The 57,236-nt window shown below is 70.8% G+C and carries 52 protein-coding genes and 1 pseudogene; 30 read left to right on the forward strand and 23 right to left on the reverse strand.

From position 1 onward, the window contains the following. The 4 genes and pseudogenes from Raf01_RS43650 to Raf01_RS43665 form a co-directional block, all read right to left on the reverse strand. A pseudogene (locus Raf01_RS43650) lies at positions 1-216 on the reverse strand (hypothetical protein); the annotation flags it as partial. A gap of 336 nt (positions 217-552) precedes the next feature. Further along, the gene (locus Raf01_RS43655; protein WP_203924046.1) at positions 553-1,167 is read right to left on the reverse strand and encodes a tyrosine-protein phosphatase; all 615 of its coding nucleotides are present in this window, start codon (positions 1,165-1,167) and stop codon (positions 553-555) included. 377 nt (positions 1,168-1,544) lie between these two features. After that, positions 1,545-2,294, reverse strand: coding sequence for a hypothetical protein (locus Raf01_RS43660; protein WP_203924047.1), 750 nt, complete (start codon positions 2,292-2,294; stop codon positions 1,545-1,547). Between the two features lie 63 nt (positions 2,295-2,357). Next, entirely contained in the window at positions 2,358-2,999 is a 642-nt protein-coding gene (locus Raf01_RS43665; protein WP_239134441.1) for a MarR family winged helix-turn-helix transcriptional regulator, read from the reverse strand. 43 nt (positions 3,000-3,042) lie between these two features. On the opposite strand from Raf01_RS43665, the gene Raf01_RS43670 reads away from it, so the two are divergent. Beyond that, positions 3,043-4,032: a DMT family transporter gene (locus Raf01_RS43670; RefSeq protein WP_203924048.1), complete on the forward strand. Its 990-nt coding sequence runs from the start codon at positions 3,043-3,045 to the stop codon at positions 4,030-4,032. Here Raf01_RS43670 and Raf01_RS43675 read toward each other — a convergent pair. Then, positions 4,007-4,798, reverse strand: coding sequence for an alpha/beta fold hydrolase (locus Raf01_RS43675; protein ID WP_203924049.1), 792 nt, complete (start codon positions 4,796-4,798; stop codon positions 4,007-4,009). The two genes, Raf01_RS43670 and Raf01_RS43675, sit on opposite strands and share 26 nt — an antisense overlap. 57 nt (positions 4,799-4,855) lie before the next feature. Here Raf01_RS43675 and Raf01_RS43680 point away from each other — a divergent pair, with 57 nt between their 5' ends. From Raf01_RS43680 to Raf01_RS43735, 12 genes are all read left to right on the forward strand, one after another. Beyond that, positions 4,856-5,374, forward strand: a complete 519-nt coding sequence (locus tag Raf01_RS43680) for a MarR family winged helix-turn-helix transcriptional regulator (RefSeq protein WP_203924050.1) — start codon at positions 4,856-4,858, stop codon at positions 5,372-5,374. Between the two features lie 278 nt (positions 5,375-5,652). Then, entirely contained in the window at positions 5,653-6,684 is a 1,032-nt protein-coding gene (locus Raf01_RS43685; RefSeq protein WP_203924051.1) for a LacI family DNA-binding transcriptional regulator, read from the forward strand. Further along, the gene (locus Raf01_RS43690) at positions 6,684-7,613 is read left to right on the forward strand and encodes a carbohydrate ABC transporter permease (RefSeq protein WP_203924052.1); all 930 of its coding nucleotides are present in this window, start codon (positions 6,684-6,686) and stop codon (positions 7,611-7,613) included. Before Raf01_RS43685 ends, Raf01_RS43690 begins: the two co-directional genes overlap by 1 nt. Further along, on the forward strand, positions 7,610-8,449 hold the full coding sequence (locus tag Raf01_RS43695; RefSeq protein ID WP_203924053.1) for a carbohydrate ABC transporter permease: 840 nt from the start codon (positions 7,610-7,612) through the stop codon (positions 8,447-8,449). The genes Raf01_RS43690 and Raf01_RS43695 overlap by 4 nt, the downstream gene beginning before the upstream one ends. Positions 8,450-8,620: 171 nt before the next feature. Next, the gene (locus Raf01_RS43700; protein ID WP_203924054.1) at positions 8,621-9,907 is read left to right on the forward strand and encodes an ABC transporter substrate-binding protein; all 1,287 of its coding nucleotides are present in this window, start codon (positions 8,621-8,623) and stop codon (positions 9,905-9,907) included. A 69-nt stretch (positions 9,908-9,976) separates the two neighbouring features. Next, complete coding sequence (locus Raf01_RS43705) at positions 9,977-11,137, forward strand: ADP-ribosylglycohydrolase family protein (RefSeq protein ID WP_203924055.1); 1,161 nt, start codon at positions 9,977-9,979, stop codon at positions 11,135-11,137. After that, positions 11,134-12,546 carry an ADP-ribosylglycohydrolase family protein gene (locus Raf01_RS43710; protein WP_203924056.1) on the forward strand — a complete coding sequence of 471 codons (1,413 nt, stop codon included), beginning with the start codon at positions 11,134-11,136 and terminating at the stop codon, positions 12,544-12,546. Before Raf01_RS43705 ends, Raf01_RS43710 begins: the two co-directional genes overlap by 4 nt. Continuing rightward, complete coding sequence (locus tag Raf01_RS43715) at positions 12,543-13,628, forward strand: ribokinase (RefSeq protein ID WP_203924057.1); 1,086 nt, start codon at positions 12,543-12,545, stop codon at positions 13,626-13,628. Before Raf01_RS43710 ends, Raf01_RS43715 begins: the two co-directional genes overlap by 4 nt. Next, positions 13,625-15,628 carry an SUMF1/EgtB/PvdO family nonheme iron enzyme gene (locus Raf01_RS43720; protein ID WP_203924058.1) on the forward strand — a complete coding sequence of 668 codons (2,004 nt, stop codon included), beginning with the start codon at positions 13,625-13,627 and terminating at the stop codon, positions 15,626-15,628. Before Raf01_RS43715 ends, Raf01_RS43720 begins: the two co-directional genes overlap by 4 nt. Continuing rightward, complete coding sequence (locus tag Raf01_RS43725) at positions 15,628-16,902, forward strand: alpha/beta hydrolase (RefSeq protein ID WP_203924059.1); 1,275 nt, start codon at positions 15,628-15,630, stop codon at positions 16,900-16,902. Before Raf01_RS43720 ends, Raf01_RS43725 begins: the two co-directional genes overlap by 1 nt. After that, positions 16,899-18,122, forward strand: coding sequence for a CaiB/BaiF CoA transferase family protein (locus Raf01_RS43730; protein WP_203924060.1), 1,224 nt, complete (start codon positions 16,899-16,901; stop codon positions 18,120-18,122). The genes Raf01_RS43725 and Raf01_RS43730 overlap by 4 nt, the downstream gene beginning before the upstream one ends. Then, positions 18,122-18,961 (forward strand): HpcH/HpaI aldolase/citrate lyase family protein, encoded by an 840-nt coding sequence (locus Raf01_RS43735; protein WP_239134442.1) that lies wholly within the window; start codon positions 18,122-18,124, stop codon positions 18,959-18,961. The genes Raf01_RS43730 and Raf01_RS43735 overlap by 1 nt, the downstream gene beginning before the upstream one ends. 14 nt (positions 18,962-18,975) lie before the next feature. On the opposite strand, the gene Raf01_RS43740 is transcribed toward Raf01_RS43735, so the two are convergent. Beyond that, complete coding sequence (locus tag Raf01_RS43740) at positions 18,976-19,491, reverse strand: MarR family winged helix-turn-helix transcriptional regulator (RefSeq protein WP_239134443.1); 516 nt, start codon at positions 19,489-19,491, stop codon at positions 18,976-18,978. Between the two features lie 162 nt (positions 19,492-19,653). Here Raf01_RS43740 and Raf01_RS43745 point away from each other — a divergent pair, with 162 nt between their 5' ends. The 4 genes from Raf01_RS43745 (at position 19,654) to Raf01_RS43760 (ending at position 25,083) form a co-directional block, all read left to right on the forward strand. Beyond that, a complete protein-coding gene (locus Raf01_RS43745) occupies positions 19,654-20,385 on the forward strand; it encodes an SDR family NAD(P)-dependent oxidoreductase (RefSeq protein ID WP_203924097.1) in 732 nt (243 codons plus the stop codon). 427 nt (positions 20,386-20,812) lie between these two features. Then, complete coding sequence (locus tag Raf01_RS43750; RefSeq protein ID WP_203924062.1) at positions 20,813-23,617, forward strand: carbohydrate-binding protein; 2,805 nt, start codon at positions 20,813-20,815, stop codon at positions 23,615-23,617. A 93-nt stretch (positions 23,618-23,710) separates the two neighbouring features. Beyond that, on the forward strand, positions 23,711-24,757 hold the full coding sequence (locus Raf01_RS43755) for an aldo/keto reductase family protein (RefSeq protein ID WP_203924063.1): 1,047 nt from the start codon (positions 23,711-23,713) through the stop codon (positions 24,755-24,757). Further along, positions 24,733-25,083, forward strand: coding sequence for a hypothetical protein (locus tag Raf01_RS43760; protein WP_203924064.1), 351 nt, complete (start codon positions 24,733-24,735; stop codon positions 25,081-25,083). The genes Raf01_RS43755 and Raf01_RS43760 overlap by 25 nt, the downstream gene beginning before the upstream one ends. 31 nt (positions 25,084-25,114) lie before the next feature. Here Raf01_RS43760 and Raf01_RS43765 read toward each other — a convergent pair whose 3' ends face one another. From Raf01_RS43765 to Raf01_RS43780, 4 genes are all read right to left on the reverse strand, one after another. Beyond that, positions 25,115-26,242, reverse strand: a complete 1,128-nt coding sequence (locus tag Raf01_RS43765) for a Gfo/Idh/MocA family protein (protein WP_203924065.1) — start codon at positions 26,240-26,242, stop codon at positions 25,115-25,117. A 164-nt stretch (positions 26,243-26,406) separates the two neighbouring features. Continuing rightward, positions 26,407-27,705, reverse strand: coding sequence for a cation:proton antiporter domain-containing protein (locus Raf01_RS43770; RefSeq protein ID WP_203924066.1), 1,299 nt, complete (start codon positions 27,703-27,705; stop codon positions 26,407-26,409). A gap of 350 nt (positions 27,706-28,055) precedes the next feature. After that, a complete protein-coding gene (locus tag Raf01_RS43775; protein ID WP_203924067.1) occupies positions 28,056-28,253 on the reverse strand; it encodes a ferredoxin in 198 nt (65 codons plus the stop codon). Between the two features lie 14 nt (positions 28,254-28,267). Beyond that, positions 28,268-29,473, reverse strand: a complete 1,206-nt coding sequence (locus tag Raf01_RS43780) for a cytochrome P450 (RefSeq protein ID WP_203924068.1) — start codon at positions 29,471-29,473, stop codon at positions 28,268-28,270. A 133-nt stretch (positions 29,474-29,606) separates the two neighbouring features. Between Raf01_RS43780 and Raf01_RS43785 the strand changes: the two genes are divergently transcribed. Further along, entirely contained in the window at positions 29,607-30,305 is a 699-nt protein-coding gene (locus Raf01_RS43785; RefSeq protein ID WP_203924069.1) for a TetR/AcrR family transcriptional regulator, read from the forward strand. A gap of 96 nt (positions 30,306-30,401) precedes the next feature. On the opposite strand, the gene Raf01_RS43790 is transcribed toward Raf01_RS43785, so the two are convergent. The 4 genes from Raf01_RS43790 to Raf01_RS43805 form a co-directional block, all read right to left on the reverse strand. After that, entirely contained in the window at positions 30,402-33,668 is a 3,267-nt protein-coding gene (locus Raf01_RS43790; RefSeq protein WP_203924070.1) for a S8 family serine peptidase, read from the reverse strand. 226 nt (positions 33,669-33,894) lie between these two features. After that, on the reverse strand, positions 33,895-34,392 hold the full coding sequence (locus Raf01_RS43795; protein WP_203924071.1) for a type II toxin-antitoxin system PemK/MazF family toxin: 498 nt from the start codon (positions 34,390-34,392) through the stop codon (positions 33,895-33,897). Positions 34,393-34,551: 159 nt separating this feature from the next. Beyond that, positions 34,552-34,974 carry a nuclear transport factor 2 family protein gene (locus Raf01_RS43800; protein ID WP_203924072.1) on the reverse strand — a complete coding sequence of 141 codons (423 nt, stop codon included), beginning with the start codon at positions 34,972-34,974 and terminating at the stop codon, positions 34,552-34,554. Positions 34,975-35,044: 70 nt separating this feature from the next. Further along, positions 35,045-35,617 carry a TetR/AcrR family transcriptional regulator gene (locus Raf01_RS43805; protein WP_203924073.1) on the reverse strand — a complete coding sequence of 191 codons (573 nt, stop codon included), beginning with the start codon at positions 35,615-35,617 and terminating at the stop codon, positions 35,045-35,047. Between the two features lie 301 nt (positions 35,618-35,918). On the opposite strand from Raf01_RS43805, the gene Raf01_RS43810 reads away from it, so the two are divergent. Next, complete coding sequence (locus Raf01_RS43810; RefSeq protein ID WP_203924074.1) at positions 35,919-36,887, forward strand: glycoside hydrolase domain-containing protein; 969 nt, start codon at positions 35,919-35,921, stop codon at positions 36,885-36,887. Between the two features lie 155 nt (positions 36,888-37,042). Here the strand turns inward: Raf01_RS43810 and Raf01_RS43815 are convergent, their stop codons facing one another. Then, positions 37,043-39,427: an ABC transporter permease gene (locus Raf01_RS43815; RefSeq protein WP_203924075.1), complete on the reverse strand. Its 2,385-nt coding sequence runs from the start codon at positions 39,425-39,427 to the stop codon at positions 37,043-37,045. Beyond that, positions 39,424-40,206 carry an ABC transporter ATP-binding protein gene (locus Raf01_RS43820; protein WP_203924076.1) on the reverse strand — a complete coding sequence of 261 codons (783 nt, stop codon included), beginning with the start codon at positions 40,204-40,206 and terminating at the stop codon, positions 39,424-39,426. Before Raf01_RS43820 ends, Raf01_RS43815 begins: the two co-directional genes overlap by 4 nt. A 205-nt stretch (positions 40,207-40,411) precedes the next feature. Here Raf01_RS43820 and Raf01_RS43825 point away from each other — a divergent pair, with 205 nt between their 5' ends. The 3 genes from Raf01_RS43825 to Raf01_RS43835 all read left to right on the forward strand — a co-directional run bounded on the left by Raf01_RS43825 (position 40,412) and on the right by Raf01_RS43835 (position 43,269). Beyond that, positions 40,412-41,821 (forward strand): sensor histidine kinase, encoded by a 1,410-nt coding sequence (locus tag Raf01_RS43825; protein WP_239134444.1) that lies wholly within the window; start codon positions 40,412-40,414, stop codon positions 41,819-41,821. Then, a complete protein-coding gene (locus tag Raf01_RS43830; RefSeq protein ID WP_203924078.1) occupies positions 41,818-42,531 on the forward strand; it encodes a response regulator in 714 nt (237 codons plus the stop codon). The genes Raf01_RS43825 and Raf01_RS43830 overlap by 4 nt, the downstream gene beginning before the upstream one ends. Before the next feature lie 141 nt (positions 42,532-42,672). After that, complete coding sequence (locus Raf01_RS43835) at positions 42,673-43,269, forward strand: YbhB/YbcL family Raf kinase inhibitor-like protein (RefSeq protein WP_203924079.1); 597 nt, start codon at positions 42,673-42,675, stop codon at positions 43,267-43,269. A 142-nt stretch (positions 43,270-43,411) separates the two neighbouring features. Here Raf01_RS43835 and Raf01_RS43840 read toward each other — a convergent pair whose 3' ends face one another. Beyond that, positions 43,412-43,867 (reverse strand): hypothetical protein, encoded by a 456-nt coding sequence (locus tag Raf01_RS43840; protein ID WP_203924080.1) that lies wholly within the window; start codon positions 43,865-43,867, stop codon positions 43,412-43,414. Between the two features lie 90 nt (positions 43,868-43,957). Further along, positions 43,958-44,290 carry a PadR family transcriptional regulator gene (locus tag Raf01_RS43845; RefSeq protein WP_203924081.1) on the reverse strand — a complete coding sequence of 111 codons (333 nt, stop codon included), beginning with the start codon at positions 44,288-44,290 and terminating at the stop codon, positions 43,958-43,960. Positions 44,291-44,506: 216 nt separating this feature from the next. Between Raf01_RS43845 and Raf01_RS43850 the strand changes: the two genes are divergently transcribed. Further along, the gene (locus Raf01_RS43850) at positions 44,507-47,605 is read left to right on the forward strand and encodes an AfsR/SARP family transcriptional regulator (RefSeq protein ID WP_203924082.1); all 3,099 of its coding nucleotides are present in this window, start codon (positions 44,507-44,509) and stop codon (positions 47,603-47,605) included. A 112-nt stretch (positions 47,606-47,717) separates the two neighbouring features. Here Raf01_RS43850 and Raf01_RS43855 read toward each other — a convergent pair whose 3' ends face one another. Together Raf01_RS43855 and Raf01_RS43860 are read right to left on the reverse strand one after the other, a co-directional pair. Continuing rightward, a complete protein-coding gene (locus Raf01_RS43855; RefSeq protein WP_203924083.1) occupies positions 47,718-48,221 on the reverse strand; it encodes a hypothetical protein in 504 nt (167 codons plus the stop codon). Between the two features lie 242 nt (positions 48,222-48,463). Next, complete coding sequence (locus Raf01_RS43860; protein ID WP_203924084.1) at positions 48,464-49,000, reverse strand: hypothetical protein; 537 nt, start codon at positions 48,998-49,000, stop codon at positions 48,464-48,466. On the opposite strand from Raf01_RS43860, the gene Raf01_RS51095 reads away from it, so the two are divergent. Together Raf01_RS51095 and Raf01_RS43870 are read left to right on the forward strand one after the other, a co-directional pair. Next, positions 48,989-49,543, forward strand: a complete 555-nt coding sequence (locus Raf01_RS51095; protein ID WP_203924085.1) for a pentapeptide repeat-containing protein — start codon at positions 48,989-48,991, stop codon at positions 49,541-49,543. The genes Raf01_RS43860 and Raf01_RS51095 overlap by 12 nt on opposite strands. 166 nt (positions 49,544-49,709) lie before the next feature. After that, positions 49,710-49,832 carry a 50S ribosomal protein L36 gene (locus Raf01_RS43870; RefSeq protein ID WP_203924086.1) on the forward strand — a complete coding sequence of 41 codons (123 nt, stop codon included), beginning with the start codon at positions 49,710-49,712 and terminating at the stop codon, positions 49,830-49,832. A 255-nt stretch (positions 49,833-50,087) separates the two neighbouring features. Here Raf01_RS43870 and Raf01_RS43875 read toward each other — a convergent pair whose 3' ends face one another. Continuing rightward, on the reverse strand, positions 50,088-50,612 hold the full coding sequence (locus Raf01_RS43875) for a MerR family DNA-binding transcriptional regulator (RefSeq protein ID WP_203924087.1): 525 nt from the start codon (positions 50,610-50,612) through the stop codon (positions 50,088-50,090). A 33-nt stretch (positions 50,613-50,645) separates the two neighbouring features. Here Raf01_RS43875 and Raf01_RS43880 point away from each other — a divergent pair, with 33 nt between their 5' ends. Continuing rightward, a complete protein-coding gene (locus Raf01_RS43880; RefSeq protein WP_203924088.1) occupies positions 50,646-51,374 on the forward strand; it encodes a class I SAM-dependent methyltransferase in 729 nt (242 codons plus the stop codon). A gap of 18 nt (positions 51,375-51,392) precedes the next feature. On the opposite strand, the gene Raf01_RS43885 is transcribed toward Raf01_RS43880, so the two are convergent. Next, positions 51,393-52,184, reverse strand: a complete 792-nt coding sequence (locus tag Raf01_RS43885; RefSeq protein WP_203924089.1) for a lytic polysaccharide monooxygenase — start codon at positions 52,182-52,184, stop codon at positions 51,393-51,395. Between the two features lie 899 nt (positions 52,185-53,083). On the opposite strand from Raf01_RS43885, the gene Raf01_RS43890 reads away from it, so the two are divergent. The 4 genes from Raf01_RS43890 to Raf01_RS43905 all read left to right on the forward strand — a co-directional run bounded on the left by Raf01_RS43890 (position 53,084) and on the right by Raf01_RS43905 (position 56,017). Then, positions 53,084-53,557 carry a hypothetical protein gene (locus tag Raf01_RS43890; RefSeq protein ID WP_203924090.1) on the forward strand — a complete coding sequence of 158 codons (474 nt, stop codon included), beginning with the start codon at positions 53,084-53,086 and terminating at the stop codon, positions 53,555-53,557. Continuing rightward, positions 53,550-53,882: a hypothetical protein gene (locus tag Raf01_RS43895; RefSeq protein ID WP_203924091.1), complete on the forward strand. Its 333-nt coding sequence runs from the start codon at positions 53,550-53,552 to the stop codon at positions 53,880-53,882. The genes Raf01_RS43890 and Raf01_RS43895 overlap by 8 nt, the downstream gene beginning before the upstream one ends. 234 nt (positions 53,883-54,116) lie before the next feature. Further along, positions 54,117-55,076, forward strand: coding sequence for an aminoglycoside phosphotransferase family protein (locus tag Raf01_RS43900; protein WP_203924092.1), 960 nt, complete (start codon positions 54,117-54,119; stop codon positions 55,074-55,076). 155 nt (positions 55,077-55,231) lie between these two features. Then, positions 55,232-56,017 carry an endonuclease/exonuclease/phosphatase family protein gene (locus Raf01_RS43905; protein WP_203924093.1) on the forward strand — a complete coding sequence of 262 codons (786 nt, stop codon included), beginning with the start codon at positions 55,232-55,234 and terminating at the stop codon, positions 56,015-56,017. 123 nt (positions 56,018-56,140) lie between these two features. On the opposite strand, the gene Raf01_RS43910 is transcribed toward Raf01_RS43905, so the two are convergent. Next, positions 56,141-56,971, reverse strand: coding sequence for an SAM-dependent methyltransferase (locus Raf01_RS43910; protein WP_203924094.1), 831 nt, complete (start codon positions 56,969-56,971; stop codon positions 56,141-56,143). Between the last annotated feature and the right edge of the window lie 265 nt (positions 56,972-57,236).

The following is a 57,236-nucleotide window of genomic DNA, read 5'->3' on the forward strand; positions in this document are numbered from 1 at the left end:
ACGGATCCACGCGGTCGTGTTCGCCGCGCCTTGCCGCGCTGGGATGCCCTGAGCGTCGAGTTCCCGCAACAGCTCCAGGTTCAGCGCGGCAAGCTGGCACGACAGCACCTGCACCCAGTCGACGTCGTCGATCAGTTCCTGCGGCGAGCGTGCCCACGTGGAGATCCGCGCGCACTCGGTCAACGCGTCCCGCACCGCAGCCCACGGCCTGTCCACGAACCCGACGCTACCTACGAGGTACGACACTTTCGACCCATGCAAGCGGGGTTGTGGATAACCCATTACGCGATCGGCGAGGTGTCGAAAGTCGACTGATGTGAAGGGAACGTGGGCGCTTGCGTGCGCGCGTGAAGCTTGAACCGGAAGAACGTGTCCGGCCCGCCCGTTCCACTCGATGCCGAACTTCAGGTCGCTTATCGTGCCCAGATGACGGACCAGCCGGAGTTGCCGCTGATGAGCCTCGAGATGTCGACGCGGATCCGCGCGGCGCCCCCGAGATCCCGCTGCTGATCTGTACGCCCGCCGTCAGCAGTGAACCTCGGCCGGTGCCGATCAGGACAACAGGCGCGACCGGACACTACGGAAGTGGCTTGGTTCGGCCCCACCGGCGCTCAGGTAGGCGACGACGCCGCCGTGGCGGGCATCGAGATGAGCCAAAGTACGCAGGATGGTCGCGGGTGAGCAGCTATCCGTCAGCGCATAGTCAGCCGCGATCCGCTGAGTTGGTACGCCCGCGACAGCCAACACCAGCGCGATGAGTACCCCGGTGCGATCCCGACCGGCGCTGCAATGCACCGCCACGCCGCCGGGTGGAGCCTCGGCGATCGTGGTGAACGCCGAGGCAATCTGCTGTTGATTGTGGTCAAGCATCGACCGATAGGCGTCGGGCATCGTGGTGCCTTGTTCGGCGAGTTCGGCGATCAACGGTACGTGGCGATACGCCGGATCGGCGGCCAGAGGGCTCGGATCCCGCGCGATCTCCGCTGACCAGCGCAAGTCGAGTATCTGGCTCACCCCGCTTGCGCGAACCGCCGCGATACCCGTGGGGCTCAGCCGGCCGTGGCTGTCTGAGCGCAACAGCGCGCCCGGACGAATCTGCCTTCCCCGGATGGTGAGGACCCCACCGAGATCGCGGGCATTTACGCAGCCGTCCCAGTTGAGAATCATCGAGTGTCTCCCTAGCCGCAGCTTCAGCCGATCAGGCTATCGGCGGCGTTACGGCTGGTTCTACCGCACCAGTGCCTGACCGTCCTCTACCGTTCCACCGTCTCGGCGGCGGTGTGCCAGCTCATGTCTCGGACGTCCCTCACAGTCCAGCGGACAGGGAGTCCCTCGTTGAGGGTAGGTTCTTCCGCGTACCGGACCCGGGCCTCTCACTGACCATCCTTGTCGCTGACGACATCAAGGAAGCCATCGAACGAGCCGGTATCCGAGGCTGGCGATTCACCCGGGCACAGATCGCTGACTAGCGCGCAAACCAAGGATGCGACTGGTCGCCGCGGATTGGTACAGACCGGGTGGCCGCGTCCCGCCACTCCAGAGGATCAGTCGTCGAGGCCGAAGATCGTCAGCCATTCCGCACTGCGTACCCGGTACCCGTACAGACTGCGCATGGCGTGGACAGTGGGCGCGACGTGGTTGGCGCCGTACACGACCGCCACGGTGATGGCCTCACCGTGCCGCTGCTGGTGGATGCGGTCCAATTCGGCGATCAGCAACCGGTCGCGTTGTTCGCCCAGCAAGCTCCACAGCTCGTCGATCGACTCAACGTCTGCCGTGATGTCCTGCCAGTCACCGTCGTCCGTGCTCAGGCTTTCCGCGAACTTGCGACGCGAACCGAAGGCGAGCCGGTCCAGGGCGATCAGTGGGGCGCCGACCGCCACGATTGCCCGCTGCCACAACGGCACCGCGTTCCAGCCGGCGGTGAACTGTTCCTCGGTCATGTCCGGGTACCGGACCGGAACGCCGAGCGACGCGTAGTCGATGTTCTGCTCCACCAGGCCGGACCGCCCGGATCGTGCGGGCAGCCGGTAGGTCGCGGTCAACGCCGACAGGGCCGCCTTTCCGGCGCTGTACCCGGATGAGACGACCCGCCCCTCGCCGGTGTCCACGCCACCCACGCCCTCGGCCACGACCAGATCGCAACGGCGCAGCCGCTCGGCCACCGCGGCGTAGAAGGCCGGTTCGCCGAGATGCACCATCGGGTAGACCTGAAACCGCAACGGGCTCTCGCGTCGGGTCAGCGTCATGATGCTGGACCGCACCCCGGCGACACTCACCTCGACGATCTGCATGCCACTCAGTGTTGGCACATCTGTCAAGCGGTTGGCATAACCGTCAAACCGTTGGCGGACCTGTCAAGCGTCGCGACCGGCCGCCCCGCGCGTGGCTGCCTCCGGCGCGGTCTCCACTGGAGCCTCGAAGTAGGCGAGCCACCTGGAGAGCAGCGACTCCAGTTGGGCGGCGTCCTCCGGGGTGAGGTGGTCGAGCAGGCGCCGTTCGTTGCGCATGTGCTCGGTGAATGCCTGGTCGATCAGTTCGCGCCCGGCTCCGGTGAGTGCGACGACCCGCCCGCGACCGTCGATCGTGCTGCGACGGCGGGTGACCAGCCCGTCGCGTTCGAGCCGGTCTATCCGCTTGGTCATGGCTCCGGTGGTGACCATGGTGTGCGCGGCCAGTTCGCCGGGTGCCCGCTCGAACGGTTCGCCGGCCCGCCGGAGAGTGGCGAGGACGTCGAACTCGCCTTCGGCGAGGCCATGCCGCCGGTAGACGACGCACAACTGCTCGGTGAGGTGGCCGGCGAGGCGGTGCAGCCTGCCGATCACACCCTGTGGCCGCACGTCGACATCCGGCCGTTCCTGGGCCCATGCCCGCTGGATGAGGGCGACATGATCGAGATGCGCCACACCGTCAACATCCGCTACGCCGTGAACATCCACCACCCCGTCAAAATGCGCCACAGAGTCGGGATCCGCCACTCCGTCGAGATTTTCGGTCACCTCCACATCATATAGCTTCCGAGGAAGCTATATGATGTCTTCCATGGAAGCTACTTCTCGGTGGGTGCCGGTGACCGCGATCGCGCCGGTGGCCTGGGGTGCCACCTACTTCGTCACCCACCGGTTTCTCCCCGCCGACTACCCGCTGTACGGCGCGGCCATCCGGGCACTGCCCGCCGGGCTCCTGCTGCTTCTGGTCCGCCGGACGCTTCCGCGCGGCTCGTGGTGGTGGCGGTCCCTGGTGCTCGGCACTCTCAACATGGGGGCATTCTTCGCACTGGTGTACCTCGCGGCACAGAGGTTGCCGACCAGCATCGCCTCGACCACGATGGCGACATCGACGCTGGTCATCATGCTGTTTGCCTGGGCGGCACTGAGCGAACGCCCGCGGCCGGCGCATCTGGCCGGCGCCGCTGTCGGCCTCGGCGGCGTGTGCCTCATGCTTCTCGACGGCCACGCCGCGATCGACCCGATCGGTGTGGCCGCCTCGGTCGCGGCGATGGCGATGTCGTCCTTCGGGTACGTGCTCGCCAAGAAGTGGAGCGCGGACGTCGATGTCTTCTCGCTGACGGCCTGGCAGCTCATCGCCGGCGGGATCGTGCTGACTCCGCTCGCGGTCGCGGTGGAGGGCTCCCCGCCCGCTCTGGACGGGCGCGCGATCGCAGGCTTCGGCTACGTCTCGATCATCGCGACCGCGGCGGCGTTCGCGGCGTGGTTCACCGGGCTTCGGCGCCTGCCGACCGGAACGGTGGGGCTCATCGGCCTGCTCAATCCGGTGACCGGGGTGCTGCTCGGTACCCTCGTCGCTGGCGAGACGCTTGCCCTGCGTCAGGTCTGCGGGCTGGTCCTGGTGTTCGCCGGAGTTCTGCTCGGACAACCGGCCGCCGCCCGCCTCATCCCAAGACGCCTCGTCCTCAGGCGATCGTCGGTCGAGGAACCCGCTGACCCGACACCGCGCAACGACGCCGCGTCGCCAATCACCGCACCGGCAATCACCGCACCGGCATTCACAGAGCGGTCAGGAAGTCGGTGAGGAGCTTGTTGTAGACGTCCGGCCGTTCCAGGTTCGGGTAATGCGCGGTGCCGTCGATGGAGACCGCGTGACCGTTGACCACCGTGGACGCCAGCAGCTCGGCCATCTCGATGTGATCGGGGGAGTCGAGGGTACCGCTGATGGCCAGCACGGGCACGTCGATGGTGGCGGCACGCTCCAGGGTGCTGGCCAACGGCACGCGCCAGTCGGTTTCACCGGCGTGATGCTTGACCATCGTGCCCCGGGTCGCCGTGCGCAGGCGGTCCAGTACCTGTGGATCCAGATCGTCGAGGGTACGGTGCGGACCGGCGGCGAACAGCAGGAGCGTCTCGACCGATACGTCCAGGTCGCCGATCGCGATCGCAGAGGCCCAGGTACTCCAGGTCCGGGCGGTCCAGGGATCGTTGAAGTGCGGCTCGGTGCTTCCGGTGTCGCTGATCCCGGAGCCGGTGACCACCACCGCGCTGACCAGTTCCGGATGCTCCAGAGCGGTGTCGACGGCGGTGCTGGCTCCCAGAGACACACCGACCAGGACCGCGGGTCCGGTGTCGAGGTGGCCCAGTAGCCCGGCGAGGTCGTCCGCGGAGCGGAACGGGGCTTCGGCGTTGGGGGATCGGCCGTGGCCGCGGGCATCGGGTGCGATGACGCGCCGGTGCGGAGCGAAGGCCGGGATCTGGTCGTCCCACATGTGGTGGTCGAGGAAGCCGCCGTGCAGCAGGACGAGGGGCTGACCGGCGCCGGTGTCGATACAGAACAGATCAGTCATGACAACTAGGGTGTCATGTCTTCACTGAGATGACAACCAAGGTGTCATGATGATGCGGTGGAGCCGACAGCAGACCAACAGACACCAGACCGGCAGACACCAGACCGGCGGACAGCGGGAGCCCGGCAGCCCGTCGAATTGGGTGGGCGGCTCGCCGAAGTGTTCGATCTGGTCGGGCCGCTGTACCGGCGTGCCCAGCGCAGGGTGGAGCACGATGTGCCGGCCGAGGGGCTGTCGGTCGGCGTGCGCGCGGTGTTGAACATGCTCCACGGTCAGGGGCCGATGACCGTCCCGCAGATGGGCCGGGCGCAGGCGTTGAGTCGCCAGTTCGTCCAACGGATGGTCAACGAGGCCGCGGCGCGGAATCTCGTCGAGTCCATCCCGAATCCGGCGCACCGCAAGTCTTCACTCATCCGGCTGACCGGCGACGGCCGGGACGTCATCTCCGCGGTGCTCGACCGCGAGCGCGCCGTGTTGCGGAGGGCCGGTGACGACCTGACCGACGACGACATCGCCGGGTGCGTGCGCGTGCTCTCGAGCCTGCTGCGCCTTCTCGACGATGTCGACATGGACTGACGCGAACGCGGGCCGGCGCGAACGTGGACCGTTGCAGATATCGATCGGGCACTGTCCGTCGTGGGGTAGGTGCGCCGCCGGCGGCCGGTACCGCGCACTGACGCCCGTCACTCGCCGGTACCCGCGCAGGTCAGCGGCCCGATTCGCGGACGGCGATGTGCGGTGGCGGTGTGCGGTGCCGATGCCCGCGAACCCTCCAAGATTGCCTCTTGACAACATCTTGATGTCCGACAACACTCGCCGGAAACGTTTACAAGACCGGAGGGGAGCCGTGGCTGATGAGTCGTAAACGTTTACAGAAGTCTGCCGATGCGCCTGCCACGGTCCGTACCGTCGCCGCCCTCGCCGGCGTGTCCATCGCGTCGGCTTCCCGGGTGCTCAACGGGATCGGTGGCAGCACCGAGACCGTCCGGCGGGTGCGCGAGGCGGCTGCCCGCGTCGGCTATGTACCCAACGCGATTGCCCGGTCACTTCAAGCTAGGCGTACCGGTTTGCTGGCCCTCGCCGTCGCCGATATCGGCAACCCGGTCTATGTCGAGATGATGCGCGCCATCGAAGAGGTCGCCAAGCGGGCCGACTACCAGTTGCTGGTGCATGCCACCGGCGCCGACCCGGAGGGCGAGACCGCGCTGCTGGAGGGGCTTGCCCGCCGGTACGTCGACGGGATGATCCTGTCTCCGCTGCGCATCGGCGACGGCCACCTCACCGCGCTGGGCCGCAGCCCGGTACCCGTGACGGTGGTCGGGCAGCTGCCCGACGACGCACCGTTCGACAACGTCCGGGCCGACTCACACGGCGGCGTTCTGCTGGCCATCGAGCACCTGGCGGACACCGGGCGCAAGCGCATCGCTTTCGTCAACGGTGCGCCGGACACCCTGCCCGGCGCCGCCCGGATGACCGCCTACCGGGCGGCTCTGACCGCGGTCGGGCTGCCCTACGAAGAGGAGCTGGTCGAGATCGGCGACTTCCAGTACGCGCAGGGTCGCGCCGCCGCCGCGCGGCTGCTGGCCCGCGCCCGCCCGGACGCCATCTTCTGCGCCAACGACCTGATCGCCGCGGGCGCGCTGCACGAACTGCTGGCCGGGGGCCTGCGGGTACCGCAGGATGTGGCACTGGTCGGCATGGACGACACGGCCCTGGCCGAGATGTCGTTCCCGCAGATCTCCAGCGTGTCGCTGGGCGCCGCCGAGCGTGGCCGGCTGGCCGCCGACCTGATGCTGAGCCGGCTGGAGAACCCGCAGCTCGCACCGCGCCGCGAGACAGTCGCCCCGACCCTGACCGTCCGCGCCTCCAGCGAGGTGACGCTGTAATGGCCATAATCACCGACGCGCCGGCACGGCCCACGCAGGCGCCGCCCGGGACCCGGCGGCGCGGCAACGGCTACGCGTACCTGCTCCTGCTGCCCGCGCTGTTGCCGGTGGTGCTGTTCAGCGTGATCCCCCTGCTCAACGGCATCTACCTGGGCTTCACCGATTCCCGGGCGGGCTTCAACCAGACCACCCATGTCACCGGGTTCGCCAACTACGCCAAGCTGCTGCACGACAGCCTGTTCTGGTCGTCGTTCAAAATTGGTCTGATCTGGGCGTTCGGCGTGACGTTCATCCAGTTCTTCCTGGCGCTGGGCCTCGCGTCCCTGCTCAACCAGCCGCTGCGGATGCGCTGGCTGGCCCGGACGCTGGCTTTGGTGCCGTGGGCGATGCCGCCGGTCATCGTCGGCATCATGTGGCGGCTGATCTACCAGCCCGACGCGGGCCTGCTGTCCAACCTGCTCTACAAGCTGGGGCTCGGGGAGCACTCGGTCAACTGGTTGGGCGACCTGTCCACCGCGCTGCCCGCGGTCATCGTCGTGGGCGTGTGGGCGGGCATGCCGCAGACCACGGTGGTACTGCTGGCCGGCCTTCAGGGGGTACCGGCGGAGTTGCACGAGGCGGCGGCGGTCGACGGCGCGAACGCCTGGCGGCGGTTCCGCAGCGTCACGCTGCCCGCGCTGCGCCCGGTCATCGTGGCCATCACGTCGCTCGACTTCATCTGGAACTTCAACTCGTTCGGCCTGGTCTACGTGCTTACCGACGGCGGGCCGGCGGGCAAGACGACGCTGCCCATGCTGTTCGCGTACCAGCAGGCGTTCCAGTACGGCCACTTCGGCTACGCGGCGGCACTGGGCAACGCGATGGTGCTGATCATCGTCGCGCTGCTGGCGGTGTACCTGCGCCGACGGATGCGGGAGGCGACCCAATGAACACACGGACTCGCCCGGCGGTCAGGGTGCTGCAGTATCTGGCCCTCGCCGGTTACCTGATTTTCCTCGGCTTCCCGCTGCTGTGGATGCTCACCACCGCGTTCAAGGGGCCGAAGGAACTGGTCGAGCTGCACCCGAGCCTGGTGCCGGAGCACCCGACCCTGGACAACTTCGTCACCGCGTTCACCACCCAGGGGTTGGCCCACTCGGCGTGGAACAGCCTGCAGGTGTCGGTGGCTGCGGCGGTGCTGACCGTACTGGTGTCGCTGCCGGCCGCGTACGCGCTGGCCCGGTTCCGTACCCGGCTGGGGTCGGTGGCCATCGGCTGGGTACTGGTCAGCCAGCTGTTCCCGTTCATCCTGCTGGTGATCCCGCTGTTCCTCATCCTCAAGCAGCTGTCGCTGGTGAACACGCTGCCCGGTCTGGTGCTGGTGTACGTCGTCTGGTCGCTTCCGTTCGCGTTGTGGATGCTCCAGGGCTTCGTACGCTCGATCCCGCGCGACCTGGAGGAGGCGGCGGCCACCGACGGCGCGAGCCGGATGCAGACGCTGATCCGCGTGGTGGTTCCGCTGCTGGCTCCGGGCGTGGTGGCGACCACCCTGTTCTCGTTCGTCTCCGCCTGGAACGAGTTCTTCTTCGCCCTGGTCATCCTTCAGGATCCGGAGAAGTCCACGGTCCCGCTCACCCTGGCGCGGTTCGTGGGCATCCAGGGCGTGGTACGGCTGGGGCCGCTCGCGGCCGGGGCATTCCTGGCCACGCTTCCCAGCCTCATCGTCTTCGGCATCCTGCAGCGGCGGTTGACCTCCGGCATCATGGCCGGCGCCGTGAAGGGCTGAGGGTATGACATTTGTCGGTATGACCGTCACGGGTATGACCTTCACACGCAATCCGGGAGACCCGGCGGGGGCGTCCACCCCGACCGGTGCCCCGCGCACCACCGTTTCCGTTCCTGATACCTGGTTTGAGAGGAGACGTCGATGAGGACGTCGTCGATGAAAACGTCGTCGATGAGGCGCCCACGGCTGCTCGGCGCGGCGGCCGCGCTGTCCGCCGCGGTACTGGTGCTCGCCGGCTGCGGCAGCGGCAGCGACTCGGGAAGCTCCGGCAAGATCACACTGCAGTTCTCCAGCTATGCCTGGCAGGACCCGACCGTCAAGGCGACCAAGGACATCGTCGCCGCGTGGAACGCCGCGCACCCGAACGTTCAGGTGAAGTACATCCCGGTCGACCCGGACTCGGTACACGACAAGCTGGTCACCCAGTTCGCCGGCGACAGCGCTCCGGACATCATCCACGACGAGGCGGCCGACATCGCCGGGTTCGTGAAGCAGGGGTACCTGGCCGACATGTCCAAGCTGATCCCCGCGGACCTGAAGAGTGCGGTACCGCAGGGTGTGTGGGACTCGGTCAGCTTCGACGGCAAGGTCTACGGGGCTCCGACTCTGCTGCAGTCCTATGTGGTCTTCGCCAACCAGTCGCTGCTTGCCAAGGCGAACGTCACCGCGCCCACCGACGCCAACCCGTGGACCTGGGACCAGTTCCAGGCGGCGGCCAAGCAACTGACCACCGGCGGCACCTTCGGGCTGGGGTGGGGACTGAAGCAGCCGACCGCGGCTGTGCTGTCGATGGCGTTGAACTTCGACGGGAAGTTCGTCTCCGGATCCGGGACGTCGAGCAAGCTGACCTTCGGCGACGCGGAGAAGCAGGTCCCGCAGCGCATCCACGACATGGTCTACACCGACAAGTCGCTGTCCCCGGCCACGCTCGGCATGAGCGGCTCGGACGTGCTGCCCGGCTTCTTCGCCGGCAAGTACGCGATGATTGTCAGCGGCAACTACACCAGCCAGCAGATGGTGCAGGATGCGCCGTCCGGCTTCCAGTGGACGATGCTGCCGATGCTCAAGGGCACCAGCCAGGCGCAGGCCGCCGACCCGCAGACGCTGTCCGTCGCGGCGCAGAGCAAGCACCCCAGCGAGGCGGCGCAGTTCATCGCCTTCTACGACAACGCGCAGAACCTGGCCCAGCTGGCTCAGGGCGACTGGCTGATCCCGGCCAGCGACCCGGCCTCGAAGCTGGTGGCGCAGCAGACGCAGGGTAAGAACGGCTGGGGCGCGATGGCCACCATGGGCAAGAACCTCGCGGTGGCACCGTTCGAGAGCGCCACGCCGTACGCGCAGTGGAAGACGGAGACGGCGACGCCCGACTTCCAGCAGTACTTCGCCAACAAGCTGACCATCGACCAGCTCGGGCAGAAGCTCACCGAGGGCTGGACGAAGGCCGCCGCCAACGGCTGAGGCCCGAGGGCGGGGGTCGGCGGGTCGGAATCGACATCACCAAGCAGCGAGACGAGGCATGAGGAAGCGATGAGTGTGTTGGAGCGCAGGGCGATCGGTGCCCTGGCCGGTGCGGCGGTCGGCGACGCGCTGGGCGGTGCGACCGAGGGCCGCAGCCCGGAGCAGATCAAGGCGCGGTACGGCGGTGAGGTCACCGGTATCGTCGGCCCGTTCGCACCGGACTGGCGTACCGCCCGGCCGCACGCGCCGTACCACAAGGGCGACGGCCACGTCACCGACGACACCCTGATGACCAACATGCTGGTCAAGGTGTACGCGACCAAGCGCGACCACCTCGGCGCCTACGACATCGACGAACTGCTGGTACCGCTACTCATCAACGAGCGGGTGTGGATTCCGGAGCTGGAGACCGAGTCGGTGCCTCTCCAGCGCATCTTCCTGGCCGAGAAGTGGTTGGTCAGCCGGCTGTTCTACGGTCACGTCGACCCCCGCGAGGCGGGCGTCGGCAACATCGTCAACTGCGGCGCGGCGATGTACATGGGTCCGGTCGGGGTCGCGAACGCGGGCGACCCCGACGGGGCGTACACGGAGGCGATCGACATCGCCGGGGCGCACCAGTCGAGCTACGGCCGGGAGGCGGCGGGTGTGTTCGCCGCCGCGGTCGCCGCCGCCCTCGCACCGGGCGCCACTGTGGACAGTATCGTGGCGGCCAGCCTGCGGGTGGCCCGCGACGGTACCCGCTCGGCGGTCGAGGCGGTCTGCGAAGCGGCGGCGAAGCTGCCCGCCGACACGGCCGACATCACCGCGCTGCGGCCGGTGATGGCGCCGTTCGACACGCTCGGCGAGAACTACCGCGAGCCGGGCCTGGGCGCCCGCCGTCCGAGCCGGCTGCACGCCATCGAGGAGCTGCCGCTGGCACTCGGCGCGGTGGTGGCGACCCGGGGCGACTACCGGCGCGCCGTACTGGCCGCGACGAACTACGGCCGCGACTCGGACTCCATCGCCACCATGGCCGGAGCCATCATCGGTGGCCTGCACGGCATCGAGGCGATTCCGGGGGAGTGGCGCGACGCGGTCGCCGAGGGCAGCCAACTGGACCTGTCCGCCTCGGGCCGCACGATGGCCGCCGTCGCGCGGGACATCTTCGCGAAGGACCGGGCCCGGGCGCAGGCCCGCGAGGCGTCGTTCACCGCGCTGGCCGCCGACGAGCCACAGCCAGTGGCCTCATGAGAGTCACCTGGGTCCAGCCGGAGGATCTGCTGCCGCACGAGCTGCTGGCCAGCCGGGAGGAGGGCCGCCCGGTCGGCGACGTCGAGGCGCGGTGGGTGGCGGCCGGTGGGCCGGCGCGGCCACCGGTCGGGGGTGCCTCGCCGGAGCCGGCGTCGCCGCGGCTACGGGCGCTGGCCGATGAGCTGCTGGACGAGCTGGAGCGGGTCGCGGTACCGGACAGCGCGGAGGAGCCCGATGAGCTGTCCGCCATCCGGGCCGGCTGGCCGACTCAATTCGGACCGGCTGGCTCTGGGCGGGCTGACTCTGGGCTGGCCGGCTCTGGGCGGGCTGGCTCTGGGCGGGCTGCGCCGGACGGCGACCGGTACGACCGGCTGCACGGCGCCTGGCTCGGCCGGGCCGTGGGCTGCCTGGTCGGCAAGCCGGTGGAGAAGGTGCCCCGGCAGGGCATCCGGGAAATCCTCGAAGCCACCGGTCGTTGGCCGCTGTCCGACTACTTCACCGCGGTCGGGCTTCCCGAGGACGTCGCGGCGCGATGGCCATGGAACCGGGCCAGCCGCACCACGAGCCTGGTCGAGAACATCGACGGCATGCCCGAGGACGACGACCTCAACTACCCGCTGATCGCGCTGTACCTGCTGGAGCGCCACGGCCCGGAGTTCACCTCGGACGACGTGGCCAAGGCGTGGCTGGACCTGCTGCCCGGTGGGCGGGTGTTCACCGCGGAGCGCATCGCGTACCGCAACCTGTTGCTGGGCATGGATCCGCCGGCCACCGCCCGGGTCCGCAACCCGTTCCGGCAGTGGATCGGCGCGCAGATCCGCACCGACCTGTACGGCTGGGTCAACCCCGGCCGCCCGGACCGCGCGGCCGAACAGGCGTTCCGGGACGCTCGGATCAGCCACGTGCGCAACGGCGTCTACGGCGCGATGTACGCCGCGGCGATGGGCGCGGCCGCGCTCGTGGAGTCGGACGTGAACCGGGTGCTGGACGCGGGACTGGCCGTCGTGCCGCCCCGGAGCCGGTTCGCCGAGGCGGTCCGGTTCGCCCGCGACGCGGCCGGACGTGAGACGGATTGGGAGCGCATCGCCGACGCGATCTACGACCGGTACGGGGACCTGCACTGGGTACACGTGCTGCCGAACGCGGCACTGTTGACCGCGGCGATCGCGTACGGCGCCGGGGACTTCGAGCGGTCCGTCTTCGCGGTGGTCTCCGGCGGCTGGGACACCGACTCCTCCGGTGCCACGGTCGGCGGGGTGCTGGGCGCCCTGCACGGCGCGCGGGCGCTCCCGGAGCGACTGGTGCGGCCGCTGCGCAACCGGCTGGCCAGTTCGGTTCCCGGGTTCGCCGCGGCCGGCGGGATCGGCTTCGACTCCCTGGCCGAACGGACGCTGAAGGTCGCGGCATGAGCGTCGCCGGCCTCACCCCCGCCTCCGGCCCCACTCCAGTCGGCGGCCCTACCCCGGTCGCCGGCGCTGCCCCGGGCGCTGCCTCTACCCGGGCCACCGCTCCTGCCCGAGTCGCCGTGCTCGGCAGCGCGAACATGGACCTGGTCGGCACCGCGGCGAGCCTGCCCCGGCCGGGGGAGACCGTGCTCGGGCACGGATTCACCATGGTGGCCGGGGGCAAGGGCGCCAACCAGGCGATCGCCGCGAGCCGGGCAGGCGGCCGGTGTGTGGCCGTCGCCGCGGTCGGCGACGACAACTTCGGTCCTGCCCTGCGCGCCGGGCTGGCGGACGCGGGCGTGGACACGTCGCTGCTGCGGGTGGTCCCCGGACCGTCCGGCGTGGCGCTGATCGCGGTCGACGCCGCGGGGGAGAACCAGATCCTCGTCGCGCCGGGCGCCAACGCGGCACTGACCGGGCTGACCGGGCCGGAGCGGGCCGCGATCGTCGGCGCGGACGCGTTGGTCTGCCAGCTGGAGGTACCGATCGAGACGGTCACCGAGGCCGCGGTCGCGGCGCGGGACGCCGGCGTGCGGGTGGTTCTCAATGCCGCGCCGGCCCGGCCGCTGCCCGCCGAGCTGATCGCGGCGACCGATCTGCTCGTGGTGAACCGGGGCGAGGCGGAGGTGGTGACCGGGTTGCCCGGTGCCGGTGTCGAGCGGTTGCTGGACGGGCTACTCGAACTGGCGCCGCGAGCGGTCATGACGCTGGGCGCGGCCGGTGCGGTCTACGGCGAACGCGCGGTGGATGGCGAACGCGCGGTGGATGGCGAAGCGGGCGTGCGGCTGACCGTACCGGCGCCGGTCGTGTCCACTGTAGACACGACTGCGGCCGGCGACGCGTTCGTCGGAGCGCTGACCGTCGCCTGGATCGAGGGGCGGCCGATGGGCGCCGCCCTACGGTGGGCCTGCGCGGCCGGTGCCGTGTGCGCCCGTACCTTGGGCGCGGCCGGGTCCCTGCCGGTACGCGGGCAGATCGACGAGCTGTTCGCCGCCGCGTACCCCGATCCCGCCGGACAGGCTGCCACCGATGGGCAGGCGGCATGACGTTCGACCCGTACCGGCCCCGGCCGATCGACCGCCCGACCCCGGTGCCGCTGGAACCGCGGGCGGACCTGTCCGTGCTGGACGAGGCGAAGATCTTCACGGCACCGGACGACCCCGCGGACTGGCCCGCCTGGCGGGAGGCGCTCGGCCGGTGGCGCAGCGAAGCGCGCGCCCGGCTGGACTACGACAGCCGGGCCGATGCCACCGGCGCCTACCGGGACGCCCGCTGGGTGTCGTCCTGCTACTCGGTCGCCCTGGTGTGGCTGTGGGACGAGCGGCTCTACGACCACGCCACCGGCCGGTTCCGGCCCGAGGCGTTCCTCGCGCAGGCGCGCGAACAGTTCGGCGGCTTCGACGGCGTGGTGCTCTGGCACGCGTACCCCGTGATCGGGCTGGACGAACGCAACCAGTACGACTTCTACCGTGACATCCCGGAGCTGCCCGAGCTGGTCGACACGCTGCGGCGGGCCGGGGTACGGGTGTTCATCGACTACAACCCGTGGGACACCGGTACTCGTAGGGAGCCGGACGGCGACGTGGCGGCGATCGCCGCGCTGGTGGCCGACCTCGGTGTGGACGGCGTGTTCCTGGACACCCTCAAGGAGGGTGCCGGCGAGCTGCGGGCGGCGCTGCCCGCGGGGGTGGCGCTGGAGTCCGAGTCGCGGGTACCGCTGGCCCGCGTGCACGACCACGCGATGTCCTGGGCGCAGTGGTTCGCCGACTCACCGGTACCGGGTGTGCTGCGGACCAAGTGGTTCGAGCGGCGACACACGCTGCACCACACCCGACGGTGGCACCGCAGCCACGCCGAGGAACTGCAGTCCGCCTGGCTCAACGGCACCGGGGTACTGATCTGGGACACGGTGTTCGGGGTGTGGGTCGGCTGGAGCGCCCGGGACCGCGCGCTGCTGCGGGCCATGCGCCGCGTGCAACACCGGTTCTCCGAGTGGTTCACCGACGGCCGGTGGACGCCGCTGGCCGACCATCCCGGAGGAGACGCGCCGGTGTACACCTCCCGCTGGGAACTGCGTGACACGACACTGTGGACGGTGGTCAACCGGAGCGACGAGGCGTACCGGGGCCGGTGGATCGTCACCGACGCGCTGCCCGGCCGGCGTTGGCTCGACCCGGTCGACGGGCGTGAGCTGGCACCGGAGCCACTGGACGGCGGCCGGGTCGCGATCGGTGGAACGCTGCCGCCGGGCGGGATCGCCGCGGTGGTGGCGACCGGGTTGGGCGACGATGCCGAGCCCGTCGAATCCACCGAGTCCACTGTGGACACATCTCCGGACTCGGAGGCCGACACCACGTTCCCGACCCGTGCGGCGGTGCGGCTGCCGGTACCGGTGGCGCCGCGGCCGGCCGTACCGGAGGGCATGGTGGCGGTGGACGCCGGCCGGTACGAGCTGACCGTCCGGTACCGGGTGCGGGAGACCGGCCTGTACGGCGAGGCGCCGTACGTCGACGAGTGGAAGCCGCTGCCTCCACGCCTGCACCACCACGCCACCCTGGTACGGGACGTGACCCTGGGCCGGTTCGCCATCGCCCGGCAGGAGGTGACCGTCGCCGAGTTCACCGCGTTCCTGGAGGCGACCGGCTACCGGCCGGTACGCGAGGAGCGCTTCGCGCTGGCCACCGCGGGTCCGGCCGGTGCCGCGGTGACCCACGTCGAGCTCGTCGACGCGCGGGCGTATGCGGCCTGGGCCGGACTGCGCCTGCCGACCGAGGACGAGTGGCAGGTGGCCGCGGCGGCGGGGCTGCTGCGTCGCGCCGAGCCGCTGGTGTGGAACTGGACCGAGAGCGAGCACACGGACGGGCGTACCCGGTTCGCGATCCTCAAGGGCGGCGCGGCTTTCCGGGCCACCGGGTCGGACTGGTACCTGGACGGCGGGCCGCAGGAGCCCGACGTCTCGGTGAAGCTGTTGTTGATGGGCGCCGGGCTGACCCGGTCACCGTCGATCGGCTTCCGTTGCGCGGCCGACCTGCCGGCGCTTGACTGATGAGGACCGGCACGACGATTTCCACCGAGGTACCCTCGGCCACGCTGGGCTCGCCGATCGCCTGCACGCTGTACCTGCCGCCGGGCTACCAGCACGGCCACGACCAGCACGGCCCTGACCAGCACGGCCCCGACCGGTACCCGGTGCTGTACCTGCTGCACGGTCGCGGCGACTCCATGAACTCGTTCGACCGGGCCGTGACGATGCTGGACGGGCTGATCGGCGACGGGCGCGTGCCGCCGGTCATCGCGGTCGCACCGGACGCGCCGTGGAGCGGCCGCGCCGGCTGGTACGTGGACTCGGCGTACACCGGGGACATCGGTGACGGGGACCGCGGTCACGGTCCTGGGAAGCCGATGGAGACCGCGCTCGTTCGCGACCTGGTACCGGCGGTGGACGCGGCGTACCGGACCATCGCGACTCGTGAGGGCCGGGTGGTCGGCGGGTACTCGATGGGTGGCGCCGGTGCCCTGCGCCTCGCCCTGGCGCACCAGCGCCTGTTCGCGCACGCGCTGGTGCTCAGCCCGGCGGTGTACGTGCCGCTGCCGCCGGCCGATTCCAACACCCGGGCCTTTGGCGCGTACGGTTCGGGTGAGCGGGTCTTCGACGAGGACACGTACCGGCGGCTCAGCTATCCGGCGCTGCTGCCGTCGGTGGACCCCACGCTGCCGCTGCACCTGTTCATCGCGGTCGGCCGGGGCGATTACGAGTCGGGCGACCACGCGCAGGGCGACCACGCGCAGGCTGAGCACGCGCAGGTTGAGCACCCGCAACGGCCGTCCCGGCACGACATCGGCTCCGAGCACGAGGCGCTGTACGAAGCCGTGCGCCGGATTCCGGGCATCCGCGCTCGCGCACGCGTGTTGCCCGGCGGCCACGACTGGAGCACCTGGTTGCCGGCGCTCGCCGAGGGCCTGGAGTTCCTCGGCCCGCTGCTGCGAGCGGCGGCACATCCGGCCGGGACTCCCGGCTCCGCCGCGACACAACCGGCTTCGCCGGCCGTCACCGAATCGGTCGCCACTGCACCGGCAGCCACTGCACCGGCAGCCACGGAACCGGCAGCCACGGAACCGGCAGCCACGGAACGGGCGGCCGCCGAGTGGGCAGCCACCGCATCCAATGCCACCGCAGGGACCGCCGCCGCACCCACTGTCGCCGCACCCAATGCCGCAGCGAGGACCGCCGCCGCACCCACCGCCGCCGCATCCACCGTCGCCGCACCGATCGAGGCGTCGATTCCCGGCACCTCCGCACCCCCGAAGGACAACCAGTGACCGTCGACGACGCAACCGCCGCACCGCAACCGGCGCCGGGCCCGCTGTCCGGCCTCCGCGTGGTCGAGTTCGCCACCCTGTTCGCCGGCCCCCTGGCCGGGGCGTTCCTCGGTGACTTCGGCGCCGAGGTCATCAAGGTCGAGCACCCCCGCCGCCCCGATCCGTCGCGCGGGCACGGCCCCGGCAAGGACGGGGTGGGCCTGTGGTGGAAAGTGCTCGGCCGCAACAAGCGGACAACCACCCTCGATCTGTCCACACCGGACGGTGCCGCCCTGGCGCGGCAACTGGTGGCCACCGCCGACGTACTCATCGAGAACTTCCGCCCCGGCACTCTGGAACGCTGGGGGATCGGGCCGGACGAGCTGTTCGCCGACAACCCGGGACTGGTCATGGCCCGGGTCAGCGGGTTCGGGCAGACCGGCCCGTACGCCCGCCGACCCGGGTTCGGCACCCTCGCCGAGGCGATGAGCGGGTTCGCCGCCGCCACCGGGGAGCCCGACGGGCCACCGACCCTTCCGCCGTTCGGCCTGGCCGACTCGGTCGCCGCGCTGGCCACCGCGTTCGCGGTGAACCTCGCGCTGACGGCGCGCGGCGCCACCGGGCGCGGTCAGGTGGTCGACGTGGCCATCATCGAGCCCATCATGGCGATGCTGGGCCCGCAGATCACCTGGTACGACCAGATCGGGTACCTCCAGCCGCGGCTGGGCAACCGGTCCAACAACAACGCCCCACGCAACACCTACCGCTGTGCCGACGGCGGCTGGGTCGCGGTATCCACCAGCGCGCAGAGCATCGCCGAGCGGGTGCTGAATCTGGTCGGGCGCCCCGATCTCGTCGCGCAGCCGTGGTTCGGCTCCGGTCGGCAGCGCGCCGCGCACGCCGACGAACTGGACGCCGCCGTGGCGAGCTGGGTCGCCGCCCGGTCCCGGGACGAGGTGGTGGCCGCGTTCGAGGCCGCGGAGGCGGCGGTCGCGCCGATCTACACCGTGCCGGACATCCTGGCCGACCCGCAGTATGCGGCTCTGGACACGGTGGTCACTGTGGACGATCCCGAACTCGGGCCGCTGCGCATGCAGAACGTGCCGTTCCGGCTCGCCGACACACCCGGCCGGATCCGTTTCGCCGGGCGACCGCACGGCGCTGACACCGAGGATGTGCTCGCCGGGTTGGGCCTGACGCCCGGGCGGGTGGCAGAACTGCGCGCGGCGGGAGTGGTTTGATGCTCACCTGGTTGTACGTTCCGGGAGACCGGCCGGACCGGTTCGCCAAGGCGGTCGCCAGCGGCGCCGACACCGTCATCCTCGACCTGGAGGACGCCGTGCACCCGCGGAACAAGGCGACCGCGCGGGAGGCTGTCGCGGAGTTCTGCGCGGTGCGGCACGAGGTACCGGTACACGTGCGGATCAACGAGTTCGGCACCCGGGACGCCGTCGCCGACCTGGCCGCGATCGCCGGCGCCCCGGGACTGACCGGCCTTCGCCTGCCCAAGGTGAACTCGGCGGCCGACGTGGCGCGGACCGCCGCCGAGGTACCGCGTGGTGTCGAGCTGTACCCACTGCTCGAATCCGCGCTCGGCGTGCAGCGCGCGTACGACATCGCCACCGCCCATCCGGCCGTGGCCGGCCTGGCCCTCGGCGAGGCCGACCTGCGCTCGGATCTGGGAGTGTCCGATGACGCCGGCCTCGCCTACGCCCGCGGCCGGGCGATCCTCGCCGCGCGCGCCGCGGGCCTGCCAGCTCCCGCGATGTCGGTCTACCCGGACGTGCGCGACCTCGACGGGCTGGCCGCGTCCTGCCGTACCGGCCGGTCGCTGGGGTTTCTCGGCCGGACGGCCATCCATCCCCGGCAGTTGCCGGTCATCGTGGACGCATTCCGGCCGTCCTCGGCCCAACTGGCCCGGGCCGAGGAGTTGCTGGCCGCGCTGGATGCCGCGGACGCGTCCGGCAGCGGTACGGCGGTGCTGCCGGACGGCCGGTTCGCCGACCGCGCCATGGTCGAGCAGGCACGCCGGGTGGTGGCACTGGCCCGCCGGTACCCACCGGCCGAGGACAGGGCCTAGCTGAGCCAGTACACCTAGCCGCCGGCCCGGTCGTGCAGGCCGCGCAGGAACAGGGCGAGCAGGCGGGCCAACTCCTCCTGCTCGGCCGGATCCAGGTCGTCGAGGAGAGTTTGCTCGTACGCCAGCAGTTCGCTGACCGCGTCCCCGACCGCGCGGTGTCCCCGATCGGTCAGCTCCACCGGAACCGTGCGGCTGCCCGGCGTGGTGGCCAGGCGGCGCACCAGGCCCTCCCGCTCGGCCCGGTCGACCCGCTGGGTGATCGCCCCGGCGGTGACCAGGCATCGGGCGGTGAGTTCGCGGGTGGACAGCCGGTACGGTGGCCCGGATCGGCGCAGGGTACTGAGCAGGTCGAGCGTGGCGGCATCCATGCCGATGCCGGTCAGTGCGCGGCGCCGCTGGTCGGCCAGCAACTTGGCGGCCTGGTGGATGCGGGTGAGGACGCCGATGGAACCGACTGGAACCCCGGGCTGTTCGCGCTGCCAGGCGTCGGCGATCAGGTCCGCCCGGTCCGGCCCGGACCGGCCCGGCACTCCCGTTTCCAGCGCTCCCGTTTCCGGCGCCGTCGCACTCGCGGTCGTTCCCGGTGTTGGTTCCGGAGCTGTTCCCGGCGTCACTGCCGGCGTCATTGCCGGCGTCGTCCTCGGCGTCGTCACGGTGGTAGTGTGCCACAGACGTTTAGCGCTAAACGAGGAGTGGGTATGCGTCACGTGGTCGTCACCGGTGGAGGCACGGGAATCGGGCGGGCGGTCGCCGAGGCGTTCGCCGGCCAGGGTGACCAGGTGGTGATTACCGGGCGGCGCAAGGACGTCCTGGACGACACCGCCGCCCGGCTGGGCCGGAACGTGCGCGCCGTCGCCTTCGACGCCGCCGACCCGGTGCAGGTCGAGGCGGCGCTGGCCGATCTGCCCGAGCGGGTGGATGTGCTGGTCAACAACGCCGGAGGCAACACCGACTTCGACGCCGACACGGCCGATGACCTGGCCGGCCTGGCTCAGGCGTGGCGCGCCAACCTGGACGCCAACGTGCTTTCCGCGGTACTGGTGACTGAAGCGCTGCGCCCGCGCCTGGCGGCCGGGGGAGCTGTGGTCAACCTCAGCTCCATCGCGGCACACCGTGGCGGTTCCGGCTCCTACGGCGCGGCAAAGGCGGCCGTCGAGGCATGGAACCTCACCCTGGCCCAGGAACTCGGCCGGGATGGCATCAGCGCCAACGTGATCGCCCCCGGCTACATCGAGGCGACCGAGTTCTTCCGGGACCGGATGAGCGAACAGCGGCGAACGACGCTGATCTCGCAGACCACCAACGGGCGCGCCGGTACGCCGGCCGACATCGCCGCCACCGTGCTGTTCCTGGCCTCACCGGGTGGGGTTCACATCACCGGTCAGGTGCTGCACGTCAACGGCGGCGCGGTGACCGGGCGCTGAGCACGGCACCGGCGGCCCGCGGCGGACCGGCTCGCGCTGGGCTCGCGCTGCGTCTGCGCCGGGCTCGCGCTGCGTTTGCACCGGGCTCGCGCTGCGTGTTTGCACCGGGCTCGCGCCGGGCGTTGCGCGAGCCTCGCGCTGAGCCTTGTCTAGCGCTGACTCGGCCTCGCGCTGAGCCGGGCCTCAGCGCTGAGCCGTGCGCTGGGCCATGCGCTGGGCCTTGTGTCGGGCCTTGACGGAACGATCTCGGCGGCGTTGGATTTGCATCAGTCAACGTCGATTTCCAAGTCGCGCTCCGGATACCTCCGGCGCACGTCGACCGGCATCGTCCGCAGAGAGCGGGGCCGGTGCGCACGCCGCAGGCATGGCCGCTCACGGACCGCGGTGGTATGACGCCGTCCCCGTACCGCAGGTCCAGGAGGATTCGATGAGACGGACAAGAAACGTCGCTGCGCGCTGCCTGCCGAAAGTGCTCGTGGCCATGCTGGCCGCCCCCGCGTTGGCAAATGCCGCGCTGGCCGCTCCCGCGCTGGCACATGCCGCGCTGGCACCGGCGGCGCCCGGGATCGCGGCTTCCGGCGCGGGGGCCACACTGCCATTCACCAGCTACGAGGCCGAAGCCGGCACACTGGGCGGCGGAGCCACGGCGGTGTCACTGACGGCCGCGCCGTCCACGCAGTACTCCAGCGCCGCGCTGGAGGCGTCCGGGCACGCGTACGTGCAGCTGAGCGGCACCGGGCAGAGCGTGCAGTGGACGAACGGCACCGGAGCGCCGATCAGCGCGATCAACGTCCGGGTGAGCATCCCGGACTCCGCGAACGGCACCGGCACGACCGCCACGCTCGACCTCTACGTCGACAACACGTTCCGGCAGGCGTTGAACCTGAACTCGAAGCAGAGCTGGTTCTACGAGGGGAACAACAACTACAACGGCAGCGACCAGAACCCGGCCGACGGCGACCCGCGCGACTTCTTCGACGAGTTCCGGACGTTCGTCACCGGTACGCCGATCGCCCCCGGCAGCACCCTCACCCTGAAGCGGGACGCGGCCAACAACGCGGCGTTCTACGACATCGACACCGTCGACGTGGAGAACCCGCCCGCTGCGCTTGCCCAGCCGGCCAACTCCATCTCGATCGCCAGCTGCGGCGCGGTCGCCGACAACAACCCGACCAACGGGTCCGGTGACAGTTCGGCGGTCGACAGCACGGCCGCCATCCAGAACTGCGTCAACCAGGCCCAGTCTCAGCACAAGACCCTGTGGATCCCGGCCGGCACGTTTTATCTCAAGGGCACGACCGGGTTGCAGGCCAACGGAATCACCATCGCCGGCGCCGGTATGTGGTACAGCACCATCTACCGGGACGTCCCGCTGCCCAACAACACTCCGCTCGCCGCCCTGTTCAACCTGACCTCCTGTACCGTGCAGAACTTCCACCTCGACTCCGACGCCCGCAGCCGTGCCATGGTCGACGGCGGCGGGGGTGCCATGGACACCACGGGTACGAACTGGGTCGCCAACGGAATCTGGAGCCAGCACGTCGAGTCCGGCTTCTGGGCCTCCGGCACCGGCGGTACCGTCGAGAACAGTCGGCTGACCGCGATCTGGGCGGACGGCATCAACCTCAACAACGTCTCGCTGAACAACTCCGTCGGCAACAACCTCACCGCGACGAACAACTTCGTCCGGGGTACCGGCGACGACGGGATGGCCATCAACTCGGTCAACTACAACACCGACTCCGGTGACAACCGGACGTACTACACGCCCATGTCGCACATCACGATGACGCACAACACCATCGTCGCTCCCTGGGGCGGCAAGGGCATCGGCATCTACGGCGGCAGCGACCAGGATGTCGAGTACAACTCCATCTCCGACACCGCCCGCTACATCGGCCTGGGCGCCGGCCGGTTCGGCGTCAACGGCAACGATCTGCTCGGCGCCACTGTCAACGGCAACGTCGTCGCGAGGTCCGGCGGCAACGCCTACAGCCAGGGCCAGCCCGCGCTGCACGTGGGCAACGGCGGCGACGGCCAGAATGTCGGCGTCGTCGACCGGGTGAGCGTCACCAACAACACGGTCACCGGTGCGCTCTACGACGGGATCGGCTTCTCCACGTCCACCAACACGCTGCTGCAGAACAACACGGTCGGCTCGCCGTGGCGCAACGGCGTCGTCATCGCCCCGCCGTTCTATCCGGCACCCAGCGGCTCGGCCACCATCACCGGCAACACGGTGACCGGCCTGCGGGCGGGTGCGTCCCCGTTCACCAACAACTCCGGCGGCTTCGCCGCGACCCTGAGCGGCAACAGTTGGCAGGGCGGCGGGACTCCGGAGGGTCCGTACGGCGGCACCGCCGCGGCCGTTCCCGGCGTCGTGGAGGCCGAGAACTACGACACCGGCGGCCAGGGCGTCGGCTACGGCGTCAACTCCGTCAATGGCACCGCCAACGGGTACCGGGCCGACGGCGTCGACCTGGAAACGACAGCGGACTCCGGCGGCGGGTACAACCTCGGCTGGACCGGTGGCGGCCAGTGGTTCCGGTACACGGTGAATGTCGCGTCGGCCGGCACGTACACGCTCAGCGCAAGAGTCGCCGCGCCCAGCGCCGTCGCCGGGGCGCTGCACCTGAGCAACGCGTCCGGGGCCAACCTCACCGGCAGCGTCAACGTGCCGGCCACCGGCGACTGGCAGCTCTGGACCACGGTCACCGCCCAGCTGACGCTGCCCGCCGGGCAGCAGGTGCTGACCCTCGCCGAGGACAGCGGCGGCTGGAACCTCAACAGCCTCCAGTTCACCGCGGGCGGTAGCGGCGGCACGAACCTGGCGGCCGGCAGGCCCAACGGGGAGTCGTCGCACACCGACGTGTACGAGTCGTCGAACGTGACCGACGGGAACCAGAACTCGTACTGGGAGAGCGCGAACAACGCCTTCCCGCAGTGGGTTCAGGTGGATCTGGGCTCGTCCCAGCAGGCCGGCCGGGTGGTGCTGCAACTGCCGGGGTCGTGGGGGGCGCGCGACGAGACGCTCTCGGTGCTCGGCTCCACCGACGGATCGAACTTCACCACCGTGAAGGCACCGGCGACGTACACGTTCTCGCCGGCCGGTAGCAACACCGTCACCATCACGTTCGCGGCCAGCTCACAACGGTACTGGCGAATCACCGTCACCGCCAACACCGGCTGGCCCGCCGCACAGGTCTCCGAACTCCAGGTCTGGAACCGGTAGCGCGAACACCGGTAGCGGCGAACACCCGGCGGGCGCCGTCGAGCCTCGCGCTCGGCGGCGCCCGCACGACGACCCGTGCTAGCGTCTTGGAGCGTGGAACATCGTCCTCTCGGCAGCGGCGGCCTGCACGTCAGCGAAGTCACCTACGGAAACTGGCTCACCCACGGCGAGCTGGTCGAGCGGGAAGCCGCCCTGGCGTGCGTGCGCGCCGCTTTGGACGCCGGCATCACGACGTTCGACACCGCCGACGTGTATGCCCAGGGTGCCGCCGAGGAGCTTCTGGGCGGGGCGCTGCGCGGGGTGCGTCGGGAGTCGGTCGAGGTCGCCACGAAGGTCTGCCTGCCGACCGGGGAAGGACCCAACGATCGCGGGCTGTCCCGCAAACACATCATGGAGTCCTGCCACGCCTCGCTGCGCCGGCTGGGCACCGACTACGTCGACCTGTACCAGGCGCACCGGTTCGACGACCGGACGCCGCTGGAAGAGACGCTGCTCGCGTTCGACGATCTGGTACGGCAGGGAAAGGTGCTGTACCTGGGCGTGTCGGAGTGGACGGCAGGCCAGATCCGGGAAGCGCTCGACCTCGCCGACCAACTCGGGCTGCCCCGCCGCATCGTGTCCAACCAGCCGCAGTACAACATGCTGTGGCGGGTGATCGAGCCCGAGGTGCTGCCGCTGTGCCAGCGGGAGGGCATCGGTCAGCTCATCTTCCAGCCGCTGGCCCAAGGGGTGCTGACCGGCAAGTACCGCCCGGGTGAGCAGCCGCCGGACGGATCGCGCGCGGCCAGCGGAGGCCGGGCTCCAAGGTTCATCGGCCGGGTGCTCGGCGATCGGCTGCTGGACCGGGTGCAGCAACTCCGCCCGCTCGCCGACGCCGCGGGCCTGTCCATGGCCCAACTGGCGATCGCCTGGACGCTGTCGCGGGACGGCGTCAGCTCCGCGATCATCGGCGCGTCCCGGCCGGAGCAGGTCTCGGAGAACGCGACCGCGGCCGGGATCCGGCTCGACGCGAGCCTGCTGGCCCAGATCGACGACCTGCTGGGCGACCTGATCGACCGAGATCCGGCCAAGACGGCCCAGATGATGTCGGTCAAACCGGAGTGGGCGCAGCCCGCGTGGCCGAACCCCAGTCTCCGGTAGCCGGCAACTCGTCCGGCACGCTCTACCGGCGGAGCGCGAGGGTTCTGCTCGGCTGGTACCTGCTTGCGCTCCTCGGCCTGGCAATGTGGTGGTTGGCCCTGCCGGCAGGCAGCGACACCTGTGAGGGCTGGGGTCCGTGTGTACCGCACACCCGTGGAACGCTCAGCGACGAGCTTACGATCGTCGTGGTGTTGCTGGGACTCCACTGCCTGTTCGCGCTGCTCGCCCTTCGGTTGCTGGTGTGGCTGCGGGTCCGTCCGCCGGTGCTTACCGGAACGCTCGCCATGCTCGCCGGGGTGGGCCTCGCCTACCTGCTCGTGCTGTGAGAGACCGTGCCGCGCGTGACCATGCCGCGAGTCACCGGGTGGTCCGCGCCGGTACGAGCGAGGTCAGCGGCACGGCGGCCGGGCGCGGGCAGGTGCTCCGCACCGTGACCGCCTGACCGGACCCGGCGGAGGCCAGCAGCGACTCCATGACGTCGAGAACGTGGAACGCGATCGCCGCACCGGCCCGGGGCTGTTCGGTGCCGGACCGCCCAGATCGAGGCGTGGCCGCCAGGTCGGCCAGCCCGTACCCGCGTCCGGCGTCGAGGTAGCCGGCACTGGTGGGTACGGGCCGCCAGTCGGTGTCGTCGAGCCCGCGCAGCCGTACCTCGCCGTCGAACTTGTTGGGGTCGGGCACCATCAGCGACGCCGTACTGCCGTGCACCTCGATGGGTGCCGCCCGGGTGGCGACCCCGTCGAAGCTCATCAGCAGTGTGGACAAGGCCCCGGACCGGTGGATCAGCACTCCGGTCACGTGGGTGTCGATCAGCACCGGCACCGCCTGGCCCGTGCGGGGGCCGGATCCGATGACGCGCTCCGCCCGGGCGCGGCTCGCCGCGCCGACCACCGTCGTGACCGGGCCGAGCAGGGTCACCAGGGCGGTGAGGTAATAGGGCCCCATGTCCAGCAGTGGGCCGCCTCCGGCGAGGTAGTAGAAGTCCGGGTTCGGGTGCCAGCGTTCGTGGCCGGGCGTCACCATGGTGGCGGTCGCCGCCGCCGGGGTACCGATGACGCCGTCGTCGATCGCCCGCCGGGCCGTCTGGATGCCGGTACCCAGGACGGTGTCTGGAGCGCACCCGACGCGGACCCCGGCGGCCTCGGCGGCGGCGAGCACCGGACGGGCCTGCTCGGTGTCGGCGGCCAGCGGCTTCTCGCCGTAGACGTCCTTTCCACCGGCGATGGCGGCGAGCGCCACGGCGGCGTGCGCGGCCGGCACGGTCAGGTTCAGCACGATGTCGACCCGCGGGTCGGCGACCAGTTCGTCGACGGTCAGTGCGCGCACCTGCGGGCGGGTGGCGGCGATCGCCTGGGCCCGCGCGGCGTCGAGGTCGGCGACCGCGGTCAGCCGCAGCGACGGCAAGCGGTCGATGGTGCGCAGGTACTGGCCGGAGATGGTGCCGCAGCCGACGATGCCGACGTTCGTCGGCTGGCCAACGGACATGAGCTGCCCCCTTCGGAGTCGATTCTCTTTGTGACCGCCCGCTCCACCGTATGCACTATCCGCCGTGTTCGCGATGCGCCGTGTTCGTGATGCGCTGTATTCGTGATGCGCTGTCTTCGTGATACGCCGTGTTCGCGATGCGGTGCCGCGGACACCGGGCGGGCTCAGCCGCGACTGGCGGGCGCGGCAGACTCCTGGTCCATCGAGGCGAACTCGCCGTCCGGTCGCGCGTACGGCAGGCGCGGAACGAGCGGCCCTGCCATCGCGGTGGTGACCAGCGCCATGAGAACCATCATGGTGAACATGCGGTTGTCGAGCACGCCCATGCTGACCCCGGCGTTCAGGATGATCAGCTCGGTCAGCCCGCGGGTGTTTATCAGCAGGCCGATGATGCGTGACTCTTTCCACGAGACGCCGGACACCCGCGCGGCGCCGGTGGCTCCCACCAGCTTGCCCAGGCACGCCACCGCGATGATGCCGACCAACTCCAGCGCCCCGCTGCCGTTGATTCTGGTGATGTCGACCGAGAGTCCGGTGACGATGAAGAAAATCGGCATCAGCAGGAAGGTGACGTGTTCGATCGGAATCTTGATCTGGGACTCCAGGAATTTGCTGGACCCGCGCGGCATGATCAGGCCGAAGGTGAACGCGCCGAAGATGGCGTCCAGACCGATCTGGTTGGTCAGATACCCGGCGACGAGTGCGCCGCCGACGACCACGGCCAGCAGTTGCGGGGACACGGTGTCGTTGCGGGTCAGGCGCTTGACCAGGAGCCGGAGAAGCGGCCGCACCAGGCCCCAGAGCACGGCGGCGTAGAGGACCGAGTAGCCGATGACGCGCCACAGCTGGGTGGGGCTGGAGGAGGCCGCGATGGCCGAGACGAGCGCGAGCATGCACCAGGCCAGGACGTCGCCGACCGCGGCGCTGGACAGCGAGAGTATGCCCACCCGAGTCAGCTGCAGGCGGTGCTCCAGGATGATGCGAGCCAGCACCGGGAAAGCCGTGATTGCCATGGCGGTGCCCACGAACAGGCAGAACGCCAGCTTGCCGACGTGGTGGGCGCCGACGGCGTTGTGATTGTGGTACAGCCAGGTGGCCAGCAGGATGCCGGTACCGAACGGCAGCGCGATCGACGACAGCGAGATGCCCAGAACGCGGCCGCGGTTCGTGCGCACCTGCGCGAGGTCCAGCTCCCAGCCGACCAGGAACATGAACAGCAGGATGCCCACCTGCGCGATCGCCGACAGGTTGGGCCGCACCGCCATCGGGAACACGCGGGTGACCAGGTGACCGGGCAGCAGGCCGAGCAGGCTGGGACCGAGGAGGATTCCGGCGACGATCTCGGCGATCACCTTGGGCTGGCGCAACCGCCGGAACGGCGGGGTCAGGATGGCGCCGACGATGAGCACGGCCGCCACATCGGCGGTTGTCTCAGCGAGTAACAGGGCAGAGTTCTGTGCCATGGCCTCCCCTTGACCAGTGCGTTGCGGCGTGGCGGGGGGCGGCGAAGCCCGCCGCGCATGCGCGCGGTCCGCCATCGAATCGATGGCGGACGCTTGATGTGAACTCTACCGGGAGACCAACGGCTCGGTAAGACGCCGAGTGGGGGCGGCGCCGATTCTCGTGCTGTAGCGCGTGTGAGAAGTACGCACTTGCGAAGTACCGCGCTCGAGAAGTAGCGTGCGTGAGGTTGACCCGCGCCTGGGTACTACGTGTGTGAGTACTACCGTGTATGAGTACTACCGCGTGTGGCAGGGCTCGCGTGTGACAGGGTTCGTGTAACAGGGCGAGCGGCCCCTCACCCCACGGCCCTTCACTCCACTATGGACAGTGCCTGGTTCGGGCAGAGGTGGACCGCCTCCCGTACCCGGGCCGAGGTCTGCGGATCCTGCGGCTCGTCACGCAGGATCACCACGGTGCCGTCCTCGTCATTCTGGTCGAACGTCGTCGGGTCGGTCAGCACACACTGGCCGGCACCGACGCATCGCTGGGTATCGGCGACGACGCGCATGCTGGCAGTCTCCTCTACTCGGCCGGGGCGTCCCAGGTGACGGGAAGATCGTACAGTCCGTAGACGACGGCGTCGTCCTTGAATGGCAACGCGTCGACGGACCCGGCGAGCCGCAGCCCCGGAATCCGGCGGAACAGGGTGTCGAACACGATCTGCAACTCCATGCGTGCCAGATTCTGGCCGAGGCACTGGTGCGCGCCGAAGCCGAACGCGACGTGGTGCCGAGCCCCGCGCGAGAGGTCCAGGTCGTCGCCGTTGACGAAGGCCGCCGGGTCCCGGTTTGCCGCGGTGCCCAGCGCGATGACGCCCTCGCCCGCCCGGATGAGCACCCCGCCGATCTCGATGTTCTCCTTCGCGACCCGCGAGGTGGCGAACTCGGCGATGGTGAAATACCGCAGCAACTCCTCGACCGCGAGCGGGGTGATCGACTGGTCGGCGACCATCGCGGCGAGTTGCGCCGGGTGGTCGAGAAGCGTCATGACGCCGAGCGAGATCATGTTCGCGGTGGTCTCGTGCCCGGCCACCAGTAGCAGGAATCCCAGGTTCACCACGTCGTCGGCGGTGCGGTCGCCCCGCTCGGTGGCCTGGGCGATCTGCCGGCTGATCAGGTCGTCACCGGGAGCCTCCTGCCTCCGCGCGACCAGGTCCTGAAGGTACGAGCGAAGTTCGACGATCGCGGTGGTCCGCTGCTCGGTCGACGCGGTGCGGCTCAGCAGCTGACCCGAGTAGCGCTGGAAGAACTCGTGGTCGGCGTAGGGCACGCCGAGCAACTCGCAGATCACCAGCGACGGGATCGGCAGCGACAGTGCCTGAACCAGGTCGGCCGGGCGTGGTCCGGCGAGCATGGCGTCGATGTGCTCGTCGACGATCTGCTGGATGCGTGGGCGCAGAGCGGCCATCCGCCTGACGGTGAACTCGCCCACGACCGCGCGGCGGGCCGGCCCGTGCTCGGGCGGGTCCATCCCGATGAGCGAGCGACCGAACTTGCCGGTCGGCCGCTGTCCGGAGAAGAACTGCGGAAAGCCCGGGTGCTGGCGGTCGGAGCTGAAGCGGGGATCGGTGAGCATCGTGCGGATGTCTTCGAGCCGGCTCAACGCCCACACGCTCGATCCGCTGGGCAGCGTGACCCTGGCGACCGGTTCGGATTCCCTGAGCCGGACGTGCTCGGCGGGCGGCTGATAGGGGCAGGTCCGAACGACCGGAAGCATCGAACTCGTCATGAATCCACTCCACTCTCTCAGGTGGACGGAATCTCCGCGAATTTCCCGACCGGGGCCTTTTCGGCTCGGCTTCCCGACCGTAGCGCAAGCGGAAGGGACCCGTCCACATATCCGGCGGTGGCAGAATCTGCCCATGACGGCGCAGCCACCCGCACGGTTACGGGCTGACGCGCGCCGCAACCGCGATCAGATCCTGGCCGCGGCCAAGGCGGTGTTCGCGGAGCAGGGACCCGACGTGGCGATGGAGGAGATCGCCCGGCGTTCCGGCGTCGGCGTCGGCACCCTGTACCGGCGCTTTCCCGATCGGGACGCGCTGATCCGCGCGGTGGCCCGGGAGAATTTCGGCACGGTACTCGACGAAGCCCGGGCGGCGACTGCCGAGGAACCCACCGCCTGGGGGGCTCTCGTCCGGCTCATGGGGCGCTCCCGTGAACTGCGGCTCAGTGTCCGCCTGGCGGTGCTCTCCCCGTCGACGTGGGCGGCGATCCGCGACGACCCGGAGACTGGCCGGCTTCGCGACGGCATCATGGCCGTACTGGACGACCTGGTCCGTGGCGCGCAGGCCGAAGGCGCGCTGCGCCCCGACGTCGGTACCGGTGATGTGGCCGCGCTGCTGTCGCTGCTGTTGCGGCGGGTACCCGCGGACAGCGACGAGATGGCCGACCTGATCCTGGAACGCGCGCTCGTACTCATCCTCGACGGCCTCCGCGCAGTGCCAAGTACGACGCTGCCCGGTACCACGCTGCCCGGCGCGGCCCTGCCCGGTACCACGCTGCCTGGTACCACTCTGCCCGGCCGTCCGGTGACCGCCCGGGACATCGGCCTGGGCTGACGCGTCGATCGGTGGGGCCGGCCGGTCGGGCGGGACCTCTCGGCCCCGCCCGACCGGTCACGATGTGCCGTTACCGGGCCGGTTACTGAGGGCCCGTCACTGCCAGGAGGACTGGGTGGTATACACCAGCGGTCCGGGGATGGTCTGGCCGTTGCTGAACAGCTCGGTGTACGCCCAGAACTCGTCATTCGGCACCGGTTGGTCCGGCAGCGGTGAGTCCGGCTTGAGCGTGAACCTGGGGGTGGTACCCCGCTGCACCGGACTCGGCAGGCTCAGCGTGGCCGGCGCGTAATTCCCGTGGTTGCCGACGATGGCGTGGCCGAGACGGTAGTCGACGACCGGGCCACCGGACTTCTGCGCGAACACGTACGCCGTGTACTGGCCGGGTTCGGGCATGAACAGCAACACCTGTTCCGCGCTGCTCCAGCTGGCGATGCTCCTGGACACCAGCGTGTCGCCCCGGTAGATGTACAGGTCGAGGTTGGTGTTCGGGTCGTCCGTCGCGGTCTCCACGACGAATCCGGCCGTGTCATCCGGCACCGTGAAGTTCTGCGCCGTCACCCCGGACGCGTGCGGGTCGAAGACGCCGTCGTTGACCCCGGCCGGCATCGAGGACGACTGCCACACCATGGGGGTGTACCCGGTCGACCGCCCGGTCAGCGGTCCGGTGAAGCCCGGCTGCAGCATGCCGAACGCGCCGTCCTGCCGCCGGCCGAACTGGATGCCGTCGTCACCGTACGGCTCCGGAGTGACGCCCCACGGCCGCGCGGCGACCGGGATCCGTACGCTGTGTGCCGTGCTGCGCCAGGTGATCGACCCGGTCACGTACCGGTCCCAGGGCGCGCTGCCCCGACTCAGGGTGATGGTGACCGTCGCGGTCCTGCCCGGGAACACCGTCACCGAACTCGGATTCACCGTCACCTGCATGCCGGGCAGGCCGGTGACGGAGGCTCGGTAGGTCTCCCGTGCGGTGCCGACGTTGGTCAGCTTGCGGGTCAGCGTCACCGGCTGGGTCCCGTCGTACTCGTGCAGCGAGATCGACGGGAGGTTGAGTTCCGCGCCGTCCGGCTTCGCCTGCTGGCTGAACGCGACGAAGTCGGCAGGGTCCGGCTCGAACACCAGTCCCGGGTCGCCGGCCCGGGCCAGGTCGACCAGGCCGCTGCCCTGATACAGGGGATCGCTGGTGCCCTCGGTGTCGGTAGCCGTCGTGCTCAGTGCCGACGAGATGGTGCCGGGCGACCAACTCGGGTGCTCGGCGGCGAGGATCGTCGCCGCACCGGCCACGTACGGCGTGGCCATCGACGTACCTGAGTATGCGTCGAACTGCCGCCCGAAGTTGCCCGGCGGCGACACCGACGCGACGATGTCGGATCCCGGCGCGACCAGGTCCGGCTTGAGGACGCCCGGCGCCGTGTAGTCCGGCCCCTTTGACGAGAAGTCGGCGACGCTGGGCAGGCCCGGCACGCTGGACCCGTCCCCGCCGGGGGACAGCAGCGCCGTGCCATCGGTCGGGTGGTTCGTCAGGTACGTGAACAGCTGGCCGGCCTGCTGGGCGGTGTTCAGGTACAGCACCGGGAAGCCGTAGATGGAGTTGACCCGGAAGTTGCCGATGGGCGGGTCGAACAGCAGCATCGCGGTCGCGCCCTTGGCTTTCAGCTCGGCGACCTCGTCGAACGGAGAGTACAGGGCACAGGCCACCACCTTGCCCCTGACCTTCGCCGCATCGAGGGTGCCCGGCAAGCAGTACTCCGCGCTGCCCGCAACCGGGCCGGCCTGCGCGCCGAAGACCAGCGGGCTGGCGGTGTCGCCGCCGGGCAGCACGTCGAGTGTGCCGCCGACCAGCTTCGTGCCGTCGCCGAGCCGGACCGTGCCCTCGTCGAGCTTGGTAACCGCCGCACCGACCGTGGTCAGCCATGGTGCCGCGTTGCTGATGGTCCCGGTGAGGCCGTCGTTTCCGGCGGCCGCCGAGACGAAGATGCCGGCCAGCACGGCGTTGAGGAACGCGGTACCCACCGGGGTGTTCGGCGTCCAGTCGCCCAGCTGGACCGCGACCGAGAAGTTCAGCACCTGTACACCGTCGGCGATGGCCGCGTCGATGCCGGCGATGATGTCGGCGTCGTACCCGGCGCCGCCCCACAGCACCTTGTAGACGGCGATCTGCGCGTCGGGTGCCACTCCGGCGATCGAGCCGAAGTCCCGGCCGTCGATGGTGACATGCTGGACCGGAAGCCCGGCCGCGGTCGACGCGGTGTGCGTGCCGTGCCCGACCAGGTCGACGGGGGAGAGGACCTCACCGGCCGGCAACGTGCCTCCGGAGCCGGCGAGGTAGGCGTCGGCGAAGTACCGGGCGCCGACAATCTTGCCGTTGCAGTCCGCGGCGACCCACATCGGGCCGGTCTGGCAGGCGCCGTGCCAGTTCGCTGGTGCCGGCATCTGTTTGGCGAATGACGGGCTGTCGGGCCAGATCCCGGTGTCCAGTACCCCGATCACCATGCCGGTGCCGGTGGCGCCGCCCGGCTTCGGTGCACCGGCCTTCGGTGCGGCCGGCTTCGGTGTGCCGAACCTCGGTGAGCCCAGCTTCCTGGGATCCGGCAGTATCGTGCCGGAGCCGCCGTTCGACTGGGTCGGGGCGGTCGAGGCAGGGGGAGTCGGGGGCGGGGGACTCGGGACCGGTGTAGTCAATGCCAGTGAAGTCGGGGCCGATGAAAGCCCGGTGGTCTCCGGCGCCGGAGTGCCGGCGGCCGAGGCGACCTTCTGGGACGCGGTCACGGCACGTACCCGCTTGTCTGCCCTCAGCGTGGCGACCTGCCGCGCGGTCAGCTTCGCCGAGAAACCGTTGAAGGCCGTGGTGTAGACCTCTGCGGTGGTGACCCCGGCCGCCGCGACCACCGCCGCCCGCGTGGCGTCGAGGTGCCGGCGGTACGCCTGAGCGGCCGTCGATTCCGGTTCCAATCGCTGGCCCTGTTGTGGACGTGTCCCGGCCAGCCCCGGCACACCGCCGGAGTACGTCGTCACCGGAGCCTCGGCGAGCTGGACGATGTACAGGCCGTTGCCGTTGGGGTTCACGCCGGACCGGCCGCCGGACGGGTTATTGGATGGCGGCTTGGCGGATGGCGGCATTGTGGATGACGGCGTGGCGGATGACGGCTTGGCGGATGGATGGCGGCCACCCCCGTCGGTCAGGACGACCCGGTCACCATCGCCGCCCCTGAGTCCAGTGGCGCCGACCGCGCTGGCGTCCGGCAGCGTGGGCGCCGCCGACACGGTTCCCGGATAGCCGGCTGTGCCGCCGGCGACCAGGGCGAAGGCCAGCAGGGTCACCACCAGCCTTCGGCGACGGTTCCTGTTTGCGCTCGTAGCCACGAGGCTCCTTCCTCCGCTCCAACGGAGCGCCCACGACGGTCCGACACGCGCCTCCGCGGTCCGCGGAGGCGTTGGCCCTACTCAACCGCTTGCCGGCTGAGTAGGGTTTCGCAGGCAATTATGAATTGAAGATCGTATCGCTTCGGGCGCCGCCGCAGTAGGTCTGCCGGCGGCGTGCGCGACGATCCCGCCTGGGTCGGTGCGTGGTTCGGCGCCGAGCGGTCGGTCAGGTCCAGCCGTACTTCGCGCGCAGCACTTGGGCGACCCGGTCGAAGCGGGCCCGGTCAAGGATGGCGCCCTCGCGCCGGATGCTGTCCTCCCGCATGGTGAGTACCCGGTTCAGGCGGAGCCAGCTCGGTCGGTTGTCGTGGTCCCACTCGCCCGGCCCGAGCGCGAACCAGTTCGGTTGACCGTCGCGTTCGGACTGGCTGGACAGCATGAGGCCGAACAGGGTGCGGCTCTCCCGCCCGACCACGAGTACCGGGCGGTCCTTGCCCTGGCGCGGATCGTCCTCGTACGGCACCCAGGTCCACACGATCTCACCCGGGTCGGCCTGCCCGTCCAACTCCGGCGCGTACAGCAGGCGACGGCGCCGCAACGCGGCGACCTGCCGGCGTCGGGCAAGTTGAGCGGGGTTCGGTTGGGCGGTGCCGGGTGTCGTGGCGGCACGCGGCACCGGGATCCGGCGCAGGGTGGCGGCGACGCCCCTGAAGAGATTTCCCACGGCGTGCACCCTATTGGTTCCAGCCCGGCCACGCGAAGCCCAGCGCCTGTGTCGCGTGGCCGGACTTCGGATGGCCGGGCTTCGTGTGGCCGGACTTTCGTCCGGCCGGGCTTCGTGGCAGGGCTTCGTGTGGCTGGCCTTTGTCTGGCCGAGTGCGGGTCAGAACATTCCGTTGCGGTTGGCTGACTCTTCGGGAATCGGCTGCATGACATCCCAGTGCTCGACGATCCGGCCTTCTTCGAGCCGGAAGACGTCGACGATCGCGGTACCACGCTGTCCCGGCACCCGTACCCCGTGCACGTGCGCCATCACCAGGTCGCCCTCGGCGACGATGTTCTTCACCTCCGCGCGCAGCTCGGGGAACGTGGTCCTGAGCTGATCGAGGAACGCCCGGAACCCCTCGATGCCGTCGGCGATGCGCGGATTGTGCTGCACGTACCGGTCGCCGATGAACATCGACGCGGCGTCGAAGTCCTTCTCGTTGATGCCCGCCTGATAGAAGGCCAGGACGGTCTGCTTGTTGCGGTCGAGCGTCGAGTCGCGTTGGTCCGGCTGGGCGTCTTGGGTGGGTACCTGAGTCACGGCGATCCTTTCTTGAACTTCGGGTCAAAAATCTGGGTACGGCTCGGTTCGCCGCGATCGGGCGGTGGGATCAGAGCGTCGCCAGGACGGCGTCGATCGTGTGCCGGATGCGGTCGGCGTCTGTCGTCTTGGCGAGCACGGACATGCCGAGGAACGAGGTGAGCACCAGGGCCGCCAACTGCCCGGGATCCCGTCCCGCGGCGATTTCCCCGCTCGCCTGACCCTCCTCGATCACCGTGCGGAACGCGCCTTCGAGGCGGTCGAACAGCTGCCGGACAGTCCTGGTCGCGTCCTCGTCGGTGCCGGCCAGCTCGACGGCCGTGTTGACCGCGAGGCAGCCGCGTGAGGTCAGGGTGGCATCGGCGTCGGCGAGCCGCCGCAGGGCCGCTCGCAGGCGTTCCCGGGCGGTGCCCGGCTGATCCAGCGTCGCCGTCACGCCGGCCGCCCGCAGGTCGACGTAGCGCCGCAACGCGAGGTCGAACAGTGCGCGCTTGCTGGCAAAGGTGTTGTAGAGGCTGCCCTTGCCGATGCCCAGCTCGGCTGCGAGGTCCTGTGGCGTCGTGTCGGTGAATCCTTTGCGCCAGAACAGGTCCATCGCGCTGTCGATGGCTGCGTCGGGATCGAACTGTCTCGGCCTGCCCACGACGGTGAGGCTAGTTGATTCTGTACCTAGCGGTCAAGAATCGCTCGGGGACGGTGCCGATCCGGGCGGAAACGTCCGTGACGTGTCCGCGACGAGTCCGGGCGACTCCGTGGCAAGGCGGCGAACCCGATCACCACTGCCCAGCCGGCCGGCCGAGGCCGGCTGGGACGGCTGGCGGCATCGCCTGGCTGATCGTGCGGTTACGCGTCGTAATCGCGGCACTTCGACTCGGGCCGGCCGGCCTGTCGGTGACACTGGGCGCATCACTGTCACGCTTATCGATATCAATTGAGGTGTGCCCATGACCAGACTCGGTGTCGACTATTCGACGAGTCGCCCGGGCGCCACGGCGCTGAAGGCCGCCGGCTACACCTTCGCGTGCCGGTACCTGGCGGCCGGCAGCAAGAAGAACGCCAAGAAGGCGCTCACCAAGACCGAGGCCGACGGGCTGCGCGCCGCCGGCATCGACGTCGTCAGCAACTGGGAGATCGTGGAGGCGGCCGCTCTCAAGGGTCGCGCCCAGGGTGTGGCCGACGCGAAGGCGGCCGTGGCGAAGCACAATGCCTGCGGCGGGCCGCCCGGACGCCCGATCTACTTCAGCGTCGACTTCGACATCCCGGACTTCGCGCCGGCCAGCAAGGATCCGCGGGCGAAGCTGGGGGCGGTGGCGCCGTACTTCGACGGCATCCTGTCCGTACTGGGCCCGGCCCGAACCGGTGCGTACGGCGGCTACTGGGCGATCTCGCGGCTGTTCGACGCCAAGCTGATCCGCTGGGGTTGGCAGGCGTACGCCTGGTCGTCGGCCGGTTCCGGCCCGCGGCCGAACACCGTGACGGTCAAGTTGCGCGGCAAGAGTTACTGGTTCGACACCCGGGCACAGCTCCGCCAGATCCAGAACGGCATCGCGGTCAACGGCGCCGACTGCGACAAGGACGAGGCGGTGGCGGCCGACTTCGGCCAGTGGGGATTCGTACCGAAGAAGGAGGAGGAGCCCGAAGTGGCTTTCATGGACGACGAGAACGCGGCCAAGCTCGCCTGGCGGATCGACGCGCTGTTCAGCGGATCCGAGACCATCCGGGGCGGCGCGGAGAAGGGCCAGCCGGTGGTGACGGTGCGGCTGCTCAACCAGATCAAGGCCGGGCAGACCACACCGACCCCGGTTCAGGTCGACGCGGCCTCGGTGGCCGGTGCGCTGGCCGGCAACGAGGACTTCCTCAGGGCTCTGGCCAGAGCGGTCAACGACGACGCGGCCGAGCGGCTCTCCGGCTGACAGCGGGCTGATGCCGCCGCGGGTACCGGCGCCGGGACGGCCCCGGTCAGCGCGCTCACCGCTGTCCGAGGGCCGTCCCGGCGCCCCTCACCCCGTGCCGCACCCGCCCCTCACTTCGTCCTTACGCCGTGCCCCACCCGTGCCTCACCCGTGTGTCACTCCGTGCGCAGCGTTTCCGCTGTCCTGGCCCTGGCCGCCCAGTCGGCTGGCAGCAGCGCGCCGGCCACCGCGATGACCAGCCCGCCGAGGGCCAGCGCGCACACCACCGGCAGGTGATAGACCGCCAGGTCCGCCGCCGGGAACCGGGTGCCGGCGGCCCGACCCATGGCCGGCATCACGATGTGATGCAGTGCGATCCCCACCGGTACGCCGGCCACACCGGCGAGCAGCCCGACTCCGGCGACCGAGGTGACCACCATCGCGATGGTCTGCCGGGGCGTCATGCCCAGCGCCTTGAACACCCCGAGGTCGTGCACCCGGTCCCGGGTGTCGAGCAGCACCGTGTTGAGCACGCCCAGGCCGGCTACCGCCACCAGCATCAGGGTCAGCGCCGCGGCGAGCGAGTCCATCGCGATGACCGTTCCGCTCGGCCCGGTCGACGCCGGCTCGGCGAGCGCGCCGAGCGGTCGCAGGGCCGCGTTGAGCGAGTCCACATAGGACTTCGGATCGGTGCCCCCGGTGAGGTCGACGTCGAACCGGACCGACTCCGGAAGCACCCGCGCACCGAGGCCGGACAGCGTCGCCGCGTCGGTGAGGATCTGCTGACCCTCGTTGCTCAGCGACAGCGCCTCGCCGACGATCCGGACCCGGGCGGTGTGACCGTTGTTGGTCATCGTGACGGTGTCACCGATGTGCGTGCCGGTGAGGGTGAGAAACCCTGTCGGTACCACGGCCTGGCCGGGTCCGGTGAACCAGGATCCGGAAATCATCTGGTACGAGCCCCAGGAGGAGTCGCCCCGGTACGCGTTGACGGTTGTCGGCCCGGCCAGCCCGGCGACGCCGACCTGTGCCTGGCCGGTGCTGAAGTACCTGCGGGTACCGGGCTGACCGGCCAGCGCGGCGGCGACCGCGTCCGGGTCGGCGGCCCGGGATTGTTCCCTCCCGCTCAGGGTCCGCACGATGACCTGTCCGGGGCTTTCCCGGTTGAGGCCCTGGTCGATGCCGGTCAGCGATGCGGCCAGACCCACGCCGAAGGTGACTCCGACGGCGCCGAGGGCCACCGCCGCCGCCACGGTGGCCGACCGGGCCGGCCGGGCGAACGGGTTGGCCAGGCCGAGACTCACCACGCGCGGCAACGGCAGCCGGCCGAGCAGGCCGTGGAGCCCGCGGTTGATCCCGAGGTTGATCCCGCGCTCGTGACCGCGCCCGCGACCGGCGCGCGGGGTACGGCCGACCGCGATCGCCTCGACCGTGCGGAGCCGCCCCGCCCGCAGCGCGGGGGCCAGGGCGGTGGCCGCGACCACGGACATCGTGGCGATCGGCACCACCACGTCGATCCACGGCGCGACGGCCAGAGCCGACGTGCCGTAGGCGCTTCCCTCGGTGTGGAGCAGGGGGACGGCGAGCAGGTCGCCGAGCACCACGCCGAACGCCGTACCGACCGCCGCGGGGATGAGCGCCTGAGCGACATAGGCGCGGACCACCTGCGCGGGAGTGAATCCGAGAGACTTCAGGATGCCGATGCGCCGGGTCGCCGCGCCGACCGTGCCACCGACCACGATGCCGATGATCAGGATCGACATGCCCACGCCGAGCGCCCCGAGGGCGACAATGAACGGCGCGAACGTCGCCGCGGCGCGGTCTGCGGCCCGCTTGGCCCTCAGGTACGACTCCGCGCTGACCATCGACCCCGCCGGCACGGCCGCGACCACGCTGGCGCGGGCGGCCGAGACCTGCGCGTCGGTGCCGGCCGCGGCGAACCGGTACAGCATCTGGTACTCGGGTGCCGAGCCGGGCTCGGTCAGCGCGGCCACCTGAGCCGGCGGTACCCACGCGTCAGCGCTCCCGCCCACCGAGCGGGCCAGCCCCACCACGGTGAGCGTGGGGCTGCCCGGCACGTCCGGGAATGTCACGCGGTCTCCCACCCGGAACGGAGTCCGGTCCGCGTCCCACACGATCTGCCCAGGGCCGGTCGCCCAGTGACCGGCGGTCAGGTCGAGGTCGTCGACCGGCGCGCCACCGGGCCGCCCGACCACGGTCGCCACCGGCAGGTTCAGGCCCACCGGTATGTCGCGGGCGTTGCCGCCGAGGGTCGGGTGCAGCGACACGGCACGGTACGGCCCGGCCGCCGCGGTCACGCCCGGAAGGTGCGCGGTGCCGGCCAGCTGCGTGGCGGTGGTTCCGGTCCCGTCGAACATCGCGGTCAGGTGCGCCCCACGCTGCCGCGCGAAGGCGTGGTCGAACGGCGCCTGTGACCCGACGAGCAGGCTGGCGGCGAGTACCGAGGAGGTGACCGCGAGCAGCACGGTCAGCGTCATCACCACGGTCTGCGCCCGCCGCCGGCCGACTCCGGCGCGGACCACCTTCCCCAGCGCGCTCACCGCCCGGCTCCGGCCTGAACGTCGCCGCCGGACCGGACAGCGCTACCGGCCTGAATGTCGCTACCGGCCCGGACATTGCGACCGGCCCGGACATCGCCACCGGCCCGGACATCGCGGACGATCGCGCCGTCGATCAGCTCGATGGTCCGGGTCGCGCACGAATCGGCGAGCGCGGTGTCGTGGGTGACCAGCAGGATCGTCTGGCCGTCCTGGTTCAGCTCGGTGAGCAGTCGCCCGACGTCCTGCCCCGACGCGGTGTCCAGCGCACCGGTCGGCTCGTCGGCGAGCAGCAGCGCCGGGCGGTTCATCAGTGCCCGGGCGACCGCGACCCGCTGGCGTTGGCCGCCGGACAGCCGCCCGGGGAACGTGTCCGCGAACCGGTCGATGCCGAGGAACTCGAGCAGGTCGGCGGCGCGGCGGCGGGCCTGCTGCCGAGATGCCCCGGCCAGCTGGGCGGGTAGCAGCACGTTGTCGGCGACGGTCAGGTCGTCGAGGAGATTGAAGAACTGGAATATCATGCCGATCCGGGACCGGCGGTACCGCGCCGAGGCGCTCTCGCTCAGCTCGTCGACCCGGAGGCCGTCGACCGTCACGGTGCCCTCGCTCGGCCGGTCCAACCCGGCGACCAGGTTGAGCAGGGTGGACTTGCCGCTGCCGGACGGGCCGAGTACGGCCAGCGCCTCCCCGGCGCGTACCTCGAGGGTCAGGCCGGCCAGGGCGGGCGGCCCGTCGTCGTACTCCTTGCGTACCTCGTGGATCTGGATGAGCGGGGCCGCCATGGTTCCTCCGTCGGATAGCCGGGTGCCGTCAGGGGCCGACGCTATGGGCGGCCGGCCGCGCGCCGCGTCGCCCGCGATGGCGATCCCGGGTACCGTGCCGGCCGCACCCGCGACGGAGTCATCCCCGGGATGTACGCCGGAGATGTACGGCCGGTGGGCATCGCGAGGGATGTGGCCGCACCCGGCGGCTTGCGACACTGGACCGGTGGGCGGGGCGCGGGCAATAGGCAGGGCGGTCGTCGGCAGGGCGGTGGTGGGCTGGGCGTGGGTGGGCTGGGTGTGGGTGGTGGGCCGGTGGCGTGCGGCGGTAGCGCTGCTCCTGCGCGCCGGCGGCCCGGCCCAGCGACTGTCCCGCTGGGCCTGGACGGCCGACGCGATCCTGGCGGCGATCGCCGCGGCCGGTACCCTCAACGGCACCCGCAGCCGCGACTACGACACGTACGGCATCTTCGTCGACCGTGGCTGGCCGGTCCCGCCCGATCCGGCGATCGTCGCGCCCGATCCGGCGAGGGTCCCGCCCAGCGTCCTGCCCTCGGTCCCCGACCCGGCCTTCACCCACTCGTACGGGCCGGTGTCCGCCTGGCAGCCGTTCATCGCCCTGCTCGCGGCGGTGCCGCTGGTGGCTCGCCGGCGGTACCCGCTGACCGTGTTCTGGGTTGTGATCGCCGCGTCCGAGCTGTACCACGTCGACGCCGGCTACGACCCGACGTTCACGTTCGCGGCCTGCGTGATCGCCGCGTACAGCGCCATCATGTACAGCCCGCACCGGATACCCGCGATCGTCAGTGCGCTGCTGGGCGCCGGGCTGATCGTGGGCACGCACGTCTCGAACGTGCCGTCCATCGGGCCCGGGCTCAGCACCGTGCTGGTACTGATCCCGATCGGGCTCGCGGCCAACGCGATACACGTCTGGCGGCAACGGGTCGGGCGGCTCGAGGCCCAGCGCGAGACCGCCACTCGGCTGGCGGTCGAGCAGGAGCGCTCCCGCATCGCCCGGGAACTGCACGACGTGGTCACCCACAATGTCAGCGTGATGGTGGTGCAGGCCGGCGCCGCCCGGAAGATCATGGACACCGCGCCGGAGCAGGCGCGCGAGGCGCTGCTGGCCGTGGAGTCCGGTGGGCGCGCGGCGATGGCCGAGCTGCGCCACGTCATGGGCCTGCTCACCATGAACAGCGATGGCCCGGATCCCGCGACGGAGTCGGATCTCGCTCCGCAGCCGGGACTGGATCAGGTGGCCGTGCTCGCCGCCCGGATCCGGGACACCGGCGTGCCTGTCGAGTTGACTGTGACCGGGGCGCCGGTCGCCTTGCCGGTGGGCCCCGACCTGGCCGCGTACCGCGTGGTGCAGGAGGCGCTGACCAACACGATCAAGTACGCTGCCGGCGCGAGCGTGCGGATCGTCATCGACTGCACACCCGACGCCGTACGGGTGGAGGTCACCGACACCGGCGGGACGTTTGGGACGTCGGCGGCGCCGATCGGTGCCGGCAACGGCCGGGGGCTGATCGGACTGCGGGAGCGGCTGGCCGTGTACGGCGGCACGCTGGCGGCGGGTGAGCGGCCCACCGGCGGGTACCGGGTGCTCGCCGTGATACCGATCGGAGACTCGTGACTGAACAGCTGCGCGTGGTGGTCGCGGACGACCAGGCACTGGTGCGTACCGGCTTCCGGATGATCCTGGCCGCGGACGGGATCGAGGTGGTCGGCGAGGCCGCCGACGGCGCGCAGGCAATCGATGCGGTGCGTCGCACGCGGCCGGACGTGGTGCTGATGGACATCCGGATGCCCGGGCTGGACGGCCTGGAGGCCACCCGGCGGATCCTGTCCGGGAGCGTCTCGTCGGAGAACATCCCGTCCGAGAGCGTCGCTGGCGGACCGCGCGTCATCATGTTGACGACGTTTGACCTCGACCGGTACGTGTACGCCGCCCTGTCCGCCGGTGCCAGCGGCTTTCTGCTCAAGGACGTCAGCCCCGAACATCTGGTCGCCGCCGTGCGCCTGGTGCGTTCCGGGGACGCGCTGCTGGCTCCGACCATCACTCGGCGGCTGATCGAACGCTTCGCCGTCCGCGACGAGCAGGCCGCGATACTGCACCGCGATCTGGCCGCCCTCACCCCGCGCGAGCTGGAGGTCCTTCAGTTCCTGGCGCGGGGGCTGAGCAACGCCGAACTCGCCGCGAGATTCCAGTTGAGCGAGGCCACCGTGAAGACGCACGTGGCCCGGATCCTGGCCAAGCTGCACCTGCGCGACCGCGCCCAGGCGGTCGTGGTGGCCTACGAGACCGGTCTGGTGACACCGGGTTCGGCGGGCCGGGCGACGTGACGGGGCCGTGCGACGTGACGGGGCCGGGCGAGGTGACGGGGCCGGGCGAGGTGACGGCGGGCCGCGCGGTATGACGGCGAGCCGCGGCGGTGGCGGCCCGGAAGTGGCGCTGTCACGGGAGTCGATGCCACCATGTGCTGCGTGAGACTGCCACGGGTACTCATACTCGTCACCGCGCTCCTCGTCGCGGGCTGCGGTGGCGGCGGCGACGGTGACAGTGACGGCGGGAGTTCGTCGCCGACCACGCCACCGGCCGCGGTGCGGGCCGCGGTTCCGACCGCGGTGCCCAACGCCACGCTGACCGTCACCAGTAGCGCGTTCACCGCGGGCGGTCAGATCCCCAACGCGAACACCTGCCACGCCGCGGGCTATCCGCCGCCACTTGACTGGGACGGCGACCTGCGCGGGGCGCAAGCGGTCGCCGTGGTGGTGTACGACCCCGACGCACCCGGCGGGGACTACGTGCACTGGGTGGTATACGACCTCCCGCCTGGCACCCGCTCGCTGTCCGGCGCCGCCCTGCCCGCGGGTACGAAGCAGGCGCTCAACTCGGGCGGTACCGCCGGGTGGACCCCGCCCTGCCCACCCAGCGGTGAGCACCACTATCACTTCGTGGTCTACGCGTTGCGTTCACCCACCGGTCTGGCCGACGCGGCCTCTTTCGAGGACGCCCGGCGCGCGATAACCAACGATGCCGTGGCGTGGGGCGAACTCGTGGGTACCGTGGCGAACAGCTGACCGTGGGCGGGTGGCTGACCGACACGCTCAGGACCACCACCGCGACCCATCCCGCCGACGCGACCGCGGAGAGCACCGCGGTGCCGGCCGCCGCCCGGAGCACCGGTCTCACCGCTCGTCTGCTTTCATTGCTCGTCCGCTCTCATCGCTCATCCGCCGTCGCGCGCGACCGCCTGCGCAGCACCACCATGAGCACCGGTACGTGCACCACGATGTCGACGAGTTCGGCGGCGCGCCGGTGCCGGGGTGCGCCCCGCTCCCGTAGGTCGGCGAGCGTGTCGCGCCACTCTTCCACGTACCGTCGCCGCGCGCCGTCGGGCAGGGGCAGGCCGGCCGCCCGGATCACCGCGTCGCCGAACCCGCCCGCGAGACCGGCGCGCAACCGCCTGCCGGGGTTCGTCAGGAGCAGGAACTGCAAGAGGAAGACCGCGATGACCCCCACGTTGGCCACGACCCAGCCGACCGCGCCGAGGGACCCGTAGGCTTCGTCGGACGCGCGGGTAATGGCTTCGGTGTATTCGCGGCCCAGCCTGCCACCGGTCATCGCGTCGGCGACGAGCGACCCGGTGAGGATCACGGCGAGGAAGATCGCGGTCACTCCGCCCTCACTGGCGGCCAGGGAACGCAGGGTCCGGCGACGACTCCAACGACGGCTCCGCATGCGATGCCCGTTCAAGGCGGTGCCCGCTCAGTATCCGGGCCGTGGACGCAGCCCGGCGCGGGCGGGCGATGCCCCGGCCGGCAGCGTGGCCAATGCGGCCCGGGTGTGGTCCACACCGTCACCGGTCAGCCGGTAATACCGCCGGCGCGGGCGACCCTGCTCCTCGTGCTCGGCCGGATCCTCCCAAAAGCTGTCGAGCCAGCCGGCCCGCTCGAGTCGGGCCAGGATCGGGTGCAGGGTGCCGGTCTTCAATCCGGTCTGCCGGGCGATGTCGCGCCCGTAGCGGGCAGTGGCCGGCGCCTGAAGCAGCAGGCGCAGCACGGACACGGTCTGTGGCGTCAACCGTGGGTCACCGGACACGGCGACTACTCTAGCTAGCTAGAGTAATGATGTCCAGCGATGGGGCCGGTCGAGGGGAGCCGCGTCACGGTCACCGGGTTCACGCACCTGCTCACGCAACCTGCGCAGGCAACCTGCCCACGATGCTTCCGTGGGATCGACCGCCCACGTCCGTGCCCCGGCGTGGGGCCGTTGCCAAGCCCCCATATTCTTGACGCCTACACAATATTGAGCGCCATGAACCGATGGGAATCGGCACGGGTGATCGAGTTTCGGCTGCTGGGTCCGGTGGAAATTCGTGTCGACGGGCGCCCGGTGGAGTTGCGCCGGCCCCAGCTGAGGGCGGTACTGGCCGCTCTCGCGGTCGAGGCGGGCCGCCCGGTACCGCAGGAGACACTGCTCGACCGGGTCTGGGGCGGGGCACTTCCCGAGGGGGCGCGGGGCGCCCTGTACTCGCACATCACCCGGCTGCGCCGGGTACTCGAGTCGGCTGGCCTGGAGTCCGCTGGCCTGAAGTCCGCCGGCCAGCAGGTCGCCGGCCGGCAGGTCGCCGTGCTCCGGCACGCGGCCGGCTACGTCCTGGACAGCGACCCCGACAACGTCGACCTGCACCGGTTCCGCCGGCTGCTCGCCCTGGCCCGCGAGGGCTCCCGGACCGACCGGGAACGGTCGCTGCTGCTGCGCGAGGCGCTGGGACTGTGGCGCGGGCTGCCGCTGGCCGACGTGCGCGGCGACTGGGCCGACCTCAGCCGGGTGGGCTGGCGCCAGCAGCGGCTGGACGCGGCGGTGACGTGGGCGCAGGTCGAGTTGCGGCTGGGCGGCGGCGACGAGGTGCTGGGCACGGTACGCGAGCTTCTCGTGGAATATCCGCTGGCCGAGCCGTTGGCCGCGGCGCAGATGCGGGCGCTGGCGGCGGCCGGCCGGATCGCCGAAGCGCTGGAGTGTTATGTGGCTGTCCGGGCGCGGCTGGTCGCGGAGCTGGGCACCGAACCCGGTCTTGAACTTCAGGCGGCCCATCAGGCGGTACTGCGCGGTGAAGCCGGCCCGGCACAGGCCAGTGCCGCTCCCGCCCCGCCGCCCGGCGGGCCGGACGGTTCCGTGGCGGCGCCGGGCCGGCGTACCGGGCTGGACGCCGCGGAGCATCCGCGTCCCGCGCAGTTGCCGCCGCCGGTACGCGGGTTCACCGGGCGGCTCGACGCGATCGGGGCGCTCGACGCCCTACTCGATCCGCCGGACGGGTCGGCGTCCACCGCCGTCATCGCGGTGCTGTCCGGCACCGCCGGCATCGGCAAGACCGCGCTGGCCGTGTACTGGGCCCACCGCGTCGCGGAACGCTTCCCGGACGGGCAGCTCTACGTGAACCTGCGGGGCTTCGACGGCACCGGGCACGCGTCGAACCCGGCCGAGGTGGCGCGGCAGTTCCTGTGGGCGCTGGGCGTACCGGCCGAACGGGTACCCGCCGAACCCGACGCCCAACTCGCCCTGTACCGCAGCGTGCTCGCCGGCAAACGGGTACTGGTGGTGCTGGACAACGCGCGGGACACCGCACAGGTACGGCCGCTGCTGCCCGGCAGCCCTGCGGCCTGCACTGTGGTGACCAGCCGCAACCAGCTCACCCCGCTGGTCGCGGCGGACGACGCGTTCCCGGTCACGCTGGACCTGCTGTCCGCCGGTGAGGCGCGTGCCCTGGTCGAGCGCCGGATCGGCTACCGCCGGGTGTCCGCCGAGCCGGCGGCCGTCGAGCAGCTCGTCGCCGGGTGCGCCCGGTTGCCGCTGGCGCTGAGCATCGCGACGGCGAAGGCGCAGCTGTCCGACTTCTCGCTGGCCGTGCTGGCCGCCGAGCTGACCGACGCCGGGCAGCGGCTGGGCACGTTGGACGCGGGTGACCCGGCCACCCGGGTGCGGGCGGTGTTCTCCTGGTCGTACCACCGGCTCACGCCACAAGCCGCCCGGCTGTTCCGGCTCCTGGGGCTGGCCGCCGGCCCGGACATCTCGACGGCCGCCGCAGCCAGCCTCGCCGGGCTGCCGCTACCCGAAGCGCGGGAGTCGCTGACCGAGCTGGCCCAGGCGAGCCTGGTCACCGAGCAGGCGCCGGGCCGGTACGCGTTCCACGACCTGCTGGCCGCGTACGCCGCGGAGTTGGCCGCGAGCACCGACCCGAACGAGGAACGCCAACTGGCCACCGACCGGCTGCTGGACCACTACGTCTTCACCGCACACGCCGCCGACCGGCTGCTGAATCCGGCCCGTGACCCGATCCAGTTGCCGCTTTCCGGGCCGTCCGCCGGCACCGGCGCGGAACGGCTCGCTGACGACCGGGCCGCGATGGACTGGCTGACCGCGGAACAGCCGGTGCTGCTGGCGGCGCTGCGGTTGGCCGCGGGTACCGGCAACGACACGCAGGTCTGGCAACTGGCCTGGGGGCTGGACACCTTCCTGCTGCGGCGCGGGCACTGGCACGAGCGGGCCGAGGCGTGGCACGACGCCGTGGCAGCCGCCGAGCGCCTCTCCGACCCGGTCGCCGCCGCACACGCCCTGCGCGACCTCGCCAGGGTCAGCAATCAGCTGGGGCGGCACAGCGACGCGCGAGGTTACCTGGTCCGTGCACTGGGTTTGTTCGCCGACGCCGGTGACCCGATCGGGCAGGCGCACACCCACCGGGTACTCGCCTCGCTGTCCGAGCGGGAGGGTCGGCCGGACCGCGCGCTGCACCACGACCAGCAGGCGCTCGACCTGTTCCGGGCTGCCGGACACGTGCAGGGGCAGGCGGACGCGCTCAACTCGGTCGGCTGGGACCATTCGCTGCTCGGTGACCACGCCCAGGCGCTCGCGTGCTGCGAGCAGGCCCTGGTGCTGCACCAGGAGACCGGCGACCGGTGGGGCGAGGCGACCACCTGGGACAGCCTTGGGCACGCCCATCACCATCTCGACCACCACGCCGACGCGGTCGACTGCTACGAGCGGGCACTCGTACTGGTACGGGAACTCGGCGACCGCTACTTCGAGGCCGACACGCTGGCCCGCCTCGGGGACACCCACCGCGCCGCCGGTGCCCCCGGCGCCGCCCGCGTCGCGTGGGAATCGGCCCTGGCCATCCTGACGGATCTGGGCCACGCCGCGGCCGGCGATGTCCGCGCCAAGCTGGCCGGCCTCGACTCTCCGGCGTCGCAGAGCCCGGCGTCGCAGAGCGCGATGTCGCCGAGCGCGGTGTCGCCGAGCGCGGTGTCGGAGAAGGCGGTGTCGGAGAAGGCGGTGTCGGAGAAGGCGGTGTCGGGGAGCGCTGAGTCGCCGACCAGCGCGGGGCCGGCCAGTGCGGTGCCGGAGAGCGCGGCCTGACCGCGGTCAGCGGGCGACAGTCAGCGGGCGTGGTCAGCGACGGTCAGCGGGCGTGGTCAGCGGGTGACGGTCAGTTTGCGACAGTGGGTTAGCGACAGTGGGTCTCCGACAGTCAGCGGGCGCAGTCGGTGGCCTCGTCGGTCACGTCGATCCTGATCGGCAAGCCGGCCAGCATCTCGACCGGGAACTGCGCGGCGGTCCCGTCGTAGTCGATGACTGCCTCGTCGCACTTGTTGCCAAGGTCCCGGAGCGTCTTGAGGCCGCTGAGCGGTTGGCCGCCGTCGTCCCAGGACAGCAGGGCCGTGCGGGTCTGCTGGGTCAGCGTCCGTACCTTGTCCAGCTTGCCGCTCAGGTCGGCCTGGCGGAACTGCTCGGTGAGCTTCGTCTTGGCGTCGGCCTGGTCCTGTGCCCGCCGAGCGGCCGCGGCGTCGAGCTTGGCCAGATCGTGCCGCAGGTGACCGTCGGCGATCAGGAGCCAGGTGCCGGTGCCGGCCAGCGCGAGAACCAGTACGCCGACCACGACGGCGAGTGCCCTGGCCCGGGTACGCCAGTCGGTCCCGCCGTACGGAGCGGGCGGAATGCTGACCACCGGGTAGCCGCCCGTGACACCCGTCATCGGGCCTGCGCCGCTGGTCGGGCCGGCACCGCTCGTCGGGCCGGCGCTGACCGGCGACGTCGGGAGGTCGCCCGCCGGGCCGGCACCCCACGCGGTTGTCGGTGCCGGCGGTGCCGGCCACGGCTGTTGCGCGAGTGGGACGGGCTGCTGTGCGAATGGGACGGTCTGCGGCTCACCGGGGCCCGGTTGGCCCGGGGCGGGGGATTGGGGGTACATCCGCGCCTTCTCCTCGTCGTGTCGGGTCAGATGCTGTTGGTGCGGGCCCGACCGCAGTCCGTCTCCGGATTGCTGAGGTTGATCCGCTTGGGCAGGGCTCCGAACATCTCGTCCGGGAACGGCGCGGCGACCCGGTCGTAGTCCGCCACCGCGTCGTCGCAGTCGTTGACCGCCTTGTCGAGAACGCCGAACCGGGTCGTTCCGTCGAGCCATCCACCCATCGCCGACTCGACCGCCTTGTCCAGGTCCTCGACGTGCTGGAGCTGTACCTGCAGGTTGGCCGCGTGAAAGTCGTCCTGCAGCTTCGTGGCGGCCACGGCGGAGCTGCGGACGTCCGCGTCGCGCCGGGCCTGCCGGTCCGAGATGTCGCGGTGCAGGTGTGACCGCGCGGGCAGGCCGATCGCCAACGTGACGCCCAGCGCGATCAGGCTGACGGCCGCCACGACGGCCAGTACCAGCGCGGCGCGGCGGCCGGGCTGGCGCGGGGCGGGCGGGTAGCCGGGCGCCATCGGGTACGGCGGGGCGCTGATCGCGGGTCCGGCCGGCGGGAATTGCGACGTCACCGGCTGGGCGGATCCGGCCGGCGGGAACTGCGCGGTTGCCGGCTGCGCGGTTGCCGGCTGCGCGGTTGCCGGCTGCGCGGTTGCCGGCTGCGCGGGTCCGGCAAGTGGGAACTGCGACGCCACCGGCTGCGCCGGCCCGGTCGGCGGGAACGGCGCGGGAGCGGCGCCCGGCACCTGGTGCGGCGCGCTACCCGGTGGTACTGGCGCGTCAGGCGGCTGTGGATGCATCGGTGCTGTCCTCCCCTTGGTCCCGACGAGTCCCGCCGATCATCCGTGCCGGCTCCCGACGTGACGGCGTACCCGAAAGCCTGCACCACGGACCTGGACGCCGGCCTTGCCACCGTCTTGACGCGGCGGCTTGCTCTAGCGAGGCGGCTTGCTCTTGGCGGGCCGGCTTTCTTCACTCGGCGGCTGTGTCTCGGCGCCGCGGCTCCCTTTGCTCGGCGGCTCGGTCTTGGCGCGGCGGCTGCTGTCACTCGGCGCTCCGCTCGACGCCGCAACACAGTGGCCGTCGCGGTGTCTCCGCGACCCGGACAGTCGTGACTGGCGGTATCAGACCACCCGAACGGGCCGTTGCGGGTTCATTCCGGGCGCACCCAGTCGGGCCCGAACCGGGCGCGGGCCCGGCACCCGGGAATCCCGACGGGGCGTCCGGCGTTGTTCAACCCGGAGCGGCCGTGAGCCGCAACAGACGTAAAGAGGGAAGGTCATGAAGGTCCGTAGCTCGCTTCGGTCTCTGAAGCGCAAGCCAGGTTCGGTAGTGGTCCGCCGTCGGGGCAAGGTCGTGGTCGTCAACCGCGCCAACCCGCGCTGGCACGGCCGTCAGGGCTGAGCGCCGGCAACTACAGCACTGGCAACTCCAGCGCTGGCAACTACAGCGCTGGAAATCAGAGCCCCGGCAATCAGAGCGTTGGCAGCCAGAGCGTTGGCAACAAGAGCCGACCTGCACACCAGATAACTCACAATGGCAGGTCCCGGGTCACCCGGGACCTGCCTTGCGTTTCCGGGCGCTCTGCCGTCGAGCCGCTGCCGTCGAGCCGCTGCTCCCTCGGATGTCCTGGAAAGCGGATGTCCTGAAAAGCGGATGTCACGAGACGATGCCTGTCGCCTCGTCGAATCGTTGGCCGTGCAACTGTTGGTGGGATTGTGTCAGTGGCTGGCCAGCGAGCCGGGCGGTGATACCGGCGTTGAAGTTGGGGCATTGCGCGATGTCCTCGTGAGGGCAGCGCAGCCCGTGGCTGATGGCCTCGCGAGCGGCCTGCGCCCTGGCGATCTGCTCGTCGAGCTCGGCAAGTTTGCGCTGCATGAGCTGTCTCCGGCCGCCGGGCGTGCTGGCACCGGTGGCCAGAAGGGTCTTCTGCTCGGCGAGAGTGAACCCCGCGTCGCTGTAGACCAGAATGGCGGCGACAAGCCTGGCCGCCGATTCGGGGTACCGGCGCTGTCCGGAGATCCTGGCCGGTAGGGGGAGCAGGCCAAGTTCCTCGTAGTAGCGCAGGGCCGAGGTGCTGACGCCGGCGCGGTGGGCCAGCTCGCCGATGGTGAGCAGACCGTGGGGCGTGTTGACTTCAGGTGCGCTTGAAGCCGTTGACTGCCGACCATGGGAAAACGACATGAGAGAAGCCTGCCACCCGCAACGAGGCGGGTAGTGACCGTGGCCATCGAGTACGTGATCGGGCGTGCCGGGCTAGCCGCCGTTCGCGCCCTTGACCGCGACGTCATCGGCCAGGCCCATCGTCCCCGGGGCGCGGCCGGGAGCGTGAACGGTTGGGTGTTCGCCCACCGCCCGTCCAACCGGCAGCGCAACCGCTGGGTGGCCTCGCTGCTCGAGGTGGGGCCTGGCGACCGGGTCCTTGAGGTCGGCTTCGGCCCCGGTATCGCGGTCGCGGAACTGGTCCGCAACGGCGCGGGTCACGTGTACGGCATCGACCATTCCGGTGTGATGCTCAGACAGGCGTCCAGGCGCAACGCCGCCGCCATCCGGGCCGGCCGGGTTACCCTGATCAATGCTTCGGCCGATCGGCTTCCGGCCGCTCTCGCCGGCCCCTTCGACGCTATCCTCGCCGTCAACTCCCTCGGGTTCTGGCCCGCGCCGGTCGAACGGCTCGCCGACCTGCGCGGGCGGCTCGCACCCGGCGGGCGCATTGCCATCGCGTCCCAGCCTCGCTGCGCCGGCGCCACAGCGGCTACATCCCGCGACGCCGCCGAGGAGGTCGAGAACCTGCTGCGGAGCGCCGGCTTCACTCAGCCGAGCACGCGTACGCTCGCCCTCAGCCCGCCAGTGATCTGCGTCCTCGCCATCGCCCCAGACCCGGATGACACGCCGCAGACCCTGACCACAGCACCCAGCCGCCGGGTCGGCCCGACGGCTGGGTGAGGAGTCCGGGGCGGTTGGTCACACCGCTTGGGGTCTGGTGCCTTGGACTCTGGTGCCTTGGATTACGGTGCCTTGGATTCTGGTGCCGCGCGGTTGGGTGACGGCCGGTGCGGCGGCACTCTGGCAGGTACCCTGATCCGCCCACACGTCCGAACTGCCGGGCGTCTCGCCCTGCGTCCACCACTTGGCTTGCCACGTGTGCCCGCCGTACGAGACGGTGTTCCCGCCGACGTAGACCTGGGTCGCGCTCCAGGCCGGCGCCGTACACCCGCCGGGCGGGGGAGGTGGTGGATTGCCCCCGCCTCCGCCGATCTGAACGTCGACGCACGAGTAGAAGGCGTTGGCGGTGTCGGCGATGTTCCAGACCGCGAGGACGGTCTGCCGGCCGGTGTAGCCGCCCAGGCTTACCGTGTGCGAGACGCTGGCCGGCGGTTGCTGGTTGTTGCCGCTGATCGACTTCAGCAGGGTGTTTCCGATGTAGTACTGCCAGTTGAGGGTCGCGTGCCGGGCGGTGAAGACCCAGTTGAACGTGACCGTGGAACCGACGCTGGTGGCCGGCCAGTTCTTGCTGTTGTCGTCCAGTTCGGCGAACTGGGCGTTGCCGCCGCTGCAACTGTGCAGGCCCTTGGGGCCCTCGACGCTCTGCGGCTCGTACTTGATCTGTCCACATGCGACAACACCCTGCGCGCAGAATGCCTGGCGGCTGGGTGGGGCGGACACGTAGCCGTGCGCCGATGCGGGGGCGGCGATGGCCAGGGAGCCGGCGACAGCGGCGAGTGCCACCAACGGCAGGGAGTACCTTCTTCGCATCGTTGCTCCTCGGGGGAGGCGGATGGATGACCGGCCGGTACTCCTCAAAATAAAGTAAGGTGTGTTAACAGTAAAGAGTCAAGTGATGATTTTCGATGTCCGGTGGCGCCGGCCGCCGGCGATGCCCGACTGGGCCGATCCATCGCCGACGTTGTCGGCATCGAGGTGTACGACGTGTCCTGGCACCGCGGACCTACGGTGCCACCGAGCGCCACGGCCGCGCGGCGGTCTGCCCGCCTGAGGCGGTGTGGCGCGGGTTGGACGACGGCGACCGCGGACTGAACTTCTGGGTGGGTTTCGCGGCCCGGCCCGGCACGGCCCGGCACGGCCCGGCCCGGCCCGGCACGGCACGGCACGGCACGGCGCCAGCGTCGCCGTGCCCGGGTGGAGCCTGGTGTCCCGGCCGGCCGGCTACGGCGGCGACGACCCCGCCGGATGCGCGAGCGGCTGTCTGTCGGATCAACGACAGGGGTCAAGGTGGCGCAGATCCGACCCGTTTGACAAAGTGGACGGCTAGCCTGCACGCTTACTATCAGTAATAGACCCTCGTCGACCGGTGGGCGGCGACTCAGGGGTCGATACGATGTGTCACGGCGAGCCGAAGTGCTCACGCTGTCCCGCCGGCAGCCTCAATAAGTACCGCTACCAGCGCACGAACCCCCAGGACTTCGATATTGCCCGGAAGTTCCGGACGGGTAGATCGCTCTACCTTCACCCTTTGTAGTCGACCTTGCGGGCGCTCGAAGCGGTCGAAGCGGCAGACTTCCGAAAGATCCGTGACTGTCTGTAGGGGTGGTAGTGATGCCTATGGCGGTCACCGGCTCGGCTGTCGCGACCTCCCGGACAGAGAGGGCGTGCATCGAGAGGGCGTGCCTCGGGTCTGCGCACGGGGAGGGAGCATGACATCGGTCCGGATCACTTCGGGGCGCCACCCGTACGAGGTGGTTCTACTGACCGCCGCGCCCGTGGTCGCCCTCATCCTGACCCTGACCAACACCCGCCCAGCCGCGGTGGACGCTGCTATGCCCGGGCCGGTGCGGGTCGTCTGGGTGATCCTGCTGGCCCTGTCCGGGCTGACCGGCCTCACCGGTGTGTTCTGGACGGGGACGGGGACGGTGGCGGCGAGCCTGTCGATCGAAGCGGTCGGAGTGCTGGTGCTGGGTACGGCCGCGGCCATGTACACCGTGGGAATCGTGGCCTTCACCGGGTTTTCCGGCGCCGCCGCCGGTGGATTCGTCGCGGCGGTGGGGATCGGATCCTGGTGGCGGCTGAGCCAGATCTGGCGCGATCTGCGCAGGTTCGACCAAGCGGTGGAGGCACAGCTCATTGCCGAAGTCAGAACGCTCATTGGACAGCGCGACAGTCATGAATAGCACGTGGACTCACCTCATCACATCTGTGTTGTCGGTGCTCGGCGCCGGTGGTGGCCTGGGCGCGGCGGCCGCGGCGGCGCTGCGGTGGCACAAGACGAAGGCTGACACCGCCGATGTTTTGACCGATACCGCCCTCACGCTCATCGAGCCGCTCCGGGTACGCATTCAGGACCTGGACAGGGAGATCCTCCGGCTGCGTTACGAGGCCCGCCAGACGGCCGCCGAACTGCGCCGGCTCAGGACGGCGATCCTCGATCCGGCGGCTACCCTCGACGGCCTGCGTCGGCTCGCGGTCAACGCCGACCGGGACCCCTCGCCGTCGTGACGGCGCGGCGGCCGGTGGCACGGCGCTGCGGCGGTGCGACGCTCGGCGGTGCGGCAGTCGGCGGTGCGGCGGCCGGCGGTGCAGCCGTCAGCGGTGCCGCGTGCCCGGTCAAGACGGGTAAGGGTCAAGACGGGTCCGGGTCAGAATGTGCCCGTGTCACACGTGCCCCGCGTCGAACGTGCCCGGTGTCAAAACGGGTGGCGGGCGTGGCCCGGCCGGACAACGATCAACGGCGTGAACCAGCGGCCGATCGAGGTACCGACGTGGGTCCGGCAGAAGGCCACGCACCTCGGCGCGCGGGGCGAGCAGTGGCTGGCCGGGCTCGCGGATCTGGTCGCCGCCCTGGAACGCGACTGGTCGATCGCCGTCGAGCAGCCGCTGACCGGTGGCAGCGCGTCGTATGTGGCGCGGGTGCGCGCTGCCGGTGGAGGGCACGCTGTGGTCAAGGTCGCGCTTCCCGGAGAGGACGTGGCCAGCCAGGTGCGTACGATCGAGGACGCCGCGGGACGTGGGTACGTCGGCATCATCGCGTACGACCTCGATCGGGGCGCGATGCTCCTGGAGTCTCTCGGCCCGTCGATGGCCCAGCTCGGGCTGGCGCCGGAGCGCGCGATCGTGCTCCTCTGCGAGACTCTGCGCGAGGCATGGCGGATGCCGCGGCCGGCCGTCGCGACCGAACTTCGGGTGAATGAGACCGTCGGGCCGCCGAACAAGGCCAGGGCGCTCGGTGAGATGGTCGCGCAGTTGTGGGAGCCGCTGGGGCGGCCATGTTCGGAGCGGGTCGTGACCGAGGCGTTGCGCTGCGCCGAGCGGCGCAGTGCCGCGCACGACCCGCACCGGTGCGTCGTCGTTCACGGCGATCCCCATCCCGGCAACGCACTGCGGGTCGTGGGGCCGCGACCGGGAGCGGGGTCCGGCTTCGTCTTCGTGGATCCCGACGGGTTTCTCGCCGAACCCGCGTACGACCTCGGCGTCGTTCTGCGCGACTGGGGCCCGCAGCTGCTGGCCGCGCCCAGTGCTTCGGTGCTGGCCCGCCGGTACTGCCGGCTGCTTGCCGACGAGACGGGCGTGGACGAGGACTCGATCTGGGAGTGGGGCTTCCTGGAACGAGTGTCGACCGGACTGTACGCGACGGACTTCGGCGCCCACGACCTCGGCCGGCGGTTCCTGGAGACCGCGGAGCTGCTCGTCTGACCGCCGCCGGGGGACCGGTGCACGGGGGCCACCCCGTGGGTCGGCGCGGCTTGTCGGCTCGTTGCGGCTTGCGGGTTCGGCGCTGCCTGTGGGTTGGTCACGGCTTGTGGGCTCGTTGCGGCTTGTCGGTTCGTCGCAGGGGAGACAATGGGCGGATGACGGGCGCCCCGACGCCGCTGCGGCTGCTGACCTTCAACACGCTGTTCAAGGGCGACGTGCGCGCTCGGCTGCGAGTGCTGGGCGCGATCCTCGAACGGGAACGGTACGACCTCGTCTGCCTCCAGGAGGTGATGTACCGGCGCAATGCGCGACTGCTCCGGCGCGTCGCCGGTGCCGCCTACCCGTACCGTGCCTTCACCGGCGCGGTGGCCCTCCGGGGCGGCCTGATGCTGCTGTCCCGCTGGCCGATCCGGCGGTGCGTGTTCACCCGGTTCGCGATGACCGGCCCGGCGCGGCCGGAGCTGCTGATGCGCAAGGGCGCCCAGGTCGCGGTCGTCGCGCTGCCCGGTGCCGACTGCGCGGTGGTGAACACCCACCTGTCGGCCAACCGCGATGGAGACTGGTCGCCGGCCAACCGGTACACCCGGGTGCAGCGAGGGGAGCTGGATCGGCTGGGCGCTTTGCTGTCCGCGATCGATCCGCGCCTGCCGCTGATCGTCATGGGCGACTTCAACCTGCCGCGCAGTTCACGGGTACTCGCCGAGTTTGCCGCGGCCCAGTCGCTGGCCGACACGATGAACGGTAGCCGCGAACCCACGTACCGGCCGACTCCGCAGTTTCCCTCGCCACCGGCCTTCGACCACGTGTTGCTCCGGTCCGCCCCGGCGGGCGACCTGAAGCCCAGGGCCCGCCTGGTCTTCCAGGACGCCGTCACGCTGCCGGACGGCCGGTCGGCGTACCTGTCCGACCACTACGGCATCGAGACCGAGCTGCTCCGGTAGCCGTCGGGCCTGTGTCGGTCGGGCCTGTGTCGGTCGGGCCTGTGTCGCTCGGGCCCGTGGCGGTCGAGGCTGTGGCGGTCGAGGCTGTGTCGGTCGGGGCCGTGACGTCGGGGCCCGCGGGCGTCAGGGCTTGCGGGCGAGCCCGCCGTGGGCGCTGGTGCCATCGTCAGGTACCGGGTCGCCGGCCTCCGGCCGCCACTGGTGGACCTGAACCAGCCCGGGTTCGACCAGTTCCAGGCCGGTGAAGAACCGGGCGACGTCCGACTGGGTACGCAGCGTCTGTGGCGTCGACACCCGCTCGTTGTACCGCTTCTGCGCCTCCTGCTGCCCAGGGTTGATCTCCAGGGCCGGGTGGGAGATGGCCAGGTAGCTGCCCGATGGTACGGCCGCCATCAACCGGCCGACGATCGCCCACGGATCCTCGCTGTCCTGAACCAGGTGGAGGACGCCGAGCAGGATGACCCCGATGGGCCGGTCGAAGTCGAGCCGCTGCGCGGCCTCCTCCAGGATCCGCTCGGGATTCCGCAGGTCGGCGTCGAGGTAGTTGGTCGCCCCCTCGGCCGAGCTGGTCAGCAACGCCCGGGCGTGAGTGAGCACGATGGGATCGTTGTCGACGTACACGACGCGGGCCGCCGGAACCACCGCCTGCGCCACCTGGTGGGTGTTGTTCGGCGAGGGGATGCCGGTGCCGATGTCCAGGAACTGCGTGATGCCTGCGGAGCCGACCAGGAACCGTACCACCCTGGCCAGGAACGCGCGGTTCGCGCGGACCCGCGTCCGCAGGCCGGGAGTCGCCGCGAGTACCCGTTCGGCCGCCTCACGGTCGGCGGCGAAGTTGTCCTTGCCGCCGAGCCAGTAGTCGTAGACCCGGGCCGGATGGGCCACGGTCGTGTCGAAGCCGAGCGACGCTTCGCCCGGTGACCGCTCGCCGGCCACGTTTGGCTCCGCTGCCATCATCACCCGTCCTCACCCACAGTGGACCGACTGCGCACCGGTCTCATGCCAGGACCGCTTGGTCGGGCTCACCATACCGTGATCCCGCCCATCGCAGATAAAGATCAAGCTGGCGCGACAGCGAGTGGGGACATCGGTTGCCGATGGGCACGACTTCCCGTGGCACCGACTCCCCGGTGTTCACGACTCCCCGGTGTCCACGACTCCCCGGTGTTCACGACTCCCCGGGTGGCCGCTTCGCGGTGGCTGCGCCTGTTCGGCGTGG

This window comes from Rugosimonospora africana, from assembly GCF_016862975.1.
Classification (GTDB): Bacteria; Actinomycetota; Actinomycetes; order Mycobacteriales; family Micromonosporaceae; genus Rugosimonospora; species Rugosimonospora africana.

Coding starts and splice junctions, on each gene's coding strand:
- Raf01_RS43750 (WP_203924062.1), top strand. CDS start 20,813: ATGAGACGGACAAGAAACGTCGCTGCGCGCTGCCTGCCGAAAGTGCTC.
- Raf01_RS43660 (WP_203924047.1), bottom strand. CDS start 2,294: ATGCAGATCGTCGAGGTGAGTGTCGCCGGGGTGCGGTCCAGCATCATG.
- Raf01_RS43785 (WP_203924069.1), top strand. CDS start 29,607: ATGACGGCGCAGCCACCCGCACGGTTACGGGCTGACGCGCGCCGCAAC.
- Raf01_RS43855 (WP_203924083.1), bottom strand. CDS start 48,221: ATGACGGGTGTCACGGGCGGCTACCCGGTGGTCAGCATTCCGCCCGCT.
- Raf01_RS43820 (WP_203924076.1), bottom strand. CDS start 40,206: ATGGCGGCCCCGCTCATCCAGATCCACGAGGTACGCAAGGAGTACGAC.
- Raf01_RS43720 (WP_203924058.1), top strand. CDS start 13,625: ATGACGTTCGACCCGTACCGGCCCCGGCCGATCGACCGCCCGACCCCG.
- Raf01_RS43690 (WP_203924052.1), top strand. CDS start 6,684: ATGGCCATAATCACCGACGCGCCGGCACGGCCCACGCAGGCGCCGCCC.
- Raf01_RS43675 (WP_203924049.1), bottom strand. CDS start 4,798: ATGACTGATCTGTTCTGTATCGACACCGGCGCCGGTCAGCCCCTCGTC.
- Raf01_RS43850 (WP_203924082.1), top strand. CDS start 44,507: ATGAACCGATGGGAATCGGCACGGGTGATCGAGTTTCGGCTGCTGGGT.
- Raf01_RS43870 (WP_203924086.1), top strand. CDS start 49,710: ATGAAGGTCCGTAGCTCGCTTCGGTCTCTGAAGCGCAAGCCAGGTTCG.
- Raf01_RS43810 (WP_203924074.1), top strand. CDS start 35,919: ATGACCAGACTCGGTGTCGACTATTCGACGAGTCGCCCGGGCGCCACG.
- Raf01_RS43885 (WP_203924089.1), bottom strand. CDS start 52,184: ATGCGAAGAAGGTACTCCCTGCCGTTGGTGGCACTCGCCGCTGTCGCC.
- Raf01_RS43890 (WP_203924090.1), top strand. CDS start 53,084: ATGACATCGGTCCGGATCACTTCGGGGCGCCACCCGTACGAGGTGGTT.
- Raf01_RS43875 (WP_203924087.1), bottom strand. CDS start 50,612: ATGTCGTTTTCCCATGGTCGGCAGTCAACGGCTTCAAGCGCACCTGAA.
- Raf01_RS43775 (WP_203924067.1), bottom strand. CDS start 28,253: ATGCGCGTCGTCGCCGATACCCAGCGATGCGTCGGTGCCGGCCAGTGT.
- Raf01_RS43905 (WP_203924093.1), top strand. CDS start 55,232: ATGACGGGCGCCCCGACGCCGCTGCGGCTGCTGACCTTCAACACGCTG.
- Raf01_RS43705 (WP_203924055.1), top strand. CDS start 9,977: ATGAGTGTGTTGGAGCGCAGGGCGATCGGTGCCCTGGCCGGTGCGGCG.
- Raf01_RS43670 (WP_203924048.1), top strand. CDS start 3,043: ATGGAAGCTACTTCTCGGTGGGTGCCGGTGACCGCGATCGCGCCGGTG.
- Raf01_RS43710 (WP_203924056.1), top strand. CDS start 11,134: ATGAGAGTCACCTGGGTCCAGCCGGAGGATCTGCTGCCGCACGAGCTG.
- Raf01_RS43700 (WP_203924054.1), top strand. CDS start 8,621: ATGAGGCGCCCACGGCTGCTCGGCGCGGCGGCCGCGCTGTCCGCCGCG.
- Raf01_RS43895 (WP_203924091.1), top strand. CDS start 53,550: ATGAATAGCACGTGGACTCACCTCATCACATCTGTGTTGTCGGTGCTC.
- Raf01_RS43910 (WP_203924094.1), bottom strand. CDS start 56,971: ATGGCAGCGGAGCCAAACGTGGCCGGCGAGCGGTCACCGGGCGAAGCG.
- Raf01_RS43685 (WP_203924051.1), top strand. CDS start 5,653: ATGAGTCGTAAACGTTTACAGAAGTCTGCCGATGCGCCTGCCACGGTC.
- Raf01_RS43715 (WP_203924057.1), top strand. CDS start 12,543: ATGAGCGTCGCCGGCCTCACCCCCGCCTCCGGCCCCACTCCAGTCGGC.
- Raf01_RS43780 (WP_203924068.1), bottom strand. CDS start 29,473: ATGACGAGTTCGATGCTTCCGGTCGTTCGGACCTGCCCCTATCAGCCG.
- Raf01_RS43655 (WP_203924046.1), bottom strand. CDS start 1,167: ATGATTCTCAACTGGGACGGCTGCGTAAATGCCCGCGATCTCGGTGGG.
- Raf01_RS43765 (WP_203924065.1), bottom strand. CDS start 26,242: ATGTCCGTTGGCCAGCCGACGAACGTCGGCATCGTCGGCTGCGGCACC.
- Raf01_RS43695 (WP_203924053.1), top strand. CDS start 7,610: ATGAACACACGGACTCGCCCGGCGGTCAGGGTGCTGCAGTATCTGGCC.
- Raf01_RS43725 (WP_203924059.1), top strand. CDS start 15,628: ATGAGGACCGGCACGACGATTTCCACCGAGGTACCCTCGGCCACGCTG.
- Raf01_RS43770 (WP_203924066.1), bottom strand. CDS start 27,705: ATGGCACAGAACTCTGCCCTGTTACTCGCTGAGACAACCGCCGATGTG.
- Raf01_RS43735 (WP_239134442.1), top strand. CDS start 18,122: ATGCTCACCTGGTTGTACGTTCCGGGAGACCGGCCGGACCGGTTCGCC.